Annotated in this window: 59 protein-coding genes and 1 tRNA gene (2 of these 60 cut by a window edge); 25 read left to right on the top strand and 35 right to left on the bottom strand. The window is 73.2% G+C overall.

Annotation, left to right across the window (positions count from 1 at the left end; all coding sequences use genetic code 11):
- The 10 genes from KPL59_RS20165 to KPL59_RS20120 form a co-directional block, all read right to left on the bottom strand.
- Positions 1-894, bottom strand: partial view of a long-chain fatty acid--CoA ligase gene (locus KPL59_RS20165; protein WP_226352687.1) — the 5' portion only. The gene continues 708 nt to the left of window position 1, outside the view; the window shows 894 of its 1,602 coding nt (coding positions 1-894); it begins with the start codon at positions 892-894; the stop codon falls past the left edge of the window.
- 201 nt (positions 895-1,095) lie between these two features.
- Positions 1,096-1,404, bottom strand: coding sequence for a YciI family protein (locus tag KPL59_RS20160; protein WP_226352686.1), 309 nt, complete (start codon positions 1,402-1,404; stop codon positions 1,096-1,098).
- Between the two features lie 75 nt (positions 1,405-1,479).
- On the bottom strand, positions 1,480-3,219 hold the full coding sequence (locus tag KPL59_RS37040; RefSeq protein ID WP_226361671.1) for a PEP-utilizing enzyme: 1,740 nt from the start codon (positions 3,217-3,219) through the stop codon (positions 1,480-1,482).
- 355 nt (positions 3,220-3,574) lie between these two features.
- Entirely contained in the window at positions 3,575-5,191 is a 1,617-nt protein-coding gene (locus KPL59_RS20150; protein WP_226361670.1) for a pyruvate, phosphate dikinase, read from the bottom strand.
- Positions 5,192-5,218: 27 nt separating this feature from the next.
- Entirely contained in the window at positions 5,219-5,851 is a 633-nt protein-coding gene (locus KPL59_RS20145; RefSeq protein ID WP_226361669.1) for a MarR family transcriptional regulator, read from the bottom strand.
- Positions 5,852-5,915: 64 nt separating this feature from the next.
- Positions 5,916-6,548: a histidine phosphatase family protein gene (locus tag KPL59_RS20140; protein WP_226361668.1), complete on the bottom strand. Its 633-nt coding sequence runs from the start codon at positions 6,546-6,548 to the stop codon at positions 5,916-5,918.
- Positions 6,539-8,119, bottom strand: coding sequence for an AMP-binding protein (locus KPL59_RS20135; protein WP_226361667.1), 1,581 nt, complete (start codon positions 8,117-8,119; stop codon positions 6,539-6,541). Before KPL59_RS20135 ends, KPL59_RS20140 begins: the two co-directional genes overlap by 10 nt.
- A 152-nt stretch (positions 8,120-8,271) precedes the next feature.
- Positions 8,272-8,958, bottom strand: a complete 687-nt coding sequence (locus tag KPL59_RS20130; protein ID WP_020627127.1) for a TetR/AcrR family transcriptional regulator — start codon at positions 8,956-8,958, stop codon at positions 8,272-8,274.
- A 99-nt stretch (positions 8,959-9,057) separates the two neighbouring features.
- Positions 9,058-10,518, bottom strand: coding sequence for an aldehyde dehydrogenase family protein (locus KPL59_RS20125; protein WP_020627128.1), 1,461 nt, complete (start codon positions 10,516-10,518; stop codon positions 9,058-9,060).
- Positions 10,515-11,738 (bottom strand): cytochrome P450, encoded by a 1,224-nt coding sequence (locus tag KPL59_RS20120; RefSeq protein ID WP_226361666.1) that lies wholly within the window; start codon positions 11,736-11,738, stop codon positions 10,515-10,517. The genes KPL59_RS20125 and KPL59_RS20120 overlap by 4 nt, the downstream gene beginning before the upstream one ends.
- Before the next feature lie 124 nt (positions 11,739-11,862).
- Between KPL59_RS20120 and KPL59_RS20115 the strand changes: the two genes are divergently transcribed.
- From KPL59_RS20115 to KPL59_RS20105, 3 genes are all read left to right on the top strand, one after another.
- The gene (locus KPL59_RS20115; RefSeq protein ID WP_226352681.1) at positions 11,863-12,648 is read left to right on the top strand and encodes an SDR family oxidoreductase; all 786 of its coding nucleotides are present in this window, start codon (positions 11,863-11,865) and stop codon (positions 12,646-12,648) included.
- Positions 12,649-12,899: 251 nt separating this feature from the next.
- On the top strand, positions 12,900-13,205 hold the full coding sequence (locus KPL59_RS20110; RefSeq protein WP_226361665.1) for a hypothetical protein: 306 nt from the start codon (positions 12,900-12,902) through the stop codon (positions 13,203-13,205).
- A gap of 44 nt (positions 13,206-13,249) precedes the next feature.
- The gene (locus tag KPL59_RS20105; protein WP_226352679.1) at positions 13,250-13,504 is read left to right on the top strand and encodes a hypothetical protein; all 255 of its coding nucleotides are present in this window, start codon (positions 13,250-13,252) and stop codon (positions 13,502-13,504) included.
- 36 nt (positions 13,505-13,540) lie between these two features.
- Here the strand turns inward: KPL59_RS20105 and KPL59_RS20100 are convergent, their stop codons facing one another.
- Together KPL59_RS20100 and KPL59_RS20095 are read right to left on the bottom strand one after the other, a co-directional pair.
- The gene (locus tag KPL59_RS20100; RefSeq protein ID WP_226361664.1) at positions 13,541-14,473 is read right to left on the bottom strand and encodes a ketopantoate reductase family protein; all 933 of its coding nucleotides are present in this window, start codon (positions 14,471-14,473) and stop codon (positions 13,541-13,543) included.
- Positions 14,470-15,336 (bottom strand): sulfurtransferase, encoded by an 867-nt coding sequence (locus KPL59_RS20095; protein ID WP_226352677.1) that lies wholly within the window; start codon positions 15,334-15,336, stop codon positions 14,470-14,472. Before KPL59_RS20095 ends, KPL59_RS20100 begins: the two co-directional genes overlap by 4 nt.
- A gap of 167 nt (positions 15,337-15,503) precedes the next feature.
- On the opposite strand from KPL59_RS20095, the gene KPL59_RS20090 reads away from it, so the two are divergent.
- On the top strand, positions 15,504-16,118 hold the full coding sequence (locus tag KPL59_RS20090) for a CGNR zinc finger domain-containing protein (RefSeq protein ID WP_226361663.1): 615 nt from the start codon (positions 15,504-15,506) through the stop codon (positions 16,116-16,118).
- Between the two features lie 60 nt (positions 16,119-16,178).
- On the opposite strand, the gene KPL59_RS20085 is transcribed toward KPL59_RS20090, so the two are convergent.
- From KPL59_RS20085 to KPL59_RS20065, 5 genes are read right to left on the bottom strand one after another with little or no spacing between them, the layout of a single operon-like run.
- Positions 16,179-16,892, bottom strand: coding sequence for a flavin reductase family protein (locus KPL59_RS20085; protein WP_226352675.1), 714 nt, complete (start codon positions 16,890-16,892; stop codon positions 16,179-16,181).
- Complete coding sequence (locus tag KPL59_RS20080) at positions 16,889-17,119, bottom strand: hypothetical protein (protein ID WP_226352674.1); 231 nt, start codon at positions 17,117-17,119, stop codon at positions 16,889-16,891. The genes KPL59_RS20085 and KPL59_RS20080 overlap by 4 nt, the downstream gene beginning before the upstream one ends.
- A gap of 2 nt (positions 17,120-17,121) precedes the next feature.
- Entirely contained in the window at positions 17,122-17,910 is a 789-nt protein-coding gene (locus tag KPL59_RS20075) for an enoyl-CoA hydratase/isomerase family protein (RefSeq protein ID WP_226352673.1), read from the bottom strand.
- Between the two features lie 2 nt (positions 17,911-17,912).
- Positions 17,913-18,833 (bottom strand): alpha/beta hydrolase, encoded by a 921-nt coding sequence (locus KPL59_RS20070; RefSeq protein ID WP_226352672.1) that lies wholly within the window; start codon positions 18,831-18,833, stop codon positions 17,913-17,915.
- Complete coding sequence (locus KPL59_RS20065; RefSeq protein ID WP_226361662.1) at positions 18,830-19,711, bottom strand: alpha/beta fold hydrolase; 882 nt, start codon at positions 19,709-19,711, stop codon at positions 18,830-18,832. The genes KPL59_RS20070 and KPL59_RS20065 overlap by 4 nt, the downstream gene beginning before the upstream one ends.
- A 613-nt stretch (positions 19,712-20,324) precedes the next feature.
- On the opposite strand from KPL59_RS20065, the gene KPL59_RS20060 reads away from it, so the two are divergent.
- Positions 20,325-21,536 carry a thiolase family protein gene (locus KPL59_RS20060; RefSeq protein WP_226361661.1) on the top strand — a complete coding sequence of 404 codons (1,212 nt, stop codon included), beginning with the start codon at positions 20,325-20,327 and terminating at the stop codon, positions 21,534-21,536.
- A complete protein-coding gene (locus KPL59_RS20055) occupies positions 21,533-22,240 on the top strand; it encodes an SDR family oxidoreductase (protein ID WP_226361660.1) in 708 nt (235 codons plus the stop codon). The genes KPL59_RS20060 and KPL59_RS20055 overlap by 4 nt, the downstream gene beginning before the upstream one ends.
- A 687-nt stretch (positions 22,241-22,927) precedes the next feature.
- Here KPL59_RS20055 and KPL59_RS20050 read toward each other — a convergent pair.
- The 3 genes from KPL59_RS20050 to KPL59_RS20040 all read right to left on the bottom strand — a co-directional run bounded on the left by KPL59_RS20050 (position 22,928) and on the right by KPL59_RS20040 (position 26,036).
- Positions 22,928-23,677 carry an SDR family NAD(P)-dependent oxidoreductase gene (locus KPL59_RS20050; RefSeq protein WP_226362114.1) on the bottom strand — a complete coding sequence of 250 codons (750 nt, stop codon included), beginning with the start codon at positions 23,675-23,677 and terminating at the stop codon, positions 22,928-22,930.
- A gap of 124 nt (positions 23,678-23,801) precedes the next feature.
- Positions 23,802-25,640: an IS1634 family transposase gene (locus tag KPL59_RS20045; RefSeq protein WP_226359530.1), complete on the bottom strand. Its 1,839-nt coding sequence runs from the start codon at positions 25,638-25,640 to the stop codon at positions 23,802-23,804.
- 138 nt (positions 25,641-25,778) lie between these two features.
- The gene (locus KPL59_RS20040) at positions 25,779-26,036 is read right to left on the bottom strand and encodes an SDR family NAD(P)-dependent oxidoreductase (RefSeq protein WP_374111645.1); all 258 of its coding nucleotides are present in this window, start codon (positions 26,034-26,036) and stop codon (positions 25,779-25,781) included.
- 54 nt (positions 26,037-26,090) lie between these two features.
- Between KPL59_RS20040 and KPL59_RS20035 the strand changes: the two genes are divergently transcribed.
- Complete coding sequence (locus KPL59_RS20035; protein WP_226361659.1) at positions 26,091-26,564, top strand: MerR family transcriptional regulator; 474 nt, start codon at positions 26,091-26,093, stop codon at positions 26,562-26,564.
- A 118-nt stretch (positions 26,565-26,682) separates the two neighbouring features.
- Positions 26,683-27,447, top strand: coding sequence for a transposase (locus KPL59_RS20030; RefSeq protein ID WP_226361658.1), 765 nt, complete (start codon positions 26,683-26,685; stop codon positions 27,445-27,447).
- 187 nt (positions 27,448-27,634) lie between these two features.
- Here KPL59_RS20030 and KPL59_RS20025 read toward each other — a convergent pair.
- Positions 27,635-27,709, bottom strand: a tRNA-Thr gene (locus KPL59_RS20025).
- 137 nt (positions 27,710-27,846) lie between these two features.
- Between KPL59_RS20025 and KPL59_RS20020 the strand changes: the two genes are divergently transcribed.
- Genes KPL59_RS20020 through otsB form a run of 3 tightly spaced genes read left to right on the top strand, consistent with a single transcriptional unit; the run spans position 27,847 to position 31,533 of the window.
- Positions 27,847-29,319, top strand: a complete 1,473-nt coding sequence (locus KPL59_RS20020; RefSeq protein WP_075309711.1) for a threonine/serine exporter ThrE family protein — start codon at positions 27,847-27,849, stop codon at positions 29,317-29,319.
- Between the two features lie 34 nt (positions 29,320-29,353).
- Positions 29,354-30,772, top strand: coding sequence for a trehalose-6-phosphate synthase (locus tag KPL59_RS20015; protein ID WP_226361657.1), 1,419 nt, complete (start codon positions 29,354-29,356; stop codon positions 30,770-30,772).
- Entirely contained in the window at positions 30,769-31,533 is a 765-nt protein-coding gene (gene otsB, locus KPL59_RS20010; protein WP_020627144.1) for a trehalose-phosphatase, read from the top strand. The genes KPL59_RS20015 and otsB overlap by 4 nt, the downstream gene beginning before the upstream one ends.
- Before the next feature lie 10 nt (positions 31,534-31,543).
- Here the strand turns inward: otsB and KPL59_RS20005 are convergent, their stop codons facing one another.
- On the bottom strand, positions 31,544-32,272 hold the full coding sequence (locus KPL59_RS20005; RefSeq protein WP_226361656.1) for a transglycosylase domain-containing protein: 729 nt from the start codon (positions 32,270-32,272) through the stop codon (positions 31,544-31,546).
- A gap of 158 nt (positions 32,273-32,430) precedes the next feature.
- On the opposite strand from KPL59_RS20005, the gene KPL59_RS20000 reads away from it, so the two are divergent.
- On the top strand, positions 32,431-33,195 hold the full coding sequence (locus KPL59_RS20000) for a transposase (RefSeq protein ID WP_226359944.1): 765 nt from the start codon (positions 32,431-32,433) through the stop codon (positions 33,193-33,195).
- Here the strand turns inward: KPL59_RS20000 and KPL59_RS19995 are convergent.
- The 3 genes from KPL59_RS19995 to KPL59_RS19985 all read right to left on the bottom strand — a co-directional run bounded on the left by KPL59_RS19995 (position 33,188) and on the right by KPL59_RS19985 (position 35,926).
- Positions 33,188-33,532: a hypothetical protein gene (locus KPL59_RS19995; protein ID WP_226361655.1), complete on the bottom strand. Its 345-nt coding sequence runs from the start codon at positions 33,530-33,532 to the stop codon at positions 33,188-33,190. The genes KPL59_RS20000 and KPL59_RS19995 overlap by 8 nt on opposite strands.
- A gap of 454 nt (positions 33,533-33,986) precedes the next feature.
- Positions 33,987-34,829, bottom strand: coding sequence for an MOSC domain-containing protein (locus KPL59_RS19990; RefSeq protein ID WP_226361654.1), 843 nt, complete (start codon positions 34,827-34,829; stop codon positions 33,987-33,989).
- Positions 34,823-35,926, bottom strand: a complete 1,104-nt coding sequence (locus KPL59_RS19985; protein WP_020625965.1) for a LacI family DNA-binding transcriptional regulator — start codon at positions 35,924-35,926, stop codon at positions 34,823-34,825. Before KPL59_RS19985 ends, KPL59_RS19990 begins: the two co-directional genes overlap by 7 nt.
- Before the next feature lie 163 nt (positions 35,927-36,089).
- Between KPL59_RS19985 and KPL59_RS19980 the strand changes: the two genes are divergently transcribed.
- From KPL59_RS19980 to KPL59_RS19970, 3 genes are read left to right on the top strand one after another with little or no spacing between them, the layout of a single operon-like run.
- Positions 36,090-37,139 carry a metal ABC transporter solute-binding protein, Zn/Mn family gene (locus KPL59_RS19980; protein WP_226361653.1) on the top strand — a complete coding sequence of 350 codons (1,050 nt, stop codon included), beginning with the start codon at positions 36,090-36,092 and terminating at the stop codon, positions 37,137-37,139.
- A gap of 1 nt (position 37,140) precedes the next feature.
- Positions 37,141-37,980 carry a metal ABC transporter ATP-binding protein gene (locus tag KPL59_RS19975; RefSeq protein WP_226361652.1) on the top strand — a complete coding sequence of 280 codons (840 nt, stop codon included), beginning with the start codon at positions 37,141-37,143 and terminating at the stop codon, positions 37,978-37,980.
- On the top strand, positions 37,977-38,834 hold the full coding sequence (locus KPL59_RS19970) for a metal ABC transporter permease (protein ID WP_374111644.1): 858 nt from the start codon (positions 37,977-37,979) through the stop codon (positions 38,832-38,834). Before KPL59_RS19975 ends, KPL59_RS19970 begins: the two co-directional genes overlap by 4 nt.
- A gap of 91 nt (positions 38,835-38,925) precedes the next feature.
- Here the strand turns inward: KPL59_RS19970 and rlmB are convergent, their stop codons facing one another.
- Both rlmB and cysS read right to left on the bottom strand, forming a co-directional pair.
- The gene (rlmB, locus tag KPL59_RS19965; protein WP_043280415.1) at positions 38,926-39,900 is read right to left on the bottom strand and encodes a 23S rRNA (guanosine(2251)-2'-O)-methyltransferase RlmB; all 975 of its coding nucleotides are present in this window, start codon (positions 39,898-39,900) and stop codon (positions 38,926-38,928) included.
- A gap of 14 nt (positions 39,901-39,914) precedes the next feature.
- Positions 39,915-41,306, bottom strand: coding sequence for a cysteine--tRNA ligase (cysS, locus tag KPL59_RS19960; RefSeq protein ID WP_226361651.1), 1,392 nt, complete (start codon positions 41,304-41,306; stop codon positions 39,915-39,917).
- Between the two features lie 67 nt (positions 41,307-41,373).
- Between cysS and KPL59_RS19955 the strand changes: the two genes are divergently transcribed.
- Complete coding sequence (locus KPL59_RS19955; protein WP_226361650.1) at positions 41,374-41,793, top strand: glyoxalase/bleomycin resistance/extradiol dioxygenase family protein; 420 nt, start codon at positions 41,374-41,376, stop codon at positions 41,791-41,793.
- A 22-nt stretch (positions 41,794-41,815) separates the two neighbouring features.
- Here KPL59_RS19955 and ispF read toward each other — a convergent pair whose 3' ends face one another.
- From ispF to KPL59_RS19940, 3 genes are read right to left on the bottom strand one after another with little or no spacing between them, the layout of a single operon-like run.
- A complete protein-coding gene (gene ispF, locus KPL59_RS19950) occupies positions 41,816-42,283 on the bottom strand; it encodes a 2-C-methyl-D-erythritol 2,4-cyclodiphosphate synthase (protein WP_226361649.1) in 468 nt (155 codons plus the stop codon).
- Positions 42,280-42,996: a 2-C-methyl-D-erythritol 4-phosphate cytidylyltransferase gene (gene ispD, locus KPL59_RS19945; protein WP_226361648.1), complete on the bottom strand. Its 717-nt coding sequence runs from the start codon at positions 42,994-42,996 to the stop codon at positions 42,280-42,282. Before ispD ends, ispF begins: the two co-directional genes overlap by 4 nt.
- A gap of 5 nt (positions 42,997-43,001) precedes the next feature.
- The gene (locus tag KPL59_RS19940) at positions 43,002-43,493 is read right to left on the bottom strand and encodes a CarD family transcriptional regulator (RefSeq protein WP_020625956.1); all 492 of its coding nucleotides are present in this window, start codon (positions 43,491-43,493) and stop codon (positions 43,002-43,004) included.
- Positions 43,494-43,837: 344 nt separating this feature from the next.
- Here KPL59_RS19940 and KPL59_RS19935 point away from each other — a divergent pair, with 344 nt between their 5' ends.
- Positions 43,838-44,575: a copper chaperone PCu(A)C gene (locus KPL59_RS19935; protein ID WP_226361647.1), complete on the top strand. Its 738-nt coding sequence runs from the start codon at positions 43,838-43,840 to the stop codon at positions 44,573-44,575.
- Positions 44,572-45,951 carry a DNA repair protein RadA gene (gene radA, locus KPL59_RS19930; RefSeq protein WP_226362113.1) on the top strand — a complete coding sequence of 460 codons (1,380 nt, stop codon included), beginning with the start codon at positions 44,572-44,574 and terminating at the stop codon, positions 45,949-45,951. The genes KPL59_RS19935 and radA overlap by 4 nt, the downstream gene beginning before the upstream one ends.
- 3 nt (positions 45,952-45,954) lie before the next feature.
- On the opposite strand, the gene KPL59_RS19925 is transcribed toward radA, so the two are convergent.
- Positions 45,955-46,791 (bottom strand): hypothetical protein, encoded by an 837-nt coding sequence (locus KPL59_RS19925; protein WP_226361646.1) that lies wholly within the window; start codon positions 46,789-46,791, stop codon positions 45,955-45,957.
- Positions 46,792-47,214: 423 nt separating this feature from the next.
- Here KPL59_RS19925 and KPL59_RS19920 point away from each other — a divergent pair, with 423 nt between their 5' ends.
- From KPL59_RS19920 to KPL59_RS19900, 5 genes are all read left to right on the top strand, one after another.
- Complete coding sequence (locus KPL59_RS19920; RefSeq protein ID WP_226352114.1) at positions 47,215-48,078, top strand: A/G-specific adenine glycosylase; 864 nt, start codon at positions 47,215-47,217, stop codon at positions 48,076-48,078.
- 12 nt (positions 48,079-48,090) lie between these two features.
- Positions 48,091-48,615: a 2'-5' RNA ligase family protein gene (locus tag KPL59_RS19915; protein ID WP_226352113.1), complete on the top strand. Its 525-nt coding sequence runs from the start codon at positions 48,091-48,093 to the stop codon at positions 48,613-48,615.
- Between the two features lie 9 nt (positions 48,616-48,624).
- Positions 48,625-48,978, top strand: a complete 354-nt coding sequence (locus KPL59_RS19910) for an MmcQ/YjbR family DNA-binding protein (protein WP_226352112.1) — start codon at positions 48,625-48,627, stop codon at positions 48,976-48,978.
- A gap of 10 nt (positions 48,979-48,988) precedes the next feature.
- A complete protein-coding gene (locus KPL59_RS19905; RefSeq protein ID WP_075312689.1) occupies positions 48,989-49,306 on the top strand; it encodes an antibiotic biosynthesis monooxygenase in 318 nt (105 codons plus the stop codon).
- Positions 49,307-49,419: 113 nt separating this feature from the next.
- Entirely contained in the window at positions 49,420-50,160 is a 741-nt protein-coding gene (locus KPL59_RS19900) for a Sir2 family NAD-dependent protein deacetylase (RefSeq protein ID WP_226361645.1), read from the top strand.
- Positions 50,161-50,207: 47 nt separating this feature from the next.
- On the opposite strand, the gene KPL59_RS19895 is transcribed toward KPL59_RS19900, so the two are convergent.
- From KPL59_RS19895 to KPL59_RS19885, 3 genes are all read right to left on the bottom strand, one after another.
- Entirely contained in the window at positions 50,208-50,792 is a 585-nt protein-coding gene (locus tag KPL59_RS19895; protein WP_226361644.1) for a cysteine hydrolase family protein, read from the bottom strand.
- 61 nt (positions 50,793-50,853) lie between these two features.
- Entirely contained in the window at positions 50,854-51,255 is a 402-nt protein-coding gene (locus KPL59_RS19890) for a DUF779 domain-containing protein (RefSeq protein ID WP_060714052.1), read from the bottom strand.
- Positions 51,255-51,410 carry an aldehyde dehydrogenase family protein gene (locus KPL59_RS19885; protein WP_374111643.1) on the bottom strand — a complete coding sequence of 52 codons (156 nt, stop codon included), beginning with the start codon at positions 51,408-51,410 and terminating at the stop codon, positions 51,255-51,257. Before KPL59_RS19885 ends, KPL59_RS19890 begins: the two co-directional genes overlap by 1 nt.
- On the opposite strand from KPL59_RS19885, the gene KPL59_RS37765 reads away from it, so the two are divergent.
- Positions 51,381-51,839 (top strand): zinc ribbon domain-containing protein, encoded by a 459-nt coding sequence (locus KPL59_RS37765; RefSeq protein WP_374111642.1) that lies wholly within the window; start codon positions 51,381-51,383, stop codon positions 51,837-51,839. The genes KPL59_RS19885 and KPL59_RS37765 overlap by 30 nt on opposite strands.
- On the opposite strand, the gene KPL59_RS19875 is transcribed toward KPL59_RS37765, so the two are convergent.
- Positions 51,840-53,225 (bottom strand): aldehyde dehydrogenase family protein, encoded by a 1,386-nt coding sequence (locus KPL59_RS19875; RefSeq protein ID WP_305080557.1) that lies wholly within the window; start codon positions 53,223-53,225, stop codon positions 51,840-51,842.
- A 218-nt stretch (positions 53,226-53,443) separates the two neighbouring features.
- Here KPL59_RS19875 and KPL59_RS19870 point away from each other — a divergent pair, with 218 nt between their 5' ends.
- A protein-coding gene (locus tag KPL59_RS19870) for a helix-turn-helix domain-containing protein (RefSeq protein WP_226361643.1) crosses the window boundary here: on the top strand, positions 53,444-54,292 show its 5' portion. Its footprint extends 600 nt past the window's final position; only the first 849 of its 1,449 coding nucleotides appear in the window; it begins with the start codon at positions 53,444-53,446; the stop codon falls past the right edge of the window.

Below are 54,292 nucleotides of genomic sequence, written 5' to 3'. Positions count from 1 at the left end.
AGCCATCGGCCCGATCCGGTCCAGTGCCTCGGCCAGCCGGGCCACCGACATCGGGGCCGCGCCGTACCAGAAGCACTGCAGCGACGAGAGGTCCGTCGTGTCGAGCGCCTCGTGGCCCAGCACCATGTAGATCAGCGTCGGCGGCAGGAACGTGTGCGTGACCCGGTGCGTCTCGATCAGCTCCAGGAACCGGCCGACGTCGGGCTTCGGCATGATCACGACCTCGCCGCCGCGGGCCATCACCGGGAAGCAGAGCACGCCCGCGGCGTGCGTGAGCGGGGCCAGCGCGAGGTAGACCGGGCGCTCGTCGAAGGGGTAGCTCATCAGCGTGATCGCCGACATCGTCTCGACGTTGCGGTCGGTCAGCAGCACGCCCTTGGGACGCCCGGTGGTGCCGCCGGTGCCGACCAGCGCCACGATCTCCTCGGGCGGCGCGGCCTCGGCCGACGCGTCGTCGCGGGCGGCGTCGAGCCAGGCGTCGAAGGCCTGCGCGCGGTCGGTGCCCGTGCCGAGACGGACCAGTGTCCGCAGCTGCGGGAGATCCGGAGCGATCGTGGCGACGAGGTCGTCGAAGGACGACTGGAAGATCAGCGTGGTGCAGTCGAACAGGTCCAGGAGCTCGGCGGTCTCCCCGGCCGCGTTGCGCGGGTTGATCGGGCACCAGACCGCCCCGGCCCGGGCGATGCCGAACACGCAGGAGAACGCGGTCGGGTCGTTCGCCGACAGGATGCCGACCTTGTCGCCGGGGGCGACGCCCGAGCGGCGCAGGGCCCGCGCGACGGCGTGCGAGAGGTCGACGACCTCCCCGTAGGACAGCGAGGTGCCGTCGAGCGTCAGGCAGGGCGCGGCGGGGTCCAGCGAGGCGCCCTTGTCGAGATAGAAGGTCAGCGACATCGCAGCTCCCCGGACTCGCACCGTTGCGGACAGCGATGACCGTGGCGAGTTTCTGGACAGTTGTCAAGATTCTAGTGCGGGCTGCGACCCGGTCGTGCCCGTCCGACGCGTCGGGACGACGGCCCCGGGGACGACGACGGGCCGGGAGCGCGGTGCGCTCCCGGCCCGTGCGGCGCGGGTGGGGGACGGCTGCCCCCGGAGTCAGTTCTGGCCGGTCAGCGCCCCGGCGAGCGGGCCCAGCGGGGGCGCCCACTCGCGGATGTCGGCGCGGGCGACGACGCCGGCGGTGGTGAACGGGTCGTTGTCGACGATGCGCTGCACCGCGGCCCGGTCCTCGACCCGGAAGATCAGCAGCCCGCCCGGATCCTCCCCCGGCGCCCAGGCGCCCGCGGCGAGCATCGTGCCGTCCTCGCCGAAGGGGCGCAGGTAGTCCCGGTGCGCGGGGCGGGTGGCGTCCCGCAGCTCGGTGTCGTCGGTGTAGGTGTAGATCAGCGCGAAGGTGGTGGCCACGGTGCGATCGTCGCACGTGCTCGGGGCGGTGCGCCGGGACCGGTCGGACGGCGGCCGGTCCCGGGCGCGCCGCGGTCAGACCTCGATCACGGTGACCGTGGCGGTGGTCCCGTCGACCTCGATCAGCGCGCCGTTCGGGATCCGGCCGGTCGCGTCGGTCGCCGACACGACACACGAGATGCCGAGCTCACGGCTCACGATCGCGGCGTGCGAGAACGGCGCCCCGACGTCGACGACCACCGCGGACGCCGCGACGAACAGCGGCGTCCACGACGGGTCGGTGATGGGCGCGACGAGGATCTCGTCCGGCTCCAGCGCCGAGGGGTCGTTCGGGTCGAGCAGCACCCGCGCCCGACCCCGGGTGACCCCGGTGCAACCGGACACTCCCTGGATGGTCTCCCCGGCGACGGCCGCGGTGTGCGTCCGACCCGAGCGGCGCACCCACTCGCCGGTCGGCGGTGGGTCACCGACCACGACGAACGGCGGCTCGAGGTCGAACATCTCCAGGTAGACGCGCTCGCGCTCGCGGACGGTGGCGGTGAACGAGCCCGGATCGGCGAGGTAGGCGGGCAGCTCCTCGGCGAACAGCATGAAGATCTGCTTCGCCGCGTCCAGGTGACCGGCCTCGGCGCCGCGCCGGCCCAGCTCCAGCGCGGGCAGCCGCAGCTCGTGGATCAGCATCGCGGCCGTGGTGCGGGAACGCTCCCGCCCGCGCAGCCAGAGCGCCGCCGCGTGCAGCGCGGCCTCGAACTGGCCGCCAGCCTCCGCGTCACCGGCCAGCAGCTCCCGCACGGTCGCGGTGGCCTCCTCCCGCTGCCGGACCCGCTCGGCGTTCTTGATCTGTGGGGACTCCTCGTCCGCGACGCCGCGCATCCGGTCGACCGTGTGCAGCGCGAGCTCGGGCCGCAGGCTCCAGGTCAGCGCCCGCAGCTCCCACTCGGCCGGGCCACGGAAGTCCCACTCGCCGAGGAAGGCGTCGAGCCCTGCGACGAACTCCGCGACCTGCGGGTCGCCGGAGGACCGCAGCCGGGCGTCCAGGCCCTCGACACCGCCGTCGAACAGCTCCGCGACGGGGCCGGTGCGCGCGAGGCGACTCAGTGTCCACATCCCGTGCGACGGACCCGCGGAGTCGACGTCGCCGATGCCGGCGACCAGGGTCAGGGCCAGCTCCGGGCGCCCGACCGCCGCGGCGATCTGCGAGATGGCCCCGAGACCGACGCCGGACTTGAGGCTGGACTCGATGTGGCGCTGGAACAGGCCACGCAGGACGTCGTTGAACGAGGTGATGCGCTCGGCGAGCGCGGCGTCCGACAACGTCGCGACGTCCGGTCGCTGCGACCGGATGTCCAGCACCGTCCGCCGGTCGGCGTCGTAGGCGGCGAGGTCCTTCGCGAGCAGGACCTCGTTCATCAGCCAGGCGCCGGCCTTCTCCGAGTACGCCGGGTCGTCGTCGAAGTCGCGCTTCTCGCTCTCGTAGCTCGGGATACCCGGCATGTCGCCGAAGTACTGCAGGTCGACGGCCTCGGCGCCCATCCCCGGCACTCGCACGCCGAACAGGCGCATCAGCGACATGTTGATGTAGAGGTAGCTCCCGAAGGCGGGCAGGACGTTGCGCTCGACCGAGGCGTCGTAGAGGTCGTGGTCCCAGACGCCGCAGGCGACGAAGGCGTCCCGCCAGCCCGGCTCGAGGTTGGCCTGGAAGCCGGTCGAGGCGTTCAGCGGCGAGATCGGGTCGGGAAAGATCTCGCCGACGTTCGCCCGGGAGTAGAGCGGGAAGGTCTTCGACGTGCGGTCGAAGATGGGCCAGTCGGTCACGGAGCTGGTCTCCTCGTCATCGAGGTCCGCACACGGGCGGAGGTCCGGGCACCCGGGCGTCGGCGCGACGCTCGATGTGCGACTCATCCGTCGCATTCTGGCGAGCAGCGGGCGGCGTGTCAACCGTCACTCCGCCGTGCCCGGACGGCGTCGCCCACGACCTCGGGCGAACTCGACGCGACAGACCGGTCATGTCGAGCGTCGCGCCGTCGGGCGGTGGCCTGGCAGGGCCCGCACGTGTCGCCCTTCGGGCACCCCGGGTGCGACTCATCCCTCGCATTCCTCGCCGTCGAGGCGGAGACCGCACGCACGCGAGCTCGGTGCGCCGGCCCGGTCGCGGTCCTCCGTTCCGGACTCAGCCGGCGGCGGCCCAGCCGTCCAGCACAGCGAGCGCGGGAAGCAACCGGGCGACGACCTCGGCGTCCGAAGCGCCGTCGTCGGCACCCGCGGTCACGTCGCCGAGCCACACCTCGCCGGTCGCGCCGTCGACGGTCACGACGTCGCCGGGCCCGAACAGCCGGGTCCCGTCGGCGGCGTGCACCGCGTCGGCACCCACGTGCAGCTCCTCCGCCCCGACGACGGCCGGGATGCCCCAGCCGCGCGCGACGACGGCGGCGTGGCTGACCAGCCCGCCGGTGCTGGTCAGGATGCCGACGGCGACCGACATACCGTGCACGTCCTCCGGGCTGGTCTCCGGCCGGACCAGCACGACGTCGCCCTCGGCGTCGGCGGCCGCGTCGGCGCTCAGCACGACGGCTCCGCTGACCCGGCCCGGCGAGGCGCCGAGACCGGTGGTGAGCGCCGCCGGGGTCGACGCGGCCCCGCGGCCCGCGGCGAGCACCTCGGCCCGCGCCCGCTCCCGCACCTGCTCGGGCACCCGGGCGAGCGCCTCGGCCCGGGACAGCCCGATCGCCGGGTCGTCCACCATCTCCACCGCCGCGCGCACCGCGGCGACGGCGCCGCGCTTGCCGACCCGGGTCTGGAGCACCCAGAGCCGCCCGCTCTCGACGGTGAACTCCACGTCGCAGATGTCGCGGTAGTGGCGCTCCAGACGGTCGAGGAGCCCGGTCAGCTCGGCGTGCGCCCGCGGCAGGGACGTCGCCATCCCCGCGATCGGGGTGGTGCGGGCGGTGCCGGCGACGACGTCCTCGCCCTGGGCCCGGAGCAGGAAGTCACCGTAGGGGACGTTCTCGCCGGTGGACGGGTCGCGGGTGAACACGACACCGGTCCCGGAGGAGTCGTCGCGGTTGCCGAACACCATGGCCTGCACGTTCACCGCGGTGCCGAGGTCGTCCGAGATGCCCTCGCGCTCGCGGTAGGCGCGGGCGCGTGGGCTGTCCCAGCTGCGGAACACCGCCTCGACCGCGGCGCGCAGCTGGGCGCGCGGGTCGGTCGGTACCGGGGTCCCCGCGGCGTCGAGGACCGCGCGGACGCGGTCGACCTCGGCGCGCAGCGCGGCCTCGGTGCGTTCGGCAGGGGCGGGCCCGATCAGGGCGTGGTCGACCCCGAGCACCGTGGTCGCGAACATGGCGAGGAACCGCCGGTAGCTCTCCCAGGCGAACACCGGGTCACCGGAGACCTCGGCGAGGCCCGCCGTGGTGGCCTCGTCGAGCCCCAGGTTGAGGACGGTGTCGAGCATCCCCGGCATGGACCGTGGGGCGCCGCTGCGCACCGCGAGGAGCAGCGGGTCGGCCGGGTCGCCGAAGCGGCGGCCCAGGCGTTCCTCCAGGGCGGCCAGCTGGGTGGTGATGGCCTCGTCGAGCCCGGCGGGCCATCCCCCGGCGCGGTGGGCGGCGCACACGGGCAGCCCCAGGGTGAAGCCCGGGGGCACCGGCAGGCCGAGCACCGAGGTCATCTCGGCGAGCCCGGCGCCCTTGCCACCGAGCAGGTCGGCCAGCTCGCGCGGGGGCCGCTCGTGCGGGTGGTCGAAGGCGAACACGGCGGTGGACGCCGCGGTGGCCGTGCTGGTCATCGTCGTCCTCACGGTCTGCGGTGCGGCTCAGTGGCCGTCGGCGGCGCCGCGTTCGCGGCCCAGCGTGCTCATCAGGTCTTGGTGGAGCTCCATCCACACGTCGTGGTAGCTCTCCCGCAGCGGCGCGGCGAACGCCGTCGTCTCGCCGCCGTCGACCCGCTCCCAGGCCGCGGCGAGGTCGCGCGGGTAGCGGCCGAACCGCGGCAGCACCCCCGCGAGCTCGGCGGTCACCTCGACCGCACGCGGGTGCAGGGCACCGAGCTCGTCGACGACACCACGGTCGTAGGCGGGGTCGGAGTGGTCGTTCGGGGTGCCGTCGGGACGGACCTGCCAGCGCGAGCAGATCTCCTTGAACGGCTGGTTGAGCTCCAGGAACCGCGACTCCGCCCGCTCCACGGCCGCGCGCGCCCCGGACGCGTCCAGCTCGGCGGCCAGCAACCGGGCGTGCTCGGTGCGGCCCTCGGCGGTGAGCGTCCAGCCCGCGACGCGTCCGGTGCGCTCCTTCACCCGGCCGGCCTCCGCGGCCGCGGCGAGGGCGGCGTCGACGGTCACGTGGTCGAGCTCCGTCCGGCGGGCGATCACCGGGGCGGCGACGAAGCCGGACAGTCGCAGCGTGTGCAGGACGAGCAGGTCGGGCGACGTGGTGGTGTCGGCGGTCACGGCGCTTCCTCCGGTTCGTGGTGACGACGGTGTCAAAACGGTGTCGACGGGGTCATGGTGGGGTTCAGGCGGACCGGCTGTGCAGCCCGGGCCCGGTGGCCGGGAGGAGCAGGTGCGGGGTCTCGTTGATGCTGCGCAGCTGGCGGACGCCCCCGCTCGAGGCGAGCAACCTGCTGAACGAGGTGTAGTCGAGCTGGACGAACATGCTGCGTCGGCGACCGAGCAGACGGGACAGGAACGCGTTGATCACACCGCCGTGGCAGACGACGGCGACCCGCTGCCCGGGGTTCGCCGCGATGACGTCCTCGAACGCGGCGAGCACGCGCTGCTCGAAGGCCTCCGGGTCGAACCGGTGCTCGCCCCAGACGCCGGACTCGAGCGCCCGCCACTGGGCGGCCCGGTCGGTGCCACTGAGCTCCACGGGTACGTAGGTGTGCGCGCCGCGGTCGAACTCGGCGAGCCGGTCGTCGACGGCGACCGGCAGCCCGGTGCGCTCGGCGAGCGGGTGTGCCGTCTGCAGCGCGCGGCGCATCGGGCTGGACACGATGCGGTCGGGGGCCAGCCCGGCCGCCCCGGTCAGCAGTGCGGCCAGCAGGTCCGCCTGGTGGCGGCCCTCCTCGGTGAGACCGGGGTCGGCGCCGGCGACGTGCCCCTGCACGGTCTCCGGACGCCCGTGCCGGACGACGATCAGCTCCACGGTCTGCTCCCGGCGGGCTCCGGGACGAGCGACGCGCGCAGCTCGCCCATCCTGACCTTCCCGGCGTCGCTGCGCGGCAGGGACTCGACGAGACGGACCTCGCGGGGGGTCTTGAACCCGGCGAGGCGGGCGCGGCAGTGCGCGACGAGCCGGTCGGCGAGCCCCGTCCGGTCGGTGTCGGCGGCGGGCACGACGACGGCGACGACCCGCTCCCCGAACTCCGGGGCTGGCAGCCCGACGACGGCGGCGTCGGCGACCTCCGGGTGCGGGAGCAGCACGTCCTCGACCTCCCGGGGGTACACGTTGACCCCGCCGGTGATGATCGTGTGACCGCTGCGGCCGTCGAGGTAGAGGTAGCCGTCGGCGTCGACGTGGCCGAGGTCGCCCGCGGTCCCCCAGCCCGGTGTCGCGGCCAGGTCGGCGGTGCCGTCCGGACGTCGCTGCGGCTCGGCGGCACCGGGCCGGGCGAACCACACCGCGCCGACCTCACCCGGGCCGAGCGGGCGGCCGTCCGCGTCGGCGACGTGCACGGTGCTCCCGGCCGGACGCCCGACCGACCCGGGGCGTTCGCGCCACTCGTGCGGGCCGATGGTGGTGCGCCCGTAACCCTCCGACGAGCCGTAGTACTCGTGCACGATGGGGCCCCACCAGTCGAGGACCGCACGCTTGGTCTCCGGCGGGCACGGCGCGGCGCCGTGCACCGCGACCCGGTGCGACGACAGGTCGTAGCGGTTCCGGACCTCGTCGGGCAGGCGGAGCAGGCGCACGAACATCGTCGGGACCCACTGGCTGTGGGTGACCCGGTAGCGCTCGATCGCGGCGAGCGCGGCCTCGGGCTCGAAGCGCTCCATGAGCACGACGGTGCCGCCGACCTCCTGGACCGACTGCAGGAAGCCGAGCGGGCCCGCGTGGTAGGCCGGCCCGGCGACGAGCAGTACGTCGGGGGCCTCACCCGGGCCGGTGGGCTCGGTGCGGAACCCGAGGCTGCGCATGAGGGCGGCCGAGCGGACCGGTCCGTCGGCCGGGTGACCGCCCGTGGGGGCCACCCGGAAGGGCTTGGGACGGCCGGTGGTGCCCGAGCTCCAGAGGATCCGGCCGCCGGTGGTCTCGGCGTCGCGCGGGAGCCGGGGTGCGGCGGCCACCGCGGCGTCGTGGCCGGTCCAGCCCGACGGCACGTCCGGGCCGATGACCAGCCGGACCGCGGGCACCGGGACGCCCGCGCGGGCCAGCGCGTCGTCCAGCGCCGTCGCGATGCCGGCCCCACCCGCGACGACGGCGGCGGGGCGGGCGTCCTCCGTCATCGGGACGAGCTCGGCGGCGGACAGGTGCCGGTTGACCGCGGCGAGGTGGAGCCCGCTGCGCCGGGCGGCCCAGAACACCTCGCCCCAGCGGACGTCGTTGCCACAGGCGATCAGCAGGGTGTCACCCGGGCGCAGGCCGGCCGCGTACAGGAGACCCGCGAGCCGGGCGCTGCGGTCGTCGAGCGCGGCGTAGGTGACCGCGTCACCGCTGCCCGCCACGACGAGGGCGGTCCGGTCGGGCACCGTGACCGCGAACGATGCGGGGTACACGCTTCCTCCGCTCAGTTTTGCAACGTCCGTTCACATTACGACGAGCCGAAGGTACCGCGTGAGGCGTGCCCGGACAAGCTCCGTGCCGGTCCGGACACGCGTCGGCGCCCGGCCATGTGCGACCCGGCAGTCATCGGGTCGACCGGGGTGGGTCAGGACCCGGCGGGCGGACCCTCGTCGAGGATCGGGATGGAGCGGTGCCAGACCTCGGCGACGCCGCGGGCGAGCCGCTGCAGCTCCTCGGGGCGCGGGGCCCGTTCGGCCAGGCCGATGTGCACGTAGGCCATCTGCTCGACGGCCGAGCCGAGCACGTCGGCCAGTAGACCGAAGTCGGTCTCCGCGATGCGTCCGGCGGCGTGCAGGCGACGCAGCCAGCCCGCGGTCCGTTCGACGAACGACGCGCGCTGGCGCAGCCAGAGCTCGGTGAAGCCCTCGTCGGACCGGATGGCCGCGGCCTCCCGCATGACCCGCAGCAGGTGCCGGTTGCGGGTGTAGGAGACCAGGTAGGCCGAGGTGAGCTCCTCCATCGTCGCCAGGTCCAGGCGGTCGCCGACGGTGCTGCGCCGGCTGGACTCGACGAGCGAGTCCAGGCCCGGCCGCAGCGCCTCCAGGAAGATCTCGTCCTTGCTGGTGAAGTGCCGGTAGAAGTTCCCCTGCGAGACCCCGGCCCGGTAGACGATGTCGGAGATCCGGGTACTGGTGTAGCCGTACTCGGCGAAGCAGTCGGCGGCGGCGTCGATGAGCTGCCGGCGGGTCCGCATGCCCCGGGCGTTCTTGCCCCGGACCTGGCGCTGCGGGGCCTCCGGCGCGTCCTGCTGCGCGCTGTCCTGCTCGGCCACCCGACCTCCGGCCCCCTGTCGCGCCGCCCTGTACGCGGGCGCGAATGCGATAGTCGCGTCACTGTACCCACCGGGGCGGAGCCCCGGGCCGTGCGGCGGTCACCCGAGCAGGGAGACGAGCTCCACGTACTCGTCGATCCCGAACCGGCCCAGCTCCCGGCCCAGACCGGACCGACCCAGACCGCCGAAGGGCGCGTCGAGGCCGTCGCGGGTGCGGACGCCGTTGACCTTGACCTGGCCGGCCCGGATGCGACGCCCGACCGCGCGGGCCCGGTCCGGGTCGCCCGACCAGACGCCCGCGGCCAGGCCGTACTCGGTGTCGTTGGCCAGGCGGACCGCGTCGTCGTCGCCGCTGTGGGTGAGCACCGCGAGGACCGGGCCGAACACCTCCTCCCTGGCCAGCGCGGACCCCGGGTCGACGCCGGTGAACACGGTCGGGCGGTGGTAGTGCCCCTCGGGCAGGTCGGGGTCGGGCTCGCTGCCGCCGACGAGCAGGCGGGCACCGTCGGCACGCGCCCGGTCGACGTGCCCGCGCACCGACCGCAGTTGCCGTTCGCTCACCAGCGGGCCGAGATCGGTCCCGGCGTCCCAGGGGTCGCCGACCGTCAGCGCCCGGACCGCGGTGACGAGCAGGTCGCAGACCTCGTCGTGCCGGTGCGCGGGGACCAGCAGCCGGGTGAGGGCGTTGCAGGCCTGCCCGGAGTTGAAGAACGCCTGCGCCACGGCCGCAGGCACCGCCCGGTCGAACGGGGCGTCGTCGAGGAGCACGTTGGCCGACTTGCCTCCGAGCTCGAGACAGACCCGGGTGATGCCGGGCGCGGCGAGCTCGGCGACCCGGGCGCCGGACGGGCCGCTGCCGGTCAGTGAGACGACCGCGACCCGTGGATCGCGCACCAGCGCCTCGCCGACCACCGGCCCCGTGCCGGTGACGAGGTTCAGCACACCCGGCGGGACTCCCGCCTCCTCGGCCAGTCCGACCAGGGCGAACGCGGTCAGAGGCGCCACCTCGCTGGGCTTGAGCACCACGGTGCAGCCCGCGACCAGTGCGGGCCCGACCTTCGCCGCGATCTGGTGCAGGGGCATGTTCCACGGCGTGATGGCGACGACCACCCCGGCCGGCACCCGCAGCACCTCGCCCGCGGCGACCGGCTCGGACCACGGGTGGGACAGCGCCGCGTCGGCGGTCAGGTGCAGCACCCTGGCGGGCACCGCGACCTGCGCGGGCCCGGCCAGGTGGTACGGCATCCCGACCTCGGTGGTGACGACACCGGCCAGGTCGTCGGTGTGCGCGGCGAGCAGGTCCCCGAGGGCGCGGACGATCTCCGCGCGGCGGGCCACCGGGGTGTCGGCCCACGCGGGGCCCGCCGCGACGGCGGCGGTCACGGCGCGCCCCGCGTCCTCGGCGGTGCCCCCGCCGACGTGGGCGACGGTCGCGCCGGTGGCGGGGGACCCGACAGCGATCGGCGCCCCGCCGGCCTCGACCCACTCGCCGCCGATGCGGTGGGAGAGCCGGTCGACGACCAGGTGCGCGCCCGGCCGGATGCCCGGGGCCGCGGTCATCCCTGCGTCACCCGCACGGGCAGCCGCTTGATCCCGTGGAACCAGTTCGACAGCAGGCGGTCGGGCTCGGCGAGCGGCTCGATCCGGATCCCGCGGGCCAGGACCTGCTCGTAGAAGACCCTGGTCTCCATCCGCGCCAGGTGGGCCCCCAGGCAGTAGTGCGGGCCCGCGCCGAACCCGAGGTGCCGGTTCGGCGTGCGGGCCAGGCGGAACTCCTCCGGTGCGTCGAACACGCGCTCGTCGCGGTTGGCGGCGGCGAACCACAGCACGAGCTTCTCCCCGGCCCGCACGGTCTGCCCGTGCAGCTCGACGTCCTCGGTGGCGGTGCGGCGCATGTGCACCACCGGGGACACCCAGCGGACCATCTCCTCGATCCCCGACCGCAGCTGCGGTGCGCCGCCGGCACGCAGCTCGTCCCACCGCCCGTGTTCCGACAGCGCCGCGACCGAGCCGGAGAGCAGGTTGCGGGTGGTCTCGTTCCCGGCGACGGTCAGCACCATGTAGTACGGGTTGAGCCACTCCTGGGTGAGCGGCTCCCCCTTCGGCGTGGCCCGGGTCAGCGTGCTGACGATGTCGTCGGCCGGGCAGGCCCGTCGCTGCTCGGTGAGGTCGGCGTAGTAGGCGAACAGCTCGTCGCGCGCCCGCGCCGCCGTCTCCGGGCCCGCGGAGTACTCCGGGTCCTCGCTGGAGGACTCGTTGGTCCAGCGCAGCAGCAGGTCCGCATCCTCGACCGGCACCCCCAGCATCGGCGCGAACACCAGCAGGGGCAGCCGCGAGGCGATGACCTTGACGAAGTCGAACTCGCCGAGCTCGAGCGCCTCGTCGAGCAGCGCGCCGGTGACCTCCTCGACGCGTGCCGCCAGCCGCTCCACCGCCCGCGGGGTGAAGGTGGAGGTCAGGACCCGGCGGAACGGCACGTGGTCGGGGGCGTCCATGTTGTGGATCTGGCGCGGGCCGTTCCCCTCGGCACGCCGGTCCGGGATCTGGGTGCCCTGGCCGTTGCCGAAACGGTCGGCGTCCTTGGCGACGGCCTCGACATCGGCGTACCGGGTCACCGACCAGAACCCCTCCCCCTCGCCGGGGCCGGGGTTCCAGTGCAGCGGGGCCCCGTCGCGCAGGACGCGGAACATCTCCGGGTCCCGTCCGGCGGCGAACACGCCCGCGTCGAGCAGGTCGACGCCGCGCACCCCACCGACGGGGCACTCTGTCGAGGCGGCCATGGCGATCTCCATCCCGTACCGACGTCCGGTCCGACTGTGGACCAGTTTTGCGAACGAGACTATACATAAGCTCCGAGCCCGCGGAAACCCGCCGATCGCATCCGCCACGACCTCGAGGAGCCCCATGACCACCGACCCAGCCGGTGTCCGCCGGTTCGTCGTCACCGGTGCCGGATCGGGCATCGGCGCGGCGCTCACCGACCGGCTCGTCACGTCCGGGCACGAGGTCGTCGCCCTCGACCGCGCGGCCTCCGGGGTCCCGGACGGAGCCGAGCCGCTCGCCTGCGACCTCACCGACCCGGCCGCGGTCGAGGCGGCGGTGGCGGCGGTCCGCGCCACGGGCCCGCTGCACGGGGTGGCCGCCGTCGCGGGGGTGCCCGGGAGCGTCCCGCCGCCGGTCGTGCACGCGGTCAACGTGGTCGGGCTCCGCCGGGTGGTCGGGGCACTGGCCCCGCTGCTGACCCCCGGCTCCGCGGTGGTGCTGCTGTCGTCGATGGCCGGGTACCGGGGCACCGCGACCCCGGACGAGCTCGACCGCTACCTCGCGCTCGACGACGACGACCTGCAGGCCGCACTGGAGGCCACCGCACTCGACGGTCCCGGCGCGTACCAGCTGTCCAAGCAGGTGGTCCACGCCCTCGCCGTCGATCTGGCGGCGACGCTGCACCCACGCGGTGTCCGGGCGGTGAGCGTCAGCCCCGGCCCGGTCGAGACCCCGATCCTGGCCGACTTCCGGGCGACGATGCCCACCCTCGACGAGGCGAGCCGGCTGGTCGGGCGCAACGCGCGCGCCGACGAGGTGGCCGCCGTCGTCGAGTTCGTGCTGTCGCCCGCGGCCTCCTGGCTGAACGGGATCGACCTGCGCCTCGACGGCGGGCTCACCGCCCTGCGGGCGCGCGCCGTCCGCTGAGGTGACGCGCCGTCGGCGGACGACGCTGCCCGCTCCCGATCCGGATCGCGAGAGACCGTCCGGGCCGGCATCGGGGCCGCTACGGTCGTGTCGTGCGCCCACCTCTCGGAGCTGCCGGAGTCGCCGCAGTGTTCACGGCGTCGGCCGCTCTGCTGACCGGATGCACACAGCACGAGGGCATCCCACCGATCTACTACGGGACTCCGCCGCCCCCTCCCGCCAGCGCGACGCCGGTGCCCGTACCGAGCAGCGTGCAACACATCCCCGGCCAGCCACCGGTCGTCCACTACGGCACCGTCCCCGACGCCCGCCTCGGCGTCAGCTACGAGTACCACCTCTACGTCCACTGCGGCATCCACACCGCACAGTTCGCGGGCAGGACGTGGATCGCGCAGCCCGAGGCCGCGGACCCGCTGACCGCCGAGACCGAGATCGGTCCCGACCAGCACCTGGCCGGATCGATGACCCTCGCCACCCCCGACATCCCGGTGTTCCGATGGCCGGGCGGCTCGGCCCAGTTCGAACCCGTCGCCGCCCCGCAGGGACTCTGCGCCTGAGACCCGCCTCGTCGGCAGAACCGGCGGCTCGACACGATGGGAAGATGCGTCCACTCGCTGTCGTGCTCGGTGTGTTCGGCGCGTTCCTCGGCCTGCTCTGCACGATGCTGGCCCCCTCGCTGTCCTACGAGGTGGTGTCCTACGGCCCGACCCGCAGCGACAGCGCCTACGAGTCGGTGCTGAGCCTGAGCCGTGACTGGTCCCCGGCCCTGCTGATCATGCCCGCGGTCGGCCTGGTGTCGGGCATCGTCGTCGCCGTCGCGCTGGGCCGCGCCGGCTGGGCGCTCCGTCGCGACTGACCATCCGAGCCCGTCTCCCGGGGCGCCGTACTTCGCTCAGCCCACCGGCCTCGGCTCACGGCCGAGCCGCAGGCGCACCCGCGCCGCGTCGAGCAACGGCGAGGCGAGCCCTCGGCGTCGGGCGAGGGCCGCGAGCTCGTCGAGAACCTCGACCTCCACCGGTCGCCCGGCCCACAGCTCGCGGGTCATCGACGGCACGAACCCCGAGCTCGGATCGGAGAGACCGCGCACGAGCGCTGCGGGGTCGCCGGCGTGGCCGTCGGCCCCGGCGACGGCGGAGAGCTCGGTGACCACGGCGTCGACGAGGCCCGGTCCACCCGGGGCCGCCGCGACGTCCCCCACCCGGGCGCCGCCCAGGCACGTCAGCACCGTGCTCGCGGCGATGAAGACCCATTTCGCCCACATCGCGGAACGGATGTCCTCGACGACGCGCACCGCGATCCCGTCCACGGAGAGTTCGCGGCGGACCGCCTCGACCGCGGGGTCCTCGCCCGGGGCTCCCGGACGTCCGAGCTCCAGCGTGGCGCCGACCGCCTGTTCGACGATCACGCCGTGCGGCAGCAGGGTGGCCGCCAGCCGGGCGGTCGCCCCGAGCACCGCTCCGGCACCGAAGGCATCGACCAGCGTGTCCAGGTGCGCCATCCCGTTGAGCAGCGGCACGATCTGGGTGTGCGGTCCCACCGCGGCGGCGACGTCCTTCACCGCGTCCGGCAGCGCGTTGCCGCGCACCGCCACGACGACCAGGTCGTACGGGGAGCGCAGCTCGTCGGCGGTCACCACCGACGGGAGCAGGTGGGAGTGGGTCACCCCGTCGACCCCGCGGATCTGCAGCCCCTCGAGGGACAGCCGGTCGGCGGTGGCCGGGCGAGCCAGGAAGGTGACCTCGCGGCCCGCGGCGAGCAGACGCGCGCCGAGGTAGCCCCCGGTCGCACCGGCGCCGAGCACCAGGGTCCTCATCGGCGTCGTCACGCCCGGGACGGAGCGACGGCGGAGCCCCGCTCGTCGCCGGTCTGGACAGGCACCCCGACCAGCGAGCCGTACTCGGTCCAGGACCCGTCGTAGTTCTTCACCTCGGGGTGGTCGAGGAGCTCGTGCAGGGCGAACCAGGTGTGCGAGGAGCGCTCGCCGATGCGGCAGTAGGTGATGACCCTGGTGTCGCGGTCGATGCCCGCACCCCCGTAGAGCGCCCGCAGGTCGTCGTCGGACCTGAACGTGCCGTCCTCGGCGACCGCGCGGCTCCACGGGATGTTCACCGCCCCCGGGATGTGCCCGCCACGCTGGGCCTGCTCCTGGGGGAGGTGCGCGGGGGCCAGCAGCCGACCGGCGTACTCCTCGGGCGAACGGATGTCGATCAGCGACGCCGTTCCGATCGCGTCGACGACCTCGTCGCGGAAGGCTCGGATCGAGCGGTCCTGCTCACGCGCGGTGTAGGTGGTCCGTGGGCGCGCCGGCACGGCGGTGTCGAGCCTGCGCCCGTCGAGCTCCCACTTCTTGCGGCCGCCGTCGAGCAGTCTCACCGCCGGGTGGCCGTAGAGCGTGAAGTACCAGTAGGCGTAGGCGGCGAACCAGTTGTTGTTGCCGCCGTAGAGCACCACCGTGTCGTCGTTCGCGATGCCCTTGTCCGAGAGCAGCGCCTCGAAGCCGGCCCGGTCGACGACATCGCGACGGACCTGGTCCTGCAGCTCGGTCCTCCAGTCGATCCGGACGGCACCGGGGATGTGCCCGCCGTCGTAGACGGTGGTGTCCTCGTCGACCTCGACGAACACCACACCGGGCGTGCCGAGGTTCTCCTCCGCCCAGTCGGCGGTGATCAGGGCGTCCTGGCGGCTCATGGCTTAGCTCCACTCGCATCGACGTAAACAAATAGCTTTAGCTTACGTCCATAGTCAGTCGGATGTAAGTCCGTGACAGCTGATTCTGCCCTTGGATACGAGGTAGACGATGCATACGTACCAAACTCGCCTACGTCGTAGTGACTGAGCTGCGCTAGACTCGTGCCATGCCCTGGACCGCCACGTCGCGTTACGACACCGCCGTCGCCGACGGCGGCCTGGCCCTGGTGCAGGACCTGCTGAACACCATCCCGGCAGAACGCCCTCGCCAGCCGGATCTGCTCGGGGAGCTCGACAGCGCGCGGACCTGGCTCGACTCGGCGCTGTCGGACTGGACCGCGACCACCGGCCGGTCCCTGCCGTCGGCGGTGCTCGACGACCGGGGCCTGGAGGAGCTGCAGGCACTGCGCGCCGACCTGCGGGCCGTGGTCTCCGCACCGGATCGGGGTCAGGGCGCGGCCGAGGACGAGTACCTGCGCAGCGCCTCGGTCGGCCTCGTGCTGGCCGCCGACGGCTCGGTGGTCCTGCGCCCGCGCGGGCAGGGGTGGCGCACCGTGGTGGGCCAGTTCCTCATCGAGGTGCTCGAAGCCCAGCGCGCCGACACCTGGCGCCGGCTCAAGACCTGCCGCAACGAACGGTGTGCGGTCGCGTTCTACGACCGGTCCCGCAACAACAGCGGCGCCTGGCACGACGTGCGAGTCTGCGGGAACGCGGTGAACCTGCGCGCCTCCAGGGCACGGCGGCGCGCGGCGCTGGAGGCGGCCGACGCCGAGCACGGCTGACGGCACGCCCCGGCCGTCGGCACCCGCGCGGCATCCGGGCCGCCGGCTCCAGGTGGCCCGTCAGCCCTCGGTGCGCACCGAGCCCGACGGTGACCAGGCGTCGGTCTCGATCGGGCTGAAGGTGGTGTCGTGCTCGTCGAGCCGGCGCATCCGCCCGCCGCGGCCGCGGAGCACGGTGTCGTCGAGCGGCGTGGTGAAGACGTTCTCGACCAGCGTGTACTCGGCGGCGAGGCGGCCCACGGGCGCCAGCGCCGCGGTGTCGACCCGGCCGCGGTCGAAGTACAGGTCGTCACGCAGGTGCACCCGTTCGACGACACCCCACACGACGTGGTCGTCGAGGTCGCCGACCGGGATGATCCGGTCGACGCGACATTCGAAGTGGATGGGGGCGTCGCGGACCCGGGGGGCCGCCACGACCTCCGAGGGTGCCTTGGCGAGTCCGACGGCCTCGAACTCGTCCACCTCGGGGGCGAATTCGTGGGCGGTGCGGTGCATCTGGTGGGCCTGGGGCAGGGAGACCAGGTTGGTGACGAACTCGCCGGTGTCGCGGATGTTGGTGAAGGTGTCCTTGAGCTCACCGGTGCTGCGGGGCTGCATGGTCAGCGACACCATCGGCGGCCTGCGCCCGACCGCGGTGAAGAAGGAGATGGGCGCGAGGTTGGCGACGCCGTCGGTCGAGACGGTGCTGACCCACGCGATCGCCCGGGGCACGATGCTGCCGATGAGCAGCTTGTAGGCCTCGGTGGCGTCCAGCTCGGCAGTGTCGATGATCATGTACGGGTCTCCGTCGGGAATGCGGCGCGGGCGGAGCCCCAGAGCGCGCCGGGGTTGATCCGGTCCGGGTGCCGGGTGCGCATGGCGTGGTAGCGCTCGATCGCGCTGCCGATGAGCGTGGTGGCGATGGGCGACCAGACACGGACGTCGAGGTCGGGTGGCAGGTCGGTGATCGCGGTGGGGATCGACGGGCTGACATGGACGTCGACGTGCAGGAGATCGGTCATCGTCAGCGTCCCTCGAACGACATCGCCGGGCGCGGGCGGCCGGCGTGCAGTGCCTCGACGGCGGTGGGGATCGCCATCCGGGTGTCGGCGCTGTCGAACAGCGGGATCGCGACGTCGAAGATCGCCTCGTCGGCCGCGGCGACGCCGCCGACGGCCCAGGTCCGCAGGAGACTCTTGTGGGCCGCGTGGGCGAGCGTGGGACCGGCGGCGAACCGGGTGGCGAGCGCGGCGGCCTCGTCGTGGAGGGTCTCGTCGTCCACCACCCGGTCGACGACGCCGAACCGCTCCATCTCCGCGGCGGGGACCTGCTCGGAGGTCAGCGCCCAGCGCATCGCCCGGGAGCGGCCGGCGCGCTCGGCGATCCGGTAGACCCCGCCGAGCAGGGTGACGATGGCGATCGACTGTTCCGGGTGACCGAACCGGGCGGTGCGGCCGGCGACGATCAGGTCGGCGCGGACGGCGAGCTCGAGCCCGCCGCCGAAGCACAGGCCCTGCACCGCGGCGACCGTGGGGAGCGGGAGGCGTTCGAAGCGGTTGAACGTCTGCAGGAAGTGCTCGAAGTGCGCGCGCATCTCACGGCGTCCCCAGTGGGGCCAGGGCTCGATGTCGCCACCGAAGCTGAAGTCGGGACCGTCGGCGCGCAGGACCACGGCGCGGGCGTCGCCGGCGGCGATCTCGGTGAGCGCGGCGTCGAGCTCGTCGACCATGGTGGTGCCGATGCGGTTCTGAGGCGGGTTGTGCAGCACCAGCGTCGCGACGCCGTCGGCGATGGTGACGGACACGTGGGACATCGTCAGTCCTTCCGGGGAGCGAGATGGTCGGCGAACCAGGTGCGGGCGGCGCCGCACGCGGCGTCGAACCCGGCGAGGTAGGGGTCGAAGTGGCCGCCGGGGACCAGCACCAGACGCTTGGGTTCCCGCGCGCGTTCGTAGGCCGCCAGGGCCGTGTCGGTGAGGGTGACGGTGTCGTGGGTGGCGACGACCATCAGCAGGGGCGTCGGGCTGACCCGGTCGACGTACACGCCGGGCTCGTAGGTGGTGGCGGCGAGCGTGGAACGGACCGTCACCTCGTTGGCCCAGACCCCGTCGGGCACGTCCTGCAGGTAGAACGCCACGGCGTCGGGGGCGCGGTAGGAGGCCGGCGTGCCGGGGTCGGTCGAGACGATCGCGCGGCGCGCCGCCGGCCGGCCTGCCGCACGGGCGCGTTCGTCGTCGAGCAGGCCGGCGTGGAAGGCGGGGAGGTCCTCCGGCCGGACCCGGCGACGGGTCTGCTCGGCCCCGCTGATGGTGGGGACCTGCGCGACCACCGCGCGGAGCCGGGGGTCGGTCGCCCCGAGGACCAGGGCGTGCCCGCCGGCGTAGCTGGTGCCCCAGAGTCCGAGGCGGCCGGCGTCGACCTCGGGGCGGGACTCGAGGAAGGACAGGGCCCGTCGCCAGTCGGCGATCTGGGTCCAGGGGTCGACGTCCTGGCGGGGCACCCCGCCGCTGGCACCGAAGCCGCGATGGTCGTGCAGCAGGACGGCGTGGCCGTCGGCGGCGAAGGCCTCGGCGAACCGCTCGATGCCGTGGTGGCGGGTGCCGGCGTAGCCGTGGGCCATCGAGATCGCCGAGTGCGGCCCGGGCCCGTCGGGCAGGTGGAGCCAGGCCCGCAGCACGGTGCCGTCGTCGGCGGTGAACTCGACGTCCTCGCGCCGGAGCCTGTTGCCGGCGCTCATGCGCGGTGGAAACGGTCGCGCTCGATGCGGCCCTCGAGGCGCCGGCCGAGCTCGTCGGAGAACCGCAGTGCGCCGTCGAGGGGCCGGTGGTGGATGGCGATCTCGACGTGCCGACCGTCCTCGTCGGCCACCAGCCGCGTGACGCCGCTGACCTCGGTCCCGTCGTGCAGCGTGGCGTCCCACTCGAGGTAGGTCCGCGCGCCGTGGCGTGCCTCGTGGGTGAACACCAGGGACGTGTAGATGCCGCTCGCCGCACCCATCACCGCCGCGACCTCGTCGCGGCCCTCCACCGGTGTCCGCAGCACCGAGGCACGCAACACCACGTCCGGTGCGAGCGCCTCGGTGAAGGCGGTCGCGCTGTGCCGCGCGAAAGCCCTCGTCCAGCCCTGCTCGGACACTCCGTGGGCGGTGTTGCCGCCCCCGCTCCCCCGGGTCGGGCCGGAGACGCGGTCCACGAGCTCGTCGAGGTAGGCCACCACCGTCCCGGGGCGCTCGACGTGGGGCCAGTGGCCCGCGTCGGCCACGGTGGCCGCCGACGCGTGCGGGAACCGCGCCAGGACGTGGGTGTCGAGGAGCTCGGCGGTGATGAACGGATCCCGTCCGCCGCGCAGGACGACGACGGGAGCGGTGACCTCCGACGGTGCCGCGCCCGCAGGGTCCCCGTCGTTCCACGCGTCGACGGTGGCCGAGCACGCCTCGGCGGTGATCCGCTTCCCGGCCGCGGCGAGCCGGTCGAGCTCCGCCGGGGGGAACGCGTCGGAGAGCCGGCTGCGCACGGCGCGCTGCGCGTCGGCGTCGCCGCCGAGGGCCTTGAACGACGCCAGGGCGTCGGCCGGGAGCCGGGCACCGGCGAGCGGGACCGGTGCGACGAGGACCAACCCGGCGACACGGTCCGGCCGCTGCGTCGCGACGAGCTCGACGATCTGGGCCCCGAGGCCTCTGGCCCACCAGGACCAGGGGGCCGGTCGTGCTGTCGACGAGGTCGACGACGTCGGACGCGTGCCGGGCGAGGGTGTAGGGCCCGGCCGCGTCAGGACGTCCGGCCATGCCTGCCAGCTCGGCGACGACGGTGGGCGATCGGCGCGTCCGGGAGTCGAGCACGGGATCCCACACCGCGCCGTCGTCGAGGAAGCCGTGCACGACGAGCGTGGTCACGGACGTGCTCTGCGTCATCGCCGAACCTCGTTCCGGTGGTTGGGGTGGTCCGGACCGACCATCCTCATCATTCAACATAGTCGTTCTCATTTCGACTATGTCAAGTGCTCCCACTCATCACGCTCCCCAGCGAACGCGAGCGATGGAGGAGCGGACAGACGGGTCCAATCGGCGCCCCTCCCCGTCGATCGAGGTCGCCGACACCGACCACCACCCGTGGCTGCTGGCAGAAGCACCTCACTGTCCGCCGCACAGACGCTGCTTGACCCGGCCGGTACGACGGGGCACGATACGGACCGATCGGTCCATGACCGATCGGTCCACCGGAGGAGAGCCATGAGAGACGCAGTCATCATCGAAACGGTCAGAACACCTCTGGCCAAGGGCAAGGCCGACGGCGCCTACGCCGGGGTGCACCCGGTGGAGCTGCATGCACACGTACTACGGGCGCTGGTCGATCGCGCACAGCTCGATCCGGCGGAGATCGACGACGTCATCGGTGGAGCCGTCGGGCAGGTGGGCGAGCAGAGCGGCAACACGACCCGGTTCGCCACGCTCGCCGCGGGGTTCCCCGAATCGGTGCCGGGCACCACCGTGGACCGGCAGTGCGGGTCGAGCCAGCAGGCCCCGTCGTTCGCCGCACAGGGTGTCGTCGCCGGTGCGTACGACATCGTGATCGCGTCCGGGGTGGAGTCGATGTCCCGCATCCCGATCGGCAGCCAGACCCGCGTCGACGGAGTCGCCCAGGACGCGTCCGGGCCGTCGGTCGCCGCCCGCTACGCACCGGGACTGATCCCTCAGGGCGTGAGTGCCGAGCTCATCGCCCGCCGGTGGGGGTTCTCGCGCAGCCAGCTCGACGAGTTCGCCCTGACCAGCCACCAGCGGGCCGCCGCGGCCTGGGCCGACGGGCGATTCGCCCGCGAGGTCGTCCCGCTCAAGACCACCGGCCCCGACGGGACCGTCGGTCAGCTGGAGACCGACGAGACGATCCGGCCGGGCACGACGGCCGAGGCGCTCGCCGGGCTGCGCACCCCCTTCGCCGACCCGCGGTGGACCGAGCGCTTCGGCGCCATCGACTGGACCGTCACCGCCGGCAACGCCAGCCCCTACAACGACGGCGCCGCCGCACTGCTCGTGACCACCTCCGAGATCGCCGCCGCGCACGGCTGGACCCCACGGGCCCGCGTCCACACCGCGACCGTCACCGGCGACGACCCGGTCCTCATGCTCACCGGCATCATCCCGGCGCCGGCGAAGGTGCTCGCGCGCGCCGGGCTCTCGCTGGACGACATCGACGTCTTCGAGGTCAACGAGGCGTTCGCCTCGGTCGTGCTGGCCTGGCTCGCCGAGACCGGCGCGGATGCCGCGAAGGTCAACGTGAACGGCGGCGCGATCTCCATCGGCCACCCGCTCGGGGCCAGCGGCGCCCGGCTGGCCACGACCCTGGTCGGGGTGCTCGAGCAGACCGGCGGGCGCTACGGCCTGCAGACCATGTGCGAAGCCGGTGGCACCGCGAACGCCACCATCGTCGAGCGGATCGTCCGATGATCGTCTCCGGGGCCAACGCGCTGGTCACCGGCGCCAACCGTGGCCTGGGCGCGGCGCTGGTCACCGAGCTGCTCGCCCGCGGAGCGGGCACGATCTACGCCGCCACCCGCGATCCGCGCAGCCTGCGGCACGAGGATCCCCGGGTGGTCCCGCTGCGCCTCGACGTCACCGACTCCGTGACGATCCACGAGGCCGCGCAGCGCGCCGGCGACGTGGACATCGTCATCAACAACGCCGGGGTCAGCGGGGCGGGATCGCTGCTGCACGCCGATCCCGAACGCGCCCGGGCCGAGATGGAGACCAACTTCTGGGGGCCGGTGGCAGTGACCCGGGCCTTCGCGCCGGTGCTGGCACGCCGGGGTGGCGGCGCCCTGGTGACCGTCCTCTCCGCCCTGTCCTGGGCTGCTCTGCCGTTCGCAGGGTCCTACGCGGCGACCAAGGCGGCCGCGTGGTCGTTCACCAACGGCGCACGGGCCGAGCTGCGGAGCCAGGGCACACAGGTGGTCGGAGTGCACCTGGGGTTCATGGACACGGACATGGTCGCCGACCTCGACGTCGCAAAGATCGCTGCACCCGAGGTCGCCCGCGCCATCCTCGACGGCGTCGCAGCCGGTGACGAGGAGGTGCTGGTCGACGACCCCAGCCGCGCCCTGAAGGCGGCGCTCGCCGGCTCGCCGGCCGGCCTGGAGATCACTGCCGGGTGACCGCAGGTGCCCGGGCGGCGGACGACACACGACCGCCCCCGGGCGCCGAGCCCGCCCGAGCGGCCGGGGTGACGGCCGGCCAGCGCCCGACCGCCTGCGGCACCGTGGGCGGCTCGCCGACTCCTGTTCACCAGGAGCGGAGCCATCAGGGACTGTTCCAGCGGCGAACCGGGCCGGAGTATGCCGTTCCCATCCGGATCCGGAGATCGCCGAGCATCTCCGCCCAAATCACATCAGACGACATGATCGGGCCCGGCGTACGGATCGAAGGTCGGGATCGATCGTGTCGGCGTTGCACCAACACGACGCTCCCCACGACCGCGGAAACCACCACAATGATGATCACTCGGTTCAGGACGTCGTTCGTCAGGCGGTGAGAACCACACAGGCGCGTCGGTCGCGGTCGATTGTTGTAGCGACGTTGACGAGCGATACACGAGCCCGAGGTATCCGAACTGCTTGTAGCGACTGACCCTTTGTGAATTCCGTAGCGCGAGTTCCCCGAGGCTTATTCAGGATGATCATGAAGCAAGGCGCTTCCCCAGGCCAGCGTCTCAACGCAGCAGTCTGTTGAGCGTCCCTGAATAAGCCTCCCCATCTCGGAAGAGCCGTGACCAATCAGGCGGGTGCGGCATCGATCGATCAGTCGACGGCGTCCCTCGATAGACAGCGGGGCGTTCGCGTGCGTCATCTACCCGCGGACGCACCTTCGATGGCGGTCATCTGGGCCGACACTTCCCAGAGTCGTTCGGCGTTGGCCGGGTCGACGGCGTAGTGGCGTACGCCACCGTCGTCCATCGAGCCGTCTGGACTGGCGAGCGGCGCGATGTCACAGTTCTCGCAGTAGGCCCCACCATGGTTGGCGAGGTCCGGTGACGTCGCCGCCCAGAGGCCGGTCGCCGCGCCCTGGCTGGGCGTCTTGAGTCCGGGCGCGATGACGTTGCCCTCTGCGTCGGTCCATCCCAGCGCGACCCCTTCTTCCGGCGTGATGTCGCGCTGGAGCTCGGTGAAGATGCTCCCAGGGTGCAGGGAGAACGCGCGGATGCCCTTGTCCTTCGCGATCGCGTCGAGGTGGACGGCGAACAGCGCGTTGGCGGTCTTCGACTGCCCATAGGCGAGCCACTTGTCGTAGCCGCGCTCGAAGGCCATGTCGTCCCACCTGATGTCGGAGAGGTGGTGTCCCGCAGAGGAGTACGACACCACTCGCGCTCCGTCCGCATTCGCAAGTAGCGGGAGCAGCAGGTTCACGAGGACGAAGTGGCCGAGGTGGTTGATCGCGAACTGGCTCTCCCAACCCGGTCCGACGCGCCGCACGGGAGAAGCCATCACCCCGGCTGCAGTGATCAGCACGTCGAGCCGCGACTCGGACGCGCCCAACTGCTCGGCGGCCGCGCGTACGCTCGCGAGGTCCGCCAGGTCCATGTGCATCACCCGGATTCCGCAGTTCGTGGGCAGATGTGAGGGCTGAATTCGGGGGTTGACCTGCAGGACCGCTGGTGTGGGAGCGGGGTGGGCGTGTGTCCATGCCCGCCGCGGTGCCTGTTGGCGCTGTTTGGGCTGGTTAGGCGGGGTCGAGGGTGGTGATCCGGGGTGGTGGGGTGACCCCGCAGGCCCGAAGAATGCCGGCCTGGGTGGTGGTGAGCTCGGTGGTCTGCACGACGGTGCCGGCCGGGCCGGTGAGGGTGATCGTGTGCAGCCGGCCCAGCTCGCGGGAGATGGTGCGCCAGGTGCGGCCGGTGCGGCGTTCGGCGACCCGGATCAGCAGCAGCGCCAGCCAGCAGAGCAGGACGTGGGCGCGGATGCGGAGTTCGAGGCGGTGGAACACCGGCCGCAGCTCGATGGTGGATTTCAAGTCGCGGAACCCGCGCTCGGCCTCCAGCAGGTTCTTGTAGCCCAGGGCGACGTCCTCGGCCGAGAGGTCCGGGTCGGAGGTGGACAGCAGGTACTTCCCGTCCAGCTTCGCTTCGGCGGCGATCTTGGTCCGGTCCAGTTGCAGCCGCCCGGACGGTGTCTGGCGCAGCCACCGGCCCAGGGCCGGGTGTTCACGCAGCGCGCATTCGGCCTTGACGTGCGCGGCCTCCTCACGTTCGGCGGCCCGGGCGGCGTGCCGCCACGCGGCCTTGCTGGTTGTGGTGGCGGCGCGGCGGGTGCGGGCGGCCTCGCGGGCTCGGGTGCGGGCGGACGCGATGCGGTCGAGCTCGGCGGAGATCCTGGCGATCGCGGCTTCGCGGGCGGCCTGGTCGCGTTCGGCCTCGTCGGGGTTGTGGCAGATGATCCACCGGACGCCGGGGGTGGAGTCGATCCGGACTTCCTTGACGCGCAGGTTGTCCCGAACCTGCTGGTAGCGGCCCTGGCGGGACAGTGCCTGGGCGGCGTGCGGGCTGCCGTCGCGCATCCGTTCGCCGGCGATGTAGTGCCCGCCCGCGCGCTGAAGGTAGGCCAGGTTGTCCCGGGAGGAGAACCCGCGGTCGACCACGGTGACCACGCGGCCCAGTCGCCACCCCCGTAGGTCGTCCTTGACCTGCGGCAGGATCGCCTGGTCGTTGGTGTTGCCGGGCCAGCACCAGCACCGGACCGGGATGCCTTCCCGGGTGACGGCCAGCCCGATGACGATCTGCGGCAGGTCCCGGCGGTGGTCCTTGGAGTGCCCGTAGCGCCGGAACCCGCCCGGGCCGCCTGGGCTTGCCACTGCGTCTGATCCGTCGACGCTGCTGTCGGTGCTGCTGTCGGTGCCCTCGGCGGGGTCGGGGTCCTCGGTGTCGCGCTCGAAGTAGGTGCTGGTCGTGTCGAAGAACAGCAGGTCGACCTCGAGGTTGAGCAGGTCCGCGACCGCGAAGAACACCGCCTCCTGCACCTTCGCGTCGGTGTCGGCCTCGATCAGCAGGTCCATCGCCCGATACGCCTGATCCTCGCTGAGCGCGTCCAGGCCGGGGATCGCCACGTCGTGGCCGACCCACTCGGCCGCGGCCAGCTTCGAGGACGGGTCGATCGCCCGGTTCGCCACCAGCGCGAACAGCACCCGCTCGACATCGGTGGTGAACCGGCGCCCACCCAGCACCTTGCGCAGGGCGGCCTCGACGTCCAGGGCCTTCCACAGCCCGTTCAGCAACCACGCCGCCCCGGCCGGGCGGGAGGCGATCAACCGCAGCCCCTCGGCCGCGGTACCGGCGCCCGCGGACTCAGCGGCGTCCGTGCCGGCGTCGGTGCCGGGTTCGCCCAGGTAGCGGTTGATCGAGCGGACCAGCCGGCGCAGCCCGTCGGGGTCCAGGCGGTCCTCCCGGCCGAGGTTGAGCAGCACGTTCGCCTTCGTGGTGGCACCGACGCGTTGGTTGTGGGCCAGGGCCAGGTAGCGCACGACCGAGCCGTCCTTGTTCCGCCGCTCGGTCGTCCGCAGATACATGACCGCAGCCGATCACACTCCGGGCAGCTCACACAAGCCTCAACCCGCCAAAACGTGTGCCCACGTTTTCGAGCACTCTCACGCAGGCGCAGCACGCTGACCAGGCCTTACTCCCCGCGGACCCCGCTCATGTGCCCATCAACTGCGGAACGCGGGCATCACAGTGACGTTGCTGAGGTGTCCAAGTCGTTCGTGGGCGAGCTCGGGACGCCGCGCGGGCACTAGCACGCGCGCACCCGCCTTCACTAGGGCACGGGTTGTTTCCAGACCCAGGCCCGAGTATCCGCCCGTGACCATCGCCGTCGCGCCCCCCAGATCGACACCCGCCATCACGTCATCGGTCGTGGACGTGGCGGTGAATCCGGAGTCGAGAGGTGCCTGCACATTCGCTGTCATGCCGCCAACGTAGGAGTTAGAGTTCCCTCTAGGTCAAGGGCGAAAGAGGGTCGCATGAGTGAATCGGGACAGGCCCAGGAGATGTTCACGATCGGTGAGGTCGCTGAACGGACAGGGCTTAGTGTGCACGCGTTGCGGTACTACGAGCGTGAGAACCTGCTCGTCAGCCCCGTACGACGGACAGCCGGCGGCCGACGAACATATACTGCCGCCGATATCGAGTGGCTCCGATACGGCGTCAAGCTCCGCGAATCAGGCATGCCCCTCACGGACCTCGCCCAACTCGCCGCGCTGGTCCGACAGGGGCCAGGCAACGAGAACGAACGCCTACGGATCCTCGACGCGCACCTGCATCGCATCGAGGGCCAGATTGAGGCTCTCGAGCAATCCCGCGCCCTGATCCAGTGGAAGGTCGGCTTCTACGGCGACCACCTACGGGCCGGCTCCGCGACCGGGCTATGGGACCCCACACAGGGTGACCGGACAACGCCATCCAACGTCGGCAACGTCATGGCCAGCAACACCTAGAGGCTTATTCAGGCCCCGTGAAATAACGATCTAGCCCGGCGTGTCGGGTTGGGCGACAGCCCGTCCATCGCGAATATTGGTTTGCCGAATCAATCCGAGATGAACGGGCTGCCGCAGTATGTACTATACCACTGGTTTCCGGCGTGATGAAATTCAGGATCTTGTCGCTATAGTGTATGAGCAGGATCAGCGGGACGCGACGGAGGCACGTTTGTCTTGGCCGCCGGTTCTGGGGTTGTTCTGGTCGGTGGTGATCACGTTGGCGTATCTGCGCGGGAATCGTGTGCAGTGGGAGTTGGCGGAAACCTATGGGGTGTCGCAGCCGACGGTTAGTCGAGCGATCACGGGGGTGACACCGTTGCTGGCACAGGCGCTGCGGAGTGTCGTTCCGACGGCAGAGGAGCTTCGTGCCGATCGGCAGTACATCATCGATGGAACCTTGCTGCCCTGCTGGTCATGGGCCGCGGTGCCGGGTCTGTGGTCGGGCAAGCATCGCACCACCGGCGTCGTCGTCCAGGTCGCAGCCACCCTGGAAGGGCAGCTGTCGTGGATCTCCGACCCGACCCCAGGCTCCCGACACGACCTATATTGCCTCGACCAATCCGGCGCCCTCGACCACCTCGCCACATACCCCCCGATCGGCGATAAAGGATACATCGGGCGCGGCATGCTCACCCCGTTCAAAAAACCACCCGGCCGGGAACTTCTCGACTGGCAAAAAACATTCAACAAGAGCCTCAACCACACACGCGCCACCATCGAACGAGTCATCGCCCATATCAAAACGTGGAAAGTTCTCCACACAGACTACCGGCGGCCCTACGCCACATTTAAAACGACAATCTCGGCAGTCACCGGACTCATCTTCTACACACTTACCTGACGGAGCCTGAATAAGCCTCCTAGATTCGTCGCGGCTGGACCCACGCCCGGGGTTCTGCCTCGCCGCGTCGCGAATGGGATGAAAGCGGTCGCCCCGGCCGCCGCGAGCCGGCGAGCAGGACCCGTTCGCACGACCCATGGCTCCACGTCGCAGGCTCGAGGATCCGAGCGTTTCCGCTGTTCGGACCTGGAGCCGGAGGTCGGGATCGAACCGACGACCTACCGCTTACAAGGCGGTTGCTCTACCACTGAGCTACACCGGCGAGGGACCACAGCCTAACGCCCCGGCACCGTCACGACCCTCCCGCCCGCCCCCGCCGACGCCGGGTGTGGGGCCGGGCAGGGCGCCGTCGGCCCGCCCCTAGCCTGGTGCGGACAGCACCGACGGAGGGAGTGACCCGTGGCCGAGGGAACGCCGCCGGCCGACCGGTTCGCGCGGCGGTTGCGCGGCGCGCTGCGGCGTGACGCGAGACGGCTGCTCACCCCGGGTCCGTCGACGGTGCCGATGCTCATGCTCGGCCCGCAGGTCCCCGACGACGCCCGCGTGCAGGAGGTCCTGGACCTCTGCATGCGGATCGGTGAGATCGCGCTGTCCTCCGGCGAGTCGGTCGACGAGGTCACGGCGACCATGCTGCGGCTGGCCAACCTGGCGGGTCTGCCCGCCGTCGACGTGGACATCACGTTCACCTCGATCACCATGTGCTGCCACCGGGGCAACGCCGCGCAGCCGGTGACGACGATGCGGCTGGTCCGCTACCGGACGCTCGACCTCTCCCGGCTGGCCGAGACCGAGGAGATCATCCGCGAGGTCGAGGCGGGGCGGCTCGACGTGCGGGCGGCGTCGTCGAAGGTGTCGGAGGTGGTGCGGCATCCGCACCCGTACCCGCGCTGGGTGGCGACGTTCGGCTGGGCCGCGCTGGCCGCGTCGATCGCCCTGCTGCTCGGCGGCGGCCCGCTGACCGCGACGACGGCGTTCGTCACCACCGCGATCATCGACCGGATCGGACGGGTGCTGGCGCGGCGCGGGGTCGCGGCGTTCTTCCAGCAGGTGGTCGGCGGGTTCCTCGTCACCGCCTCGACGGTGGCCCTGGTGCAGCTGGAGGTGTTCCCGCCGGGCACCCGGGCGTCCTACGTCGTCGCGGCCGGCATCACGGTGCTGCTGTCCGGGCTGAGTGTGGTCTCGACCGTGCAGGACGCGCTGACCGGTTACTACCTGACCGCGGCCGCGCGCATGGTGGAGATCTCGTTGCTGTCGGCGGGGCTGCTGACCGGCGTCGTGCTGGGGCTGCAGCTGGGGCTCGCGATGGGCACCCAGATCGAGGTGTCCGGGGACCTGCCGTCCGGTCCCGGCCAGTTCGGGCTGTCGCTGGTCTCCGGTGCGCTGGCGGCGGCGTTCTACGCGCTCGCCGGGTACGCGCCACTGCGGTCGTTGCCGATCGCGGGCGCGGTCGGCGCGTCGAGCTGGCTCGTCTACGGCCTGCTCACGCAGAACGCCGGGCTCGGGCAGGTGCCGGCGACCGGGGCCGCTGCGCTCGTCGTCGGCCTGGCGGCGGGCCTGCTGCGCCGGGGCACCCAGACCCCGCCGATGGTCGTCACCCTCGCCGGGGTCACACCGCTGCTGCCCGGTCTGGCCGCCTACCGCGGCTTCTACCAGCTGGCGATCGAGGGGCCGTCCGAGGGACTGGTGACGATCACGATCGCGCTGGCCGTCGGGCTGGCGCTGGCCGCGGGCGTCGCCCTGGGGCAGTTCGTGGCCAGCCCGCGCCGCCGCCCGGAGGACCGGCCCGGCGGGGCCGAGAACTCACCCACCGGCGGAGCGGCCGTCGGCTCCCCGGTGTCGGACGGCACGGCCGACGGCGCCGATCCGAAGTAGGGTCGGCGCGAGGGTCGAGCGTCGAGGAGGGCGTGTGTCCACAGGGGAACCGGTGTCGGCGGCGGATCTGGTGGTGGTGGCCAACAGGCTCCCCGTGGACCTGGAGCGGCACCCGGACGGCAGCACCACCTGGCGACGCAGCCCGGGCGGCCTGGTCACGGCGCTGGAGCCGACCCTGCGGGCCCGGGAGGGCGCCTGGGTCGGCTGGCCGGGCGGCGCCGACGCCGAGGTCGAGCCCTTCGCCGAGGACGGCCTGTCGCTGTTCCCGGTGACGCTCACCGCGAGCGAGGTCACCGACTACTACGAGGGCTTCTCCAACGGCACGCTGTGGCCGCTCTACCACGACGTCGTCGCGCCGCCGCAGTTCCACCGGCACTGGTGGCGCGCCTACACCGCGGTGAACCAGCGCTTCGCCGAGGAGGTCGCGAAGATCGCCGCGCACGGCGCGACGGTCTGGGTGCAGGACTACCAGCTGCAGCTCGTCCCGGGGAAGCTGCGCGAGCTGCGCCCGGACCTGCGGATCGGCTTCTTCCTGCACATCCCGTTCCCGCCGGTCGAGCTGTTCCGCCAGCTGCCGTGGCGGACCCGGATCATGGAGGGGCTGCTCGGCGCGGACCTGGTCGGCTTCCACACCGACGGCGGCGTCCGCAACTTCCACTGGCTCGCCCAGGAGCTCGCCGGGGCCGTCTCCGAGCGCGACCCCGAGGTGCTCCGCCACGGCGGCCGGCGTATCCGGCTCGGCGCCTTCCCGATCTCGATCGACTCGCACCGGCTCGACGAGCTGGCCCGCACCCCCGAGGTGGAGAAGCGCGCCGCGCAGATCCGCGAGGAGCTGGGCAGCCCGCGCAAGATCGTCCTGGGCGTCGACCGGCTCGACTACACCAAGGGCATCGACGTCCGGCTGCGCGCCTTCCACGAACTCCTGGAGGAGCAGCGGGTGACCGTGGACGACGCCGTCATGATCCAGCTGGCGACGCCGTCGCGCGAGCGGGTCGAGCACTACCAGCAGATGCGCGCCGACATCGAGCAGGCCGTCGGGCGGATCAACGGCGAGTTCGCCCGCGTCGGGCACCCGGCGGTGCACTACCTGCACCGGTCGCTGCCGCGCGAGGAGCTTGCCGCGTTCTTCCTCGCCGCCGACGTCATGCTCGTGACCCCGCTGCGCGACGGCATGAACCTCGTCGCCAAGGAGTACGTCGCCTGCCGCCCGGACGACGGCGGCTGTCTCGTGCTGTCCGAGTTCGCCGGCGCCGCGATCGAGCTGACCAGTGCCCTGCTGGTGAACCCGCACGACACCGACGGCGTCAAGGAGGCGCTGTACGCGGCGCTGACCATGAACGCCGAGGAGGGCAGGAAACGGATGCGCACCCTGCGCAGACAGGTCCTCGACCACGACGTCGACCGCTGGGCGACCTCGTTCCTGGAGGCGCTCGGGATCCGGGTGGAGCAGTGAGCCTCGACGACGCGCTGACCCGCCTCGCCCGGGTGCCGCGGCTGCTCGTCGCGCTCGACTTCGACGGCGTGCTGGCCCCGCTGGTCGACGACCCGTCGGCGTCCCGGCCGCTGCCGGCCGCCGCCGACGCCGTCCGTCGTCTCGCCGCGCTCGACGACACGACCGTGGTGATGCTGTCCGGGCGTGGCCGCGACGACCTCGCGGCCGTCTCCGGGTTCGGCCCGCCGGTCGGGCTGGTGGGCAGCCACGGCGCCGAGTACGACGACGAGCTCGGCGCGTTGCTCGGCCGCGGCGGCCTCCTCACCGCCGAGCAGGAGCAGCGGCGCGCGACGCTGCTCGACGGCCTGCGCGCCGTGGTCGACGGGACTCCCGGGGCGCGGCTGGAGACCAAGCCCGCGGGCGGTGCGGTGCACGTGCGCGGGATGGACCCGGCCGCCGGGACGGCCCTGCTGGAACGGGTCCGCGCCGACTGGGTCCGGGACGGGGTGGACGCCACCGCCGGCAAGGACGTGCTGGACCTGGCGGTCGTCGAGACGACGAAGGGGTCCGCGGTCGACGCGCTGCGGGCAGCGCTGGGCGTCGACGCGGTGCTGTTCGGCGGCGACGACGTCACCGACGAGACCGCGTTCCGGGTGCTGGGCGACGGCGACGTCGGGATCAAGGTCGGCGACGGCGACACCGCCGCCGGGTACCGGGTCGCCGACCCGCAGGAGATGGCCGCGGTCCTGCAACGCCTCGCCGCGCTGCGCACCGGGGCGTGACGGGGCCGGGTCAGTCGAGGTCGGCCAGCGCGGCCGGGGGCTCGCGGCACGGGTCGTCGGCGGCGGGCAGGTCGGAGGCGTTGCCCGCGATGCCGATGCCCTCGGTCGCGGCGAGCCCGCCCATCTGGGCGTACCAGCGCGGGGCGCGCTCGCGGGCGTGCCAGTAGCCCTTCGCGCTGATCCAGCCGCGCTCGCCGGGGACGGCGACGCCGTTGCCGTTGGCGTCGCCGAGGAAGCGCATGCCACCTCCGGGGGCGCGCTCGACGTGCAGCGGGGACGGCAGCAGCCCGACGAGCTGGGCGGACTCGTCGACGCTGAGCGAGCGGCTGGACTTGCCGAAGTAGTACCAGGACGCGGCGCAGACGCCGTAGACGCGCGGCGCGAACTGCGCGACGTTGACGTAGATCTCCAGGATCCGCCGCTTGGACATGACGATCTCCATCGTCTCGGCCGGCGGGATCTCCAGTGCCTTGCGGAGCGGTTCGAGCGGCGGGTAACGACCGGCCCACAGGAACAGGTTCTTCGAGGTCTGCTGGGTGATCGTCGACCCGGACGGGTCGTCGGTGCCGTCCAGGTACGCCTGGACGCGCGCCCACTGCATCCCGTAGTCGACGGCGAGCGTCCGCTCCGGGAACTGCTGGTCCTCCTGCCCCATCACCACGACCAGGAAGTTGCGCGACACGTGCTCGGCGTCGGTCCACTGCGCGACGGTCGGCCCGAAGTTCCACAGCCGGAACATCGTGTACGGCGGGTTGACCAGCGTGAACAGCAGTACCAGGAGGCTTATTCAGGCCCCGTGAAATAACGATCTAGCCCGGCGTGTCGGATTGGGCGACAGCCCGTCCATCGCGAATATTGGTTTGCCGAATCAATCCGAGATGAACGGGCTGCCGCAGTATGTACTATACCACTGGTTTCCGGCGTGATGAAATTCAGGATCTTGTCGCTATAGTGTATGAGCAGGATCAGCGGGACGCGACGGAGGCACGTTTGTCTTGGCCGCCGGTTCTGGGGTTGTTCTGGTCGGTGGTGATCACGTTGGCGTATCTGCGCGGGAATCGTGTGCAGTGGGAGTTGGCGGAAACCTATGGGGTGTCGCAGTCGACGGTTAGTCGAGCGATCACGGGGGTGACACCGTTGCTGGCACAGGCGCTGCGGAGTGTCGTTCCGACGGCAGAGGAGCTTCGTGCCGATCGGCAGTACATCATCGATGGAACCTTGCTGCCCTGCTGGTCATGGGCCGCGGTGCCGGGTCTGTGGTCGGGCAAGCATCGCACCACCGGCGTCGTCGTCCAGGTCGCAGCCACCCTGGAAGGGCAGCTGTCGTGGATCTCCGACCCGACCCCAGGATCCCGACACGACCTATATTGCCTCGACCAATCCGGCGCCCTCGACCACCTCGCCACATACCCCCCGATCGGCGATAAAGGATACATCGGGCGCGGCATGCTCACCCCGTTCAAAAAACCACCCGGCCGGGAACTTCTCGACTGGCAAAAAACATTCAACAAGAGCCTCAACCACACACGCGCCACCATCGAACGAGTCATCGCCCATATCAAAACGTGGAAAGTTCTCCACACAGACTACCGGCGGCCCTACGCCACATTTAAAACGACAATCTCGGCAGTCATCGGACTCATCTTCTACACACTTACCTGACGGAGCCTGAATAAGCCTCCAGGACCAGCGGGACGGTCTGGGCGACCAGCGCCCAGCGCAGCACCCTGCGCAGCCGGGCCCGGGTCGACGGCGGCGGGGTCCCCGGTGGCCGCTGCGGTCGCAGCCGGCGCAGCCGTTCCCGCAGCGCCGCGACCTGCGGCCCGATCGGGCGGCGCGAGGGGCGGCCGACCTCCGGCCGGGGTTCCGGGACCGCCGCTCCGCGTCGCGGGGGCGGGCCGCTCCGGCGGACGCCGCGGCGGGAGGGCAGGGGTCGCTGGGCGGGGTGGAGCACCTCCGGCGCCTGCGATGCCTCGTCCCGGCGCCGGTCGGCGTCCACGCGGTCGTCGGCCGGTGGGACCGGCCGTGGGGCGGCCGGGGGTAACGCCGGGCCGCGGCGGGGCGGGACGACGCGCGGTGCGGGCGGCGCGGAACGCCCGGTGGGCGGGGCCGGCGGCGCGGACGGCGACGCGGGACCCCGGCCGGCGACGCGCGGGGGTCCGCCCCGTCCCGGGCCGCGCTGGTCCGACGGGGCGGGCCGGGCGCCGCCCGGTCCCGGGGCTCGCGCGGGGTCCGGGCCGGCAGGGCGCGGCGGACCCGACGGCGGGCGCGGTGCGGCGGGCGGAGACGCCGGCGGCGGCACGGCGGAGCGTCCGTGCGGCGGGCCGCGGCGCGGGCGTCGGGGCGGGCCGGCGTCGTTCAACCCAGCCTCCCCCTCGCCCGGTCCGGCCACCCGGACGGGCGACCCGAACCCGACGATACCGACGGGCCGGGACGATCCGTCGCCGGTCGGGTCAGCGCGGCGGGCCGCAGGCCGGGTCGACGGCGTCGAGCACCTCGACCGGGTCACCGACGGTGATCTCCGCGCCCGGGTCGTCCGGGATCAGGTTGACCCCGAACCACACCTTGCCGTCGAACCGCCGGTGCCGGGCCAGGGTCGCCATCGGCTCGCGGCCCTTGGCCGCCGTCTCCGGGTCGACGGTGGTGAGCACGCAGCGGGCGCAGCCCTTCGCCACCCGGAACTCCGCGGCGCCGATCCGGATGCGCCGCCAGCCGTCCTCGGCCCACGCGGGTGCGCCCTCGACGACGGCGTTCGGCCGGAACCGGGTCATCGGCAGCGGCGCCTCCGCCGCGTGCCTGCCCTCGGCGACCAGTGCGTTCAGCGCGTCGAGCGAGGCGACGGAGGTGAGCAGCAGCGGGTAGCCGTCGGCGAAGGAGACGCGGTCGTCGTCATGGGAGAAGTCCGGGTCGGGACGGCGCCGGGCCGGGTCGTCGAGGTGGAGCAGCCGCACCGGGGAGCCGAGCAGGTCCGAGAACCAGGCGTCGGCCTCGGAGCCGGCCGGGACGCCCGCGGTGTCCCAGCGGTGCACGCGGGCTGGCAGCGGCTCGCCGTCGGGCACCGGGACGGTCAGCGGCGGCATCCCCGGCCCGGTCAGGCGGAGCCCGTCGGCGGCGGGGGTGGGTGCGACGAGCACGAGCCGGGGATGGGTGCGCGCGGTGACCACGGCGCCGTCGTCGCGGACGAGCATCCACCGCCGGTCCCCGGCGAGACCGGCCCGTTCGACGACGGCGCGCGCCACCTCGGCACCCCGGCAGGACTTCACCGGGTAGCGCCGCAGCCCGGACAGACTCACCATCCGGAGAAGAACTCCCCGGACTGACGCAGTTCCCGGGTGGTCGACCCGACGATCAGCTCGGTCGGGAGGGTGACGTACTCGGGGACGTGGCGGTCGCCGCGCTCGAGCAGCAGCCGCCCGGTCTCGAGGCCCTTCTCCCGGAACGGCTGGCGGACCGTGGTCAGGCCGAGGCGCTCGGCCTCGGGCACGCCGTCGAACCCGGCGACCGAGAGGTCCTCGGGGACCCGCACGCCGCGGTCGCGGGCCTCGCGCAGCGCGCCGAGGGCGAGGATGTCGGAGGTACACACCAGCGCGGTGATGCCGGGGTGCGACGCCAGGAGGGTGGCCGCACCGTCCGCGCCGGCGTCGAGGGAGTGCTCGAACCGCTCGATGACCGGGACGTCGGCCCAGTCGACACCGGCCTCGGTGAACGCCGCGCGCAGCCCGGCGAGGCGCTCGCGCTGCACGGCGTAGGAGCTCCCCTCCTGGCGTGCGATGTCGGCCGGGCCGTCGTGCCGGTGCGACGACAGGCGCATGCAGAGCACGCCGACGCGGCGGTGGCCGAGCTCGACGAGGTGCCGGCCGAGCGCGAGGGTGCCGGCGCGGTCGTCGACGCCGACCCGGTCCACGCCGGTGATCCCGGTGGGCTGGTCGCAGACCACCGTCGGCACCGGGCGCTGCAGGACGGCCCGGAAGTGCGGGTCGTCCTCGCTGACCGAGTAGACGACGAACCCGTCGACCCCGGCCTGGTAGACCGCGTCGACGTCGGAGTGCTCCGGGCTGACCGGGATCAGCAGCAGCCCGGTGCCCGCCTTCTCGCAGGCCAGGGCGAGCCCCTCCAGGAAGCCGGTGGCGCCCGGGTCGCGGAAGGCGTAGCTGAGCGCCTCGGTGAGCAGCAGGCCGACCGCACCGGCACGCCGGGTGCGCAGTGAGCGGGCGACCGGGTCCGGGCCCGGGTAGCCGAGCCGGCGGGCCGCCTCCAGGACGCGCTCGCGCAGCGGCGCGGACAGCTGGTCGGGCCGGTTGTAGGCGTTCGACACGGTCGTCCGCGAGACCCCGAGCTCGGCGGCCAGCGACGCCAGCGTCGCCGGGCGCCGCGGGTGCTGGGGTCCGGTCATTCCCCGAACGGTAGCGGCGCGGTCACGCACGTGAAAGTCGGCCCCGACCGGCCGCGACGGGATCACACGGCGGGCGCGGGCCCGGCGCGCCGTGCAACGGTAGAGTGAATCTGAGAATGATTTCCAATAAATGTATGCCGATGTGTTGATGGGAGTTCCGTCCGTGTCCCGATCCCCGCTCCGCCCGGCCGCGCTCGTGGCCGGGCTGGCCGCACTCGCCCTGGGGCTGACCGCCTGCGGCTCCGGCCAGGTCGACGCCCCCACCAGCGCCGACACCCCGCAGGTGAAGATCGTCGCCTCCACCGACGCCTGGGGCGCCGTCGCCCGCGCCGTGGGCGGCAACTACGCCCAGGTCCAGTCGATCATCAGCTCCCCCGACGTCGACCCGCACGGCTACGAGCCCACCCCGCAGAACGCGGCCACCGTCGGCGAGGCCCAGCTGCTGCTCATGAACGGCGGCGGGTACGACGCCTTCATGACCGACCTCGTCTCCGCCTCCGGCAACAAGGCCCCGCTGATCGACGCCGTCGAGGTCTCCCGCATCGAGGGGGCCCAGGAGGCCGCCGCGGACGACCATGGCCACGACCACGCCGCCGAGCCGACCACCGGCGCCGACCACGACCACGCCGGTGAGGCCGGGGCCGAGCCCGCCGCGGGCGCCGAGCACGAGCACGAGCACGGCTCGTTCAACGAGCACGTCTGGTACGACCCGGCCGCGGTCGGCCGGGTCGCCGACCAGCTCGCCGAGCAGCTCGGCCGGATCGACCCGAGCGCCGCGGAGTACTTCCGCACCAACGCCCAGACCCTCCAGGGCGGCGTCGCCCAGCTGACGTCGAAGGCCACCGAGATCGGCCGTGCACACCCGGGTGCCCGGGTCGCCGTCACCGAGCCGGTGCCCGACTACCTGCTGCAGGCCGCCGGGATCGCGAACGCCACCCCGCAGGAGTTCTCCTCGGCCGTCGAGGAGGGCACCGACCCGCCGGCCGCCGTCGTCGCGCAGATGCTGGGGCTGTTCACCGCCCAGCCGCCGGTCGACGCGCTGATCCTGAACAGCCAGACGACCTCGCCGACCACCGACCAGGTCCGCGACGCGGCCCAGAAGGCGAACGTTTCGGTGATCCAGATGTCGGAGACCCTGCCCGCGGGCACCACCGACTGGGTGCAGTGGATGAACGCCAACCTGGACGAGCTGTCCGCGGCGCTGAACCGCTGACATGGGATTCCCGGAACGGTCCGCGCTGTCGCTGCGCGGGGCAGGCCTGCGGTTCGGGGACCGGACCCTGTGGTCCGGCCTCGACCTGGACGTCGCACCCGGCGAGTTCGTCGCCGTCCTCGGTCCGAACGGCTCCGGCAAGACGACGCTGATGCGCGTCCTGCTGGGGCTGCTCCCGCTGTCCGAGGGCACCGTGACCGTCGGCGGGCACACCCCGCGACGCGGCAGCCCCGAGATCGGCTACGTCCCGCAGCAGCAGCCGCTGGACCCGGACCTGCCGCTGCGCGGGCGCGACCTCGTCGGTCTCGGTCTCGACGGGCACCGCTTCGGCCTCGGCCTGGGGCGGCGACGCGAGCGGCGCGAGCGGGTCGACCGCGCGCTGTCCCAGGTCGGCGGCACCGGGTACGCCGACGCCCCGGTCGGGCGGCTGTCCGGCGGCGAGCAGCAACGGCTGCGGGTCGCGCAGGCACTCGTCGGGGACCCGGCGGTGCTGCTGTGCGACGAGCCCCTGCTCAGCCTGGACCTGTCCCACCAGCGGATCGTGACCCGGCTGATCGACGAGCGCCGCCGCGCCGCGGACACCGCGGTGCTGTTCGTGACCCACGAGATCAACCCGGTGCTGCCGCTGGTGGACCGGGTGCTCTACCTCGTCGACGGCCGGTTCTCGATCGGGACCACCGACGAGGTCATGACCTCGGAGACGCTGTCGCGGCTCTACCGCACCGACGTCGACGTGCTGCGGGTCCGGGACCGGCTGGTCGTGGTCGGGGCCGACGACTCGCCGGTCACCCGCGACGAGCACGCCGAGCACGGCGTCACCGCGGTCGGGGGTGGCGCGTGACCGAGTTCCTGGCCCGGATCCTCGATCTGTCCGGCACCGGCGCGCTGCTGGGCTACCCGTTCGTCCGCAACGCGCTCATCGCCTGCGCGGTGCTCGGGCTGGTCGCCGGGCTGCTCGCCCCGCTGATCGTCAGCCGCGGGATGGCCTTCGCCGTGCACGGCACCGCCGAGCTGGCCTTCACCGGCGCCGCGGCCGGGCTGCTGCTCGGCGTCGCCGTCGGGGTGGGAGCGGTGGTGGGCGCCGTCGTCGCCGCGGTGATCTTCGGTGTGCTGGGGCTGCGGCAACGCGAGCGGGACTCCGCGATCGGCGTGGTGATGGCGTTCGGGCTCGGCCTGGGCGTGCTCTTCCTGGCCCTCTACGACGGCCGCTCCTCCAACCGCTTCGGCCTGCTCACCGGCTCGATCGTCTCGGTCGACCAGCAGAACCTGTGGGTGCTGGGGGTCGTCGCGGCCATCGTGCTCGCGTCGCTGGCGGTGCTCTACCGGCCGCTGCTGTTCGCCAGCACCGACCCCGACGTCGCGGTGGCGCGCGGCGTGCCCGTCCGCGCGCTGACCCTGGTGTTCAGCGTGCTGATCGGGCTGGTGACGGCGCTGGCCGTGCCGATCGTCGGCGCGATCCTGGTGCTGTCGGTGCTGATCGTGCCCGGCGCCGCGGCGAACCGGGTCACCGCGAACCCGCTGCTGGCGACCGTCATCGCGATCGTCATCGCGGAGGTCGCACTGGTCGGCGGGACGATCCTGTCGCTGGCGCCGGGGCTGCCGATCTCGGCCTACGTGGCGACCATCGGGTTCGTCGCCTACCTGCTGTGCCGCCTGGTGGGCCGGCTGCGCGGCCGGGGCCCGGTCCGCGCCTGATCCGCACGGCGCGCGGTGATCCGCTGTTCGCGCGCGTCCGGACGCGCGCGGGGAGCAGATCACCGCGCGTCGCGGCGATCATGGGATCGGGTCAGCGGTGGGTGCGACGGCGGCGGGCCACCTCGGCCAGCACGACGCCGGTGGCGACCGAGGCGTTCAGCGACTCCACCCGGCCGGCCAGGGGGATCGAGACGGTCACGTCGCAGGTCTCACGGACCAGCCGGGACAGTCCCTTGCCCTCCGAGCCGGTGACGATCACCAGCGGCCCGGTGGCCAGGTCGAAGTCGTCGAGGGAGACGTCGCCGTCGGCGGCCAGGCCCGCGACCATCAGCCCGGCGGAGGCGTACTCCTGCAGGGTGCGGGTCAGGTTCGTGGCGCGTGCGACCGGGACCCGGGCCGCGGTGCCCGCCGAGGTCCGCCACGCGACCGCGGTCATGCCGGCGGCGCGCCGCTGCGGCACGACGACGCCGTGCCCGCCGAACGCCCCCACCGACCGGACGACCGCACCCAGGTTGCGCGGGTCGGTCACCCCGTCCAGGGCGACGGCCAGTGCCGGGCGCCCGGAGTGCGACGCGGCCTCCAGCACGTCGTCGGGGTGGGCGTAGGAGTACGGCGGCACCTGCAGGGCGAGGCCCTGGTGCAGCGCTCCGCCGCTGATCCGGTCGAGGTCGTTGCGCGGCACCTCCAGGATGGAGATGCCCCGCTCCGCCGCCAGTGCGACGGCCTCGGTGACCCGGTCGTCGGCGGACATGCCGGTGGCCACCTGCAGCGCCGTCGCCGGGACGCCCGCCCGCAGGCACTCGACGACCGGGTTGCGCCCGAGCACGGTCTCCGGGGTCTCCCCGTCACCGCGACGGCCCGCGACCGGGCGTCGGCGCTGCTGCTGGTCCTGGGCGGCACGCCGCGCGGCCGCCCTCGCCTTCGGGTGGCCGGGGCGCATCTCGGCGGGCGGGGTCGGCCCCTTGCCCTTCAGTGCGCGCCGGGCCTGACCGCCGGAACCGACGACCATGCCCTTCTTGGTGCCTTCCTTGCGGATCGCACCGCGGCGCTTGGAATTGCCTGCCATGAGTTCTACGAGTCCTAAGCGTCTTTGAGAGTCCAGGTGGAGCCGTCGGCGCCGTCCTCGACGGCGATCCCGGCGGCGAGCAGCTCGTCGCGGAGCCGGTCCGCGGTGGCGAAGTCGCGCTCGGCGCGCGCGGCCCGGCGGCGCTCGAGCATCGACTCCACCAGGGTGCCCAGTGCCTGCCGGGCGGCGTCGCCCGACTCCTCGGCCGCACCGCCGGCTGCCAGCGGGTCCAGGCCGAGCACCTCGGTCGTCGCACGGACCGCGGACGCGGTCCGCAGGGCGCCCGCGACGTCCCCGGCGTCGAGGGCGGTGTTGCCCTCGCGCACCAGGGTGTGCACGGTGCCGAGGGCGAGCGGGGTTCCCAGGTCGTCGTCGAGCGCGGCGGTGAACGCGCCGGGCAGCTCCGCCGCGACCTCGGGCAGGCCGTGCCGCTCGCGCACCCGGTGCACGAACGACTCGATCCGCCGGTACGCGGCGACGGCCTCGTCCAGCGCGGCGTCGGAGTACTCGATCGCCGACCGGTAGTGCGGGCCGACCAGGTAGTAGCGCAGCTCGGCCGGGCGGACCCGCTCGAGCAGGTTCTCGATCGCCAGGGTGTTCCCCAGCGACTTCGACATCTTCTCCCCGCCCATGGTGACCCAGGCGTTGTGCAGCCAGTAGCGGGCGAAGCCGTCGCCGGCGGCGTGGCTCTGGGCGCGCTCGTTCTCGTGGTGCGGGAAGACCAGGTCCAGGCCTCCGCCGTGGATGTCGAACTCCGGGCCGAGGTAGGCCGTCGCCATCGCCGAGCACTCCAGGTGCCAGCCGGGACGCCCGTTGCCCCAGGGGGTGGGCCAGCTGGGCTCGCCGGGCTTGGCCGCCTTCCACAGCGTGAAGTCCAGCGCGTCGCGCTTGGCGCCGTCCTCGCCCTCACCCTGGTGGACGTCGTCGACGCGCTGACCGGACAGCGCGCCGTAGTCGGGCAGGGTGCGCACGGCGAAGTACACGTCGCCACCCGCGGCGTAGGCGTGACCGCGCTCGATCAGCCGCTCGATCAGCTCGACCATCTGCGTGATGTGCCCGGTCGCCCGGGGCTCCACCGACGGCGGCAGGCAGCCCAGCGCGTCGTACGCGGCGGTGAAGGCCCGCTCGTGGGTGGCCGCCCACTCCCACCACGGACGGCCCGCGGCCTGCGCCTTGCGCAGGATCTTGTCGTCGATGTCAGTGACGTTGCGGACCAGCGTGACGTCGTAGCCGGACCGGGCCAGCCAGCGACGCAGCACGTCGTAGTTCAGGCCCGAGCGGACGTGGCCGATGTGCGGCAGGCCCTGCACCGTCGCCCCACAGACGTACATCGACACGGCTCCGGTCCGCAGCGGCGTGAAGGCGCGCTGCTCCCTGGTCGCTGAGTCGAGAAGTCTGAGGCTCACGTCACCAGGGTACGGGCCTCCGATTCGTCCACTACACGCGCGGTGGGGCTGGGGCAAGGTGTCCGGCATGGCTGTTGAGCGGATGTACCCGCGGCTGGTCGTGCACGACGCCGACGCCGCGATCGACTTCTACCTCGCCGCGTTCGGCGCGGAGCTCGTGGAGCGCTACACCGACGGCTCCGGTGCCGTGGTGCACGCCCTGCTGCGGGCCGGTCGCGCCGAGTGGGCCCTCAAGGACGGCGACGCCGTCGACCCGGCGCCGTCGGGGCCCGGAGCGGTGATCATGGCCCTGGAGGTCGACGACCCGGACGCGGTCGCCGCGGCGATGGTGGCCCACGGCGGCCGCGTGCTGTTCCCGGTGACCGACCACGACTACGGGCAGCGCGCCGGGCGGATCGCCGACCCGTTCGGCCACGCCTGGATGGTGGCGGCCCACACCGGCGACCTGACGCCCGAGCAGATCCAGGAGCGGACCGGGCGTCTCTAGCCCACAGCCCTAGCCCGGAGCTCTAGTCCGCAGCGAGCAGCAGCGCCGTCGCGACGGCGGCGCGCCCCTCACCGCGTCCGGTCAGCCCCAGCCCGTCGGTGGTCGTGCCGGATACCGACACCGGGCCGCCGACCACTTCCGACAGCACCCGTTCGGCCTCGGCCCGGCGTGTGCCGATCTTGGGGTCGTTCCCGATCACCTGGACGGCGGCGTTGCCGACGGTCCAGCCGTCGCGGGCGAGCAGGCGGCGGACCTCGCCGAGCAGGGTCGCCCCGCTCGCGCCCGTCCACTCCGGACGGCCGGTGCCGAACACCGCGCCCAGGTCGCCCAGCCCGGCCGCGGACAGCAGGGCGTCGCACAGGGCGTGCGCGGCGACGTCGCCGTCGGAGTGTCCGGCGCACCCGTCGGTGCCGGTCCACAGCAGACCCGCGACCCAGCAGTCGCGGCCCGGCTCGACCGGGTGCACGTCGGTTCCGATCCCGACCCTCATGCGTGTTCCTCGTGCTCGGTGACGCGGCCCGCCCCGGCGAGCAGCAGTTCGGCGATGCGCAGGTCCCACGTGGTGGTGACCTTGAACGCGAGCGGGTCCCCGGCGACGGTGGCGACCGGCTCGCCGAGCGCCTCGACCAGCCCGGCGTCGTCGGTGCGGGGGTCGGGCGTGCCCGCGTGCGCGCGACGCAGGTCGGCCGCGCGGAATCCCTGCGGGGTCTGCACCGCGCGCAGCTCCGAGCGGTCCACGGTGGACACGACGGTGCCGCCGGCGTCGACCCGCTTGACCGTGTCGGTCACGGGGAGCACCGGGATGACGGCGGGTGCGCCCGCGCGCACGGCGTCGACCACCCGGCGGACGACGTCGGGTGGCGTGAGCGGGCGCGCGGCGTCGTGCACCAGCACGACCTCGGCGTCCGAACCGGTCGCGGCGAGACCCGCCGCGACGGAGGCGGTGCGGTCGGCACCACCGGCGACGACGGTCGCCGGGCGTCCGGGCAGCATCGCCGCGGCGTCGTCCACCTGGTCCGCGGGGACGACGACCACCACGTGCCCGACGACGTCGGACGCGAGAAGGCCGTCGACCGCGCGCACCAGCATGGGAACCCCGGCCAGTCCGACGAACGCCTTGGGCACACCTGCACCCAGCCGCACCCCGGAACCGGCCGCGGGAAGCACCGCGACGACACCCGCCCCGGAGGACGGTCCGTGCACGCCGGTCAGGCGTTCGCGGTGGCGAGCACCTCGTCGAGCAGGACCTCGGCCCGCTCCTCGTCGGTGCCCTCGGCCAGCGCGAGTTCACTGACCAGTATCTGCCTCGCCTTGGCCAGCATCCGCTTCTCACCGGCGGACAGGCCCCGGTCCTTCTCTCGCCGCCACAGGTCGCGCACGACCTCGGCGACCTTGTTCACGTCGCCGGACGTGAGCTTCTCCCAGTTCGCCTTGTACCGGCGCGACCAGTTCGTGGGCTCCTCGGTGTGCGGCGCGCGCAACACCTCGAAGACCCGATCCAGTCCCTCCTGGCCCACGACGTCACGAACACCGACCACCTCGACGTTGTCGGCGGGGATGCGCACCGTCAGATCACCCTGCTGGACCTTCAGGACGAGATACTGCACTTCCTCGCCCTTGATCGTCCGGGTCTCGATCGCCTCGATGAGCGCGGCACCGTGGTGCGGGTAGACGACGGTCTCTCCGACCTTGAAAACCATGTGTCCTCTGGCCCCTTTCGCTGCGTCCAGATTAACACGTCGTCAGAGCGGGACGGCGACCGGCTTTCACCGTCGTCGCAGGTCAGGGGGTTGACAATGGCGGAGGAACGTGTTCCCCGCGGGCGTGGCGCCCGTCGGGGGCCATCCGGCCACGTGCCGGTCGCCGCCGCGTCACGTCCCGGACCACCGGGTCTTCCGTCCCCGCCGTCCAGTGGGGACGCGGTCGTCACACCCGGGCGCCCGACCGCGCAACCTGTCGGAGCGCGCGACTAGGCTGCCCCCGACAGACCCAGCACGTGCGCCGGGGGCACTTCGGGGCACCGGCAAGGAAGGACACGACGACCGTGAGCCGCACCCGCCGTTCCACCCGGACCCTGGCCGGGGTCGCCGGCGCCGCCGCCCTGACCGGCCTGCTGCTCAGCGGCTGCGGGACCGGGCAGATCTCGCAGACCTCCCGCCAGGTCGCCGCCGTGAACGGCGCCAACGTCACGGTCGGCTCGGTCGACCTGCGCGACGTGCAGATCGCCTACCCGACCACGCCCGCCGGTCCGGACGCGCTGTACCGCCAGGGCGGCGCCGCACCGCTCGTCGCGACCCTGGTCAACACCGCTCCGGTCGCCGACCGCCTGTTGTCGGTCACCTCCCCCGCCGCGGCGTCGGTGCAGATCCAGGGCGACCCGACCATGCCGCAGGACATCGCGCTGGTCTCGCCGGGCAACCTGCAGCTCTCCCCGACCAACGCCAAGCGGGTCCAGCTCGTCGCCGAGGGTCTGACCCGTCCGGTCCCGGCCGGGGCGCAGATCCCGATGACCTTCGTGTTCGAGAAGGCCGGCTCGGTGACCGTCACCGTCCCGACCGGCGTGCCGCACGCCGCGGGCTCGCCGGGGCACGCCCCGGAGCGGGCGTCGTTCGACTCCGAGGAGTCCGGCACCAACGGCGCCGAGACCGGCGTGAACTCCGAGACCGGCGGCCAGGCCGAGGCCCCGCCGGTCGACCGGCCGAACCCGGTCCCGGCCGGTGAGGGCGCCCCCGTCGCGCCCGGCAACGAGGGCAGCGGCGCCGGCGGCGCCGGCGGCAACTGACCCCCCGGTCCCGCGCCGCCCGCTCGGGCGGCTACCGCTGCACCGAGTGCGACCACCGCACGGCGCAGTGGGTGGGGCGTTGTCCGGGCTGCCAGGCCTGGGGCTCGCTGGAGCAGGTCGAGCCGGTGCGCACCGGCGGGGGCGGCCGGACCGTCGGCGCCGGAGCACCCAGCACCCCGGCCCGGCGGATCGCCGAGGTGGAGCTGGACTCCGCCAGGGCCCGGCCGACCGGCGTCGACGAGCTGGACCGGGTGCTCGGTGGCGGGCTCGTCCCGGGCGCGGTGGTCCTGCTGGCCGGTGAGCCGGGCGTCGGCAAGTCGACGCTGCTCCTGGAGGTCGCCGCGCAGGCCGCGGCCCGGTCCCGGGTCCTGTACGTCTCGGGTGAGGAGTCCGCGGGCCAGGTGCGGCTGCGCGCCGAGCGCACCGGCGGTGTCCACGACGAGCTCTACCTCGCCGCCGAGTCCGACCTGGAGTCGGTGCTCGGCCACGTCGACGCGCTGCGGCCGTCGCTGCTGGTGGTGGACTCGATCCAGACCATGTCCACCGCCTCGGTCGACGGCAGCCCCGGCGGGGTGACCCAGACCCGCGCGGTGACCGTGGGTCTGACCGCGCTGGCGAAGGAGCGCGGCCTGGCCGTGCTGCTCGTCGGCCACGTCACCAAGGACGGCGGCATCGCGGGCCCGCGGGTGCTGGAGCACCTGGTCGACGTGGTGCTGCACTTCGAGGGCGACAAGCACTCGGCGCTGCGGATGGTCCGCGGGGTGAAGAACCGGTTCGGCCCGGCCGACGAGGTCGGCTGCTTCGAGCTGCGCGACTCGGGCATCGTCGGCCTCGCCGACCCCTCGGGGCTGTTCCTCGGCCGGTTCGGCCAGGGCGCCGACGCGGTGCAGCCGGGGACCGCGGTGACCGTCGTGATGGACGGGCGACGCCCGCTGCTGGCCGAGGTGCAGGCGCTGGTGGCGGGGGCGAACATCCCGAGCCCGCGCCGGGCGGTGACCGGGCTGGACTCGTCCCGGGTGCCGATGCTGCTCGCCGTCGTCGAGCGGCGGGGCGGGCTCAAGCTGCACGACGCCGAGGTCTACACCGCGACCGTCGGCGGGATGCGGATCACCGAGCCCGCGGCCGACCTCGCGATCGCGCTCGCGGTCGTCTCGGCGAAGCGGGACGCGGCCCTGCCCGCGGACCTCGTCGTGCTGGGCGAGCTCGGGCTGGCCGGCGAGCTGCGCCGGGTGCACGGGGTGGACCGGCGCCTCGCGGAGGCCGCGCGGCTGGGCTTCACCCGGGCGATCGTCCCGACCGGGGCCGAGGTCGGCCGCACCGGCATGCAGATCACCGAGGCCTCGTCGCTGCGCGAGATCATGGCCCGCATCCGCTGAGCCTCAGCTCATGAGCAGCGGGACGGGCTCGCTCACGACCTGGTCGAGCCGGGCCAGGACCCGGTAGCCGCCGGGGCCCACCCGGGTGCGCTCGCCCGCGCAGCCGGGCTCGGAGCCGAGCCCGGTCCAGGTCACGGCGAAGGCCACCGGCTGGCCGGGCACCAGGGTCCGCAGATCGTCCGACGACGGGTTGGAGCAGTCGTTGGACGACCAGAGCTTGGTCGCCCCGTCGCCGCTCCACACCGCGATCTCCTGCTGGGCGCCGTCGAGGTCGCGCACGCAGGGCTGGCCGGAGACGTTGGTGACGACCAGCCGGAGCTCGGGTCGCGCGCCGGCGGGATAGGTCGGCTGCCCCGTCTCGGCGCGCACCTCGATCATCGCGTCGGTGCAGGGCACCGGGCCGGTCGGCGGGGACGGTGCCGCCTGCGGCACCTGCACGGACGGGCGTGGTGTGTCGTCGGGGCGGACCGTCTCGTCCGCCGGGCCCGCGTTCGGGGTCACGGGCCCGGCGGACGTCCCCGCCGCGGCGGCCGGAGGCGTTCCGGGCGCGGCGGGGGCGGGGAGCGGCACGGACGGGGGCGTCCCCGTCCCCGGGGCTGGGGATGCCGGGGACGGGGACGCCGGGGACGGCGCGGGGGCCGCCGTCCCGGTGTCCGATGTGGTCTGCGACGACTGGGGGGTCGTCTGTGCGGCCGTCCCAGTCGGCTCGTCGGAGCCCCGCGGGACCAGCACCCAGGCGGTGAGCCACAGCAGCGCGAAGAGCGCGAGCAGCGCGACGCCGACCGCGCACGCGCGCCGACGCCAGTAGACCGACGCCGGCAGGGGACCCACCGGGTGCATGTCACCGACGGTAGATCTCCGGTTACGCGAAGTCGCCAACGCCGCGCCGGGACCGGACATGTCCGGCGAGGTCCACCCGGCGGGGCTACCCGCGCGTCCCGACCGGGTGAGCACACCGGCGGAACGGTCGCCCGCGCACTCCTCGGACCGACCCGGACGGGGTCGCCGAACCGGATCGCCCGACCCCCGGGCAGGTGACTCGTCGACCTCGGGTGACCGTCGTCGTCCGGCGGTACCGTCCCGACCGGTCCCCGGCGGCGGGGAACCGCCCCGGTCGTGGCGCGCGCCCCGGTGGCGGACGCGGTAGAGGACGTGATCCACATGCCGGGGCCGCGGCGGCCTCCCGCGACGCCGACGCGCCCGACCCGTTCCCCCGGTGGGGTCGTCGCCGGGGCCTGGCCCGGGGCGCGCGACACTGGGGCCGTGGTGGCCGATCTGATCTCCCCGTGGTTCCGGGCGCACGCCCGCGACCTGCCGTGGCGGCGCCCCGAGACCACCCCGTGGGGCGTGCTCGTCAGCGAGTTCATGCTCCAGCAGACCCCGGTCGCGCGGGTCGAGCCGGTCTGGCGGGACTGGATGGAGCGCTGGCCCGCGCCGTCGGCGCTGGCGGCCGCACCGCGCGCGGACGTGCTGCGGGCCTGGGGCAAGCTCGGCTACCCGCGCCGCGCGATCCGGCTGCACGACGCGGCCGCGGCGATCGCGGAGCAGCACGGCGACGCCGTCCCCTCCGACGTCGAGGCGCTCGAAGCCCTGCCGGGCGTCGGCTCCTACACCGCGCGGGCGGTGGCGGCGTTCGGCTTCGGCCTGCGTGCCGCCGTCGTCGACACCAACGTCCGGCGGGTGGTGGCCCGCGCGGTGCACGGACAGGGCGACGCGGGGCCGGCCCGCACCCGGGCCGACCTGGCCGACGTCGACGCACTGCTGCCCGACGACGATGCCGAGGCCGCCGTCGTCTCCGCCGGCCTGATGGAGCTGGGCGCGGTGGTCTGCACCGCCCGCTCGCCGCGCTGCGCGGACTGCCCGGTCGCGGCCCGCTGCGCCTGGGTGGCGGCAGGCCGCCCCGCCTACGACGGCCCGCGCAAGCCGGTCCAGGGCTTCGCCGGCACCGACCGGCAGGTGCGCGGCAGGCTCATGGACGTGTTGCGCACCGCGCACGGGCCGGTCGAGCGGGCCGCGCTGGACGCCGTCTGGTCCGATGCGGGCCAGCGCGACCGGTGCCTGCACTCGCTGCTCGTCGACGGGCTGGCCGAGCAGACCGACGACGGCCGCTTCGCCCTCCCCGTCTGAGCGGCGGCCCCGATGCCCAGCACCGTCCGGTTCCGGCTCGACGACTACGGCGCCGCCGCACTCACCGCGCTGCGCGACCGGCTCGCCGGGGCCGGGATCCCGGTCCCGGCCGGGACGCCGCACGTGACCGTCGCCGCGGCGGGCACGATCCCGCCGACCGCCGTGCGGGAGCTGACCGCCCAGCTGCGGCTGGTCGCGCTGCCGGTGCTGTGGCTGGCCGGTCTCGGTTCGGTCGGCCCGGACGCACCAGAGGTGCTGGCACTGACAGCCGTCACCGACCCCGAGGTGCTGGCCGTGCACACCGCCGTGCACGACGCGCTGGCCGGACGGGTGCGGGGAGCGCACGCCGCACACCTGCCGGGCTCCTGGCTGCCGCACGTGGCGCTGGCGACCGAGCGGCCCGCCGAGGCCTTCGCGCTGCTGCACCCGGTCTCCCCGGTGCGGGCGCGGATCACCGCCGTCGAGCTGCACGACTCACGCACCGGGGAGACGGCGGTCCTCGGAGCGCGGCCGGAGGGCCCCGCCCGTCGCCCCTAGGCTTGCCCCGTGGGGGACGAACAGGACGTGCGGCGGATCGCGCTCGCCCTCGACGGTGTCGTCGAGAACCCGAGCGAGGGGTTCGACTTCCGGGTGCGCGGCAAGGGCTTCGTGTGGTCGTGGCCGGAGCGGGTGCCCGGCAGACGACGGGTGATCAGGACCGACGTCGCGGTGCTGTACGTCGGGGACGAGGCGGAGAAGCAGGCCCTGCTGCTCGGCGAGCCCGACCTGTTCTTCACCGACCCCGGGCACGCACCGTGGCCGCTGGTGCTCGTCCGCCTGGAGCAGGTGGACACCGGCCGGCTGGCCGAGCTGATCGGTGACGCATGGCGCATGCGCGTCGACGAGGCCGGGCAGGGATAACGTGGCGGGCATGGCCATTGTGAAGATCAACGCGATCGAGGTCCCGGAGAACGCGGGCCCCGAGCTGGAGAAGCGGTTCGCGAACCGCCTGCACGCCGTCGACGGGCAGCCCGGCTTCCTCGGGTTCGAGCTGCTGCGCCCGGTGTCCGGTGACGACCGGTACTTCGTCGTGACCCGCTGGGAGACCGAGGAGGACTTCCAGGCCTGGCGCGCGGGGCCGGCCGCCGAGGCGCACGCCGGTGAGCGCTCGCCGCAGCCGGTCGCCAAGGGCGCGTCACTGCTGGAGTTCGAGGTCGTCGACCTGCAGCAGATCGCGGCGGGGTCCTGATCGACCCGCGCCCCGACCCCGGCGAGGTCGCCGCGGCCTTCTCCACCGAGATCGCCGCGGCGGCGCGCCTGGTCCGTGACGCGGACGCCCTGCTGATCACCGCGGGCGCGGGGATGGGCGTGGACTCCGGGCTGCCGGACTTCCGCGGCGGCGAGGGCTTCTGGCGGGCCTACCCGCCCTACGCGCGCCTCGGGCTGCGTTTCGAGGAGCTGGCCGACCCGGAGCACTTCGCCGACGACCCGGAGCTGGCCTGGGGCTTCTACGGCCACCGCCTGCACCTCTACCGGGACACCGTGCCGCACCCCGGGTTCGCGGTGCTGCGCCGCTGGGCCGACCGAATGCCGTCGAACGTGTTCACCTCGAACGTCGACGGCCAGTTCCAGCGGGCGGGCTTCGCCCCGGAGGACGTCGCCGAGGTCCACGGCTCCATCCACCACCTGCAGTGCCTGCGGCTCTGCGGTCACGGCGTGTGGCCCGCCGACGGCGTCAAGGTGCCGGTCGACGAGGCCACCATGCGCGCCGTCGGTGAGCCGCCCCGCTGCCCGGGCTGCGGCGGGCTCGCCCGTCCGGCGATCCTGATGTTCGGCGACGGCGGCTGGGACGACTCCCACGCCGCGACGGCGCTGCAGCGTCACGTGGACTGGCTGGCGGCGCACCGGGCCGGGGTGGTCGTCGTCGAGCTGGGGGCGGGCGGGGCCCTACCCACGGTGCGTCGCCGCTCGGAGCTGGCCTCGGCCGCGACCGGCGCGCTGGTGCGGATCAACGTCCGCGAGCCGCAGGTGCGCCACGGCCGCGGTGTCGGCATCCCGGCCCCCGCCGCCGCGACCCTCGCCGCGATCGACGCCGTCCTCTGACGACACCGCCCTCTGACCGGCCCGCCCGGGCCCGGGCGGGGTGCGGCTCAGGAGGGGACGGCCTTCTGGTCCGGGACGACGATCGCGGGCAGGTCGGCGAGGCCGGCCAGCGCCGCGTCGTGGACCTCGGCCGCCGCGACGGTGCCGTGCACGCCGGGCAGGGCGCGGGTGGCCGTGGCCGCCGCGACGACGGTCGGCACGTAGCCGCCCGAGAACGCGCTGCGCGCGGTGGAGTTCACGCACATGTGCGTCATGAACCCGGCGAGCACGAGGTCCTGGTAGCCCTCCAGCAGCTCCGCCAGCCCGGTGTGGACGAACGCGCTGGGGAAGTTCTTGGTCACCACCGCCTCGCCGTCGCGCGGGGCCACCGAGTCGTGGATGGCGCCGATCGGCGCGGTGACGTCGTACGGGCTGCCCGCACCCGCGTCGTGCCGGACGTGGATGATCCGGGACCCGGCGGAGCGGGCGCGGTCGAGCAGCTCGGCCGCCTCGCCGAGGGCCGGCTCGACGTTCTCGAGCCGCATCACGCCCTCGATGTAGGTGTTCTGCAGGTCGATCATGATGAGTGCGGAGCGGGACAGCGGCGCCGGGTCCGCCGGCAGGCCCATCAGTCCGCGCAGGGTGTGCGTCATCGGTGCTCCTCGCCCCGGGTACGACCACGGCCCGGGGCGGGGTGCCCCGGGCCGTGGTGGGTCAGTCCTGCATCGCCCGCCACTCGTCGTCGGTGAACAGCCGCGAGCGGATCAGGAACCGGACGCCCTCCGGCGCCTCGACCGAGAACCCGCTGCCGCGTCCCTTCACGACGTCGACGGTGAGATGCGTGTGCTTCCAGTACTCGTACTGCGACGCCGACATCCAGAAGCCGATCGGCTTCTCCAGTCCCTCGACCCGCAGGTCGCCCAGGTGGACGTCCGAGTTGCCGGTCTTGAAGTCACCGTCCGGGTAGCACATCGGGGCGCTGCCGTCGCAGCACCCACCGGACTGGTGGAACATCAGCGGACCGTGCAGGTCGGTGAGTCTGACCAGCAGATCGGCGGCGGCCGGCGTCAGCGTCACCCGCTCGGTCGAGGTGACACCGACGTCCGGCTCACCCATCAGAAGAAGCCCAGCGCGTTCGGCGAGTAGCTCTGCAGGATGTTCTTGGTCTGCTGGTAGTGGTCCAGCATCATCTTGTGGTTCTCGCGCCCGATGCCGGACTGCTTGTAGCCGCCGAAGGCCGCGTGCGCCGGGTAGGCGTGGTAGTTGTTCACCTCACCCGACGGATCAACAACCGGGATCGAGGCCCTGGTACCAACCGTCGGCTGGCCGCCTGGACCAAAGGTATCACCGCGCAAGCACTCCATGACGTGTCGGAACGGCGAGGTTCGTCGTTACGGCTGGTCAACGCTGCCTACACGTCGCAAGTCATCCCCGGAACGTCGACCCTCGGTCGTCGCTCCGGAGACTGGCTTCACTGCCCTCATAAGGGCGGGGTCGTGTGGGATGCTGATCATGCTGCCGCGATCAACATCCTGGATCGAGACGGAGACCCCGACATCTCCCTGTGGACCCCGCACACGCAGGTGAAACAGATCATCCAGGAACGCGATCGTCACCGGTCCAGACTGCCGGACCAGGACTCCAGCACCGCTGGCTACTGCAGGTGCGGAGAGCGAAACATCCGTTCTGATCAACAATGATCAATGAACAGGAAGCACCCACACCCGGCCGGCCTGGATCTCGCGGCCCGCCCGGTACGCGGTGTTCGCGTCGCGGCTCCACACGCCGGCGCCGAGGCCGTAGAGCGTGTCGTTGGCGATCTTCATGGCGTCGTCGTAGTCGGTGAAGCGGGCCACCGAGACGACCGGGCCGAAGATCTCCTCCTGGAAGATCCGCATCTGGTTGTTGCCCTCGAACACGGTCGGCTTGATGTAGTAGCCGCCCGCGAGGTCACCGCCCATCTCGGCCTTCTCGCCACCGGCGAGGACCTTGGCGCCCTCCTGCCGGCCGATGTCGATGTAGGACAGGATCTTCTCGAACTGGTCGTTCGAGGCCTGCGCACCGATCATGGTCTCGGTGTCGAGCGGGTTGCCCTGCTTGATCTGCTCGACCCGCTTGACGGCCTGCTGGAGGAACTCGTCGTAGATGCCGCCCTGGATGAGCGCGCGCGACGGGCAGGTGCAGACCTCGCCCTGGTTGAGGGCGAACATCGCGAAGCCCTCGAGCGCCTTGTCGTAGAAGGCGTCCTGCTGCGAGGCGACGTCGTCGAAGAAGATGTTGGGGCTCTTGCCGCCGAGCTCCAGGGTGACCGGGATCAGGTTCTCCGAGGCGTACTGCATGATCAGCCGGCCGGTGGTGGTCTCACCGGTGAAGGCGATCTTGCGGATGCGCTTGTTCTGCGCCAGCGGCTTGCCTGCCTCGACACCGAAGCCGTTGACGACGTTGACCACGCCCGCGGGAAGCAGGTCGGCGATCAGCTCCAGCAGCACGTGGATCGAGACGGGCGTCTGCTCGGCCGGCTTGAGGACGACCGCGTTGCCGGCGGCGAGCGCCGGGGCCAGCTTCCAGATCGCCATCAGGATCGGGAAGTTCCACGGGATGATCTGGCCGACGACGCCCAGCGGCTCGTGGAAGTGGTAGGCGATGGTGTCGGCGTCGATCTCCGACGACGAGCCCTCCTGCGCCCGGATCGCACCGGCGAAGTAGCGCAGGTGGTCGACGGCGAGCGGGATGTCGGCGGCCAGGGTCTCGCGGCAGGCCTTGCCGTTGTCCCAGGACTCGGCGAGCGCGATCAGCTCGAGGTTGGCCTCGACCCGGTCGGCGATCTTGTTCAGGATGTTCGCCCGCTCGCCGGCGGAGGTCTTCCCCCACGCCGGGGCGGCGGCGAGCGCGGCGTCGAGCGCCTTCTCGATGTCCTCGGCGGTGCCCCGGGCGACCTCGGTGAAGTTCTGACCGGTGATCGGGGTCGGGTTCTCGAAGTACTGGCCCTTCACCGGAGCGACGTACTCGCCGCCGATGAAGTGCTCGTAGCGCGGCTTGAAGGAGACGACGCTGCCCGGCTGACCGGGGTTGGCGTAGACGGCCATGAATGGTCCTTCCCTGAGGTGCTTCGTCGAACCGAGGGCGCGGTGCGGAACGCACGTTGCGCGTGACCGCCGACACTAGGAAGGTGGGGGTTGCACAGAAGTTGCACGCAGATGCGGAACCTCACCCTCCGGTGAGTGCCGATCACGCGGATTCGATTCAGGTAAGGCAAAGCTGACCGTAAGGTGAGGACGTGGCAGCGGAGCACGCGGATCGCCGGGTGTACGAGCGGGCGCGCGACGCCCTGCTCGGCGGCACCCCCGGCACGCACCCCGCCGGGGTCCGGCCCGAGGTCCGCGCCTCCTGGGCCCGCTCGCTGGCCGCGGCGGTCGACCCGGAACGCGCCCGTCCCCCGCACGACTACGACCGCGCCGAGCTCACCGACCGGCGGGCGGCGCACCCCCTCGCGTCCGTGCTGCCGGTACTGCGCGACACGCTGACCGACGCCGCCGAACAGGCCCGGCACATGATGGTCGTGACCGACGGGCGCGGGCGGGTCCTGTGGCGCGAGGGGGCCCGCGCGGTGCTGACCCGCGCCGAGCGGGTCGACCTGGTGGAGGGCACCCGGTGGAGCGAGGACGCCGTCGGCACCAACGCGATGGGCACCGCGCTGGCCGGCGCCGCCCCGGTCCGCATCCACTCCGCCGAGCACCTGGTCAGCGCCTACCACCCGTGGACCTGCGCGGCCGCGCCGGTGCGCGACCCCGCGACCGGGCAGGTGGTGGGCACCGTCGACGTCACCGGTCCGGAGGAGACCTTCCACCCGACGACGCTGGCGCTGGTCACCGCGGCCGCGCGGCTGGCCGAACACCGGTTGCTGGCCATCGCCGAGGCCCACGACCGGCGGCTGCGCGAGGAGTACTGGCCGCACCTGACCCGGCTCGGGGGCGCCCCGGGCGCGCTGCTGTCCGCGCACGGGCGGGTGCTGGCCGCGTCGCCGGGCAGCGAGTTCCCGGAGCGGATCGCCCTGCCCGACGGCGGGGACCGAGTCGTCGTCGACGGCGTCGTGGTCGGCGGGGCGCCGGTGGGCGGCGGGTCCGTCGCGGGGGTGCTGGAGCCGCTGGGCGAG

The organism is Pseudonocardia sp. ICBG1142, assembly GCF_020496255.1.
GTDB lineage: Bacteria > Actinomycetota > Actinomycetes > Mycobacteriales > Pseudonocardiaceae > Pseudonocardia.
This window is presented reverse-complemented; position numbering and strand designations above follow the sequence as displayed.

What these genes read in the sequence shown, in the direction of transcription:
- KPL59_RS20080 (WP_226352674.1), bottom strand. Translation starts at nt 17,119, where the DNA reads ATGACCGATCTCCTGCACGTCGACGTCCATGTCAGCCCGTCGATCCCC.
- KPL59_RS20070 (WP_226352672.1), bottom strand. Translation starts at nt 18,833, where the DNA reads ATGAGCGCCGGCAACAGGCTCCGGCGCGAGGACGTCGAGTTCACCGCC.
- KPL59_RS20120 (WP_226361666.1), bottom strand. Translation starts at nt 11,738, where the DNA reads ATGGCCGCCTCGACAGAGTGCCCCGTCGGTGGGGTGCGCGGCGTCGAC.
- KPL59_RS20000 (WP_226359944.1), top strand. Translation starts at nt 32,431, where the DNA reads ATGTACTATACCACTGGTTTCCGGCGTGATGAAATTCAGGATCTTGTC.
- KPL59_RS19875 (WP_305080557.1), bottom strand. Translation starts at nt 53,225, where the DNA reads ATGGCCGTCTACGCCAACCCCGGTCAGCCGGGCAGCGTCGTCTCCTTC.
- KPL59_RS20090 (WP_226361663.1), top strand. Translation starts at nt 15,504, where the DNA reads ATGCCCTGGACCGCCACGTCGCGTTACGACACCGCCGTCGCCGACGGC.
- ispF (WP_226361649.1), bottom strand. Translation starts at nt 42,283, where the DNA reads ATGAGGGTCGGGATCGGAACCGACGTGCACCCGGTCGAGCCGGGCCGC.
- KPL59_RS19940 (WP_020625956.1), bottom strand. Translation starts at nt 43,493, where the DNA reads ATGGTTTTCAAGGTCGGAGAGACCGTCGTCTACCCGCACCACGGTGCC.
- KPL59_RS20095 (WP_226352677.1), bottom strand. Translation starts at nt 15,336, where the DNA reads ATGAGCCGCCAGGACGCCCTGATCACCGCCGACTGGGCGGAGGAGAAC.
- KPL59_RS19955 (WP_226361650.1), top strand. Translation starts at nt 41,374, where the DNA reads ATGGCTGTTGAGCGGATGTACCCGCGGCTGGTCGTGCACGACGCCGAC.
- KPL59_RS20005 (WP_226361656.1), bottom strand. Translation starts at nt 32,272, where the DNA reads ATGTTCCGGCTGTGGAACTTCGGGCCGACCGTCGCGCAGTGGACCGAC.
- KPL59_RS19895 (WP_226361644.1), bottom strand. Translation starts at nt 50,792, where the DNA reads ATGACGCACACCCTGCGCGGACTGATGGGCCTGCCGGCGGACCCGGCG.
- KPL59_RS20075 (WP_226352673.1), bottom strand. Translation starts at nt 17,910, where the DNA reads ATGTCCCACGTGTCCGTCACCATCGCCGACGGCGTCGCGACGCTGGTG.
- KPL59_RS20035 (WP_226361659.1), top strand. Translation starts at nt 26,091, where the DNA reads ATGAGTGAATCGGGACAGGCCCAGGAGATGTTCACGATCGGTGAGGTC.
- KPL59_RS20085 (WP_226352675.1), bottom strand. Translation starts at nt 16,892, where the DNA reads ATGATCATCGACACTGCCGAGCTGGACGCCACCGAGGCCTACAAGCTG.
- KPL59_RS20055 (WP_226361660.1), top strand. Translation starts at nt 21,533, where the DNA reads ATGATCGTCTCCGGGGCCAACGCGCTGGTCACCGGCGCCAACCGTGGC.
- KPL59_RS19890 (WP_060714052.1), bottom strand. Translation starts at nt 51,255, where the DNA reads ATGGGTGAGCCGGACGTCGGTGTCACCTCGACCGAGCGGGTGACGCTG.
- KPL59_RS19900 (WP_226361645.1), top strand. Translation starts at nt 49,420, where the DNA reads ATGGGCGTGGACTCCGGGCTGCCGGACTTCCGCGGCGGCGAGGGCTTC.
- KPL59_RS19985 (WP_020625965.1), bottom strand. Translation starts at nt 35,926, where the DNA reads ATGACCGGACCCCAGCACCCGCGGCGCCCGGCGACGCTGGCGTCGCTG.
- KPL59_RS19905 (WP_075312689.1), top strand. Translation starts at nt 48,989, where the DNA reads ATGGCCATTGTGAAGATCAACGCGATCGAGGTCCCGGAGAACGCGGGC.
- KPL59_RS20045 (WP_226359530.1), bottom strand. Translation starts at nt 25,640, where the DNA reads ATGTATCTGCGGACGACCGAGCGGCGGAACAAGGACGGCTCGGTCGTG.
- KPL59_RS20040 (WP_374111645.1), bottom strand. Translation starts at nt 26,036, where the DNA reads ATGACAGCGAATGTGCAGGCACCTCTCGACTCCGGATTCACCGCCACG.
- KPL59_RS19915 (WP_226352113.1), top strand. Translation starts at nt 48,091, where the DNA reads ATGCCCAGCACCGTCCGGTTCCGGCTCGACGACTACGGCGCCGCCGCA.
- KPL59_RS19975 (WP_226361652.1), top strand. Translation starts at nt 37,141, where the DNA reads ATGGGATTCCCGGAACGGTCCGCGCTGTCGCTGCGCGGGGCAGGCCTG.
- KPL59_RS20105 (WP_226352679.1), top strand. Translation starts at nt 13,250, where the DNA reads ATGCGTCCACTCGCTGTCGTGCTCGGTGTGTTCGGCGCGTTCCTCGGC.
- KPL59_RS20060 (WP_226361661.1), top strand. Translation starts at nt 20,325, where the DNA reads ATGAGAGACGCAGTCATCATCGAAACGGTCAGAACACCTCTGGCCAAG.
- KPL59_RS20125 (WP_020627128.1), bottom strand. Translation starts at nt 10,518, where the DNA reads ATGACCGCGGCCCCGGGCATCCGGCCGGGCGCGCACCTGGTCGTCGAC.
- KPL59_RS20115 (WP_226352681.1), top strand. Translation starts at nt 11,863, where the DNA reads ATGACCACCGACCCAGCCGGTGTCCGCCGGTTCGTCGTCACCGGTGCC.
- KPL59_RS19925 (WP_226361646.1), bottom strand. Translation starts at nt 46,791, where the DNA reads ATGCACCCGGTGGGTCCCCTGCCGGCGTCGGTCTACTGGCGTCGGCGC.
- KPL59_RS19990 (WP_226361654.1), bottom strand. Translation starts at nt 34,829, where the DNA reads ATGGTGAGTCTGTCCGGGCTGCGGCGCTACCCGGTGAAGTCCTGCCGG.
- KPL59_RS20030 (WP_226361658.1), top strand. Translation starts at nt 26,683, where the DNA reads ATGTACTATACCACTGGTTTCCGGCGTGATGAAATTCAGGATCTTGTC.
- KPL59_RS20150 (WP_226361670.1), bottom strand. Translation starts at nt 5,191, where the DNA reads ATGACCAGCACGGCCACCGCGGCGTCCACCGCCGTGTTCGCCTTCGAC.
- rlmB (WP_043280415.1), bottom strand. Translation starts at nt 39,900, where the DNA reads ATGGCAGGCAATTCCAAGCGCCGCGGTGCGATCCGCAAGGAAGGCACC.